Below are 57671 nucleotides of genomic sequence, written 5' to 3'. Positions count from 1 at the left end.
CAGATGGTAAGAACATGTTAGTGGATGGCGGAAAAAAAGAAATGGGGAACTCAGTCGTTCAGTACCTAAAAGCACAAGGGATTCAATCCTTAGACCTTGTCGTTTCCACCCACCCTGATGCCGACCACCTTGGTGGACTATTAGCTGTACTAGCAAATATACCTGTAAAAGCTATACTGGATAGCGGCAATACTCATACAACAGAAACCTATAGTGAGTACTTACAATTAATCCAACAAAAAGGTATCCCGGTTTCGGTGGCAAAAGAGGGTCAGCTGCTCGATTATGATAAACGAGTTAAAGTAGAAGTATTAAATAGCGGTGACGCCAATGAAGAAAGCAATGAAGCATCCATCGTGTTGAAATTGAGCATGGGGACAATTGACTTTTTATTAACGGCTGATGCGGAAGCACCACAAGAGGCTCAAATGGTGCAAACCTATAATGTCGAAGCAGAAATTTTAAAAGCAGGTCACCACGGTTCACAAACTTCTACAAGTGCCCTGTTCCTTGATGAAGTAAGACCGAAAGTAGCGATTCTATCCTATGGATTAAACAATCAATATGGTCACCCGCATAAGGAAGTGTTGGACCGTTTGCTTCAGTGGGGAACAAGTATCTATTCAACGGCCCAGTCTGGCACCATTGTAGTTAAAACAAATGGCAGTACCTATGATGTGTTAGCACATCCATGGCAATATGCTGAAAAAACCGATGAAATCGAAGAAACTCAGCCGAAACTGGAGACAAAGCCATCTTATGAAACAGGGAACCTAATCATAACTGGCCTAGACCTTGGAAAAGAAACAGTATCCATTAAAAATAAAGGATCAAACGACGTGACGATGACGGGGTGGAAGCTGGTGAGTGTAAATGGAAATCAAACATTCCCTTTCCCAGAAGGATATGAACTAAAAGCAGGACAATCTGTCACCATCACGGCAGGTCCGAATGCATACGAAAAACGTCCAAGTATCCTTTTATGGACGACGAAATATATCTGGAATAACTCAAGTGATAGTGCAAAGCTGTATGACCCGTTTGGAAAATTAATATATGCAAAATAATAGTCAGGATGTAGCAGAAATCTTTGGACAAGCCATCTACACAATCGATCGTTTCGAAGGAGAGGTAGCGGTCTTGTTGCTGCGTTCCGACGAAACAATGGAACTTAATGTCCCGCGGACGATACTTCCGGATGAAGTGACAAAAGGCAGTATTCTTCAAGTGGATGTTAAAAATGGAAAAATCAAATCGGTAACTTATTTGAAGGAAGAAACAGAGAAAGTTCGCAGAAAAAATAAAGAATTGCTACAAAAATTGATCAATACACATCCTTCTCTGTAAAAAGGGAAGGATTTTTTCTGGTAAATAACCATTTTTACAGGCATAGCACTATGAAAATGGTCATCTAAATTATCTTATCGGACAGATGATCGGATTTTTCGGACACCTTCCGAGTGTTTTACGGACACAAATTTTTATTTATCGGACACTTTTTAAAACTTATCGGACATTCTAAAAAAAAGAGCTGCCCGATAAGTAAGGCAGCCCACACTTTTATGATAAATAAACCAATTCACGCAAATCTTCCGTAGAAAGCTCGGTGATCCAGTTTTCACTTTGGATAACTTGATCGTTTAAAAATTGTTTCTTTTCCAGCATGGCATCGATTTTTTCTTCTAGCGTCCCGGTGCTTATCATCTTATGGACGTGAACAAAACGCTCTTGACCAATTCGATACGCCCGGTCGGTTGCTTGATTTTCAACAGCTGGATTCCACCAACGGTCATAATGAACGACATGGTTGGCTGCTGTTAAATTCAACCCGGTTCCCCCGGCCTTCAGTGACAGCAAGAATACTGGGAATTTTCGGTCCTGGAAGCGGGAAATCATATCATCCCGTTGTGCTTTTGGTACACTGCCATTTAAAAATGGCACATCTAATTTATACTTCTTCTTCAGCAGTTCGCGAATCATTTCACCCATTTCAATATACTGAGTAAAAATGAGACAGCTTTCTTCGCGTTCTAGCACATTCTCAATAATTTCAATGAGCTTCTCCATTTTCGTGGAACGGTCCAAAATATCCACAACAGGTTTTTCCTTCAGATACAATGCAGGATGGTTGCAAAGCTGCTTCAACCTGCCCAGCATTTGCAGCACCAACCCTTTTCGAGCAATCCCTGATAAACTTTCAATCTGTGCAAATGTATCAGAAATCAATTGCTCATAAAGCGATGCCTGCTCGGCTGTTAACGGACAATATTCCTTTTGCTCCAGTTTATCCGGTAGATTCAAGGCCACTTCTTCATCCCGTTTCGTCCGGCGCAATAAGAACGGACGAATCAGCCCTTGGAGCTCACGAATCTTTTGCTTTTCATCATCTTTTTCAATTGGCACGATGAAACGCTTTTGGAATTGCCCCAAACTGCCCAAATATCCATGATTGGTAAAATCAAAGATCGACCATAGCTCGGCTAGACGGTTCTCCATCGGTGTCCCGGTTAAAGCAATATGATGCAGCCCCTTTAACTTCCTCACAGCACGCGACTGCTTGGTCTGAGCATTTTTGATATTCTGCGCCTCGTCAATGGCAATCACACTCCAGGTTAACGACTCGAAGTCACTTTCATCTAAATGAGTTAACCCATAAGAAGTTAGCACAATATCACTAGCCTCAGCCTTTTCCTTAAATGCCTCTTCCTTCAATCGTCCTGAGCCATAATGCAAATACACATTTAAGCTCGGGGCGAACCGTTCGAGCTCTTTCTGCCAGTTGCCAAGGACAGACGTCGGACAAACAATTAAGGCTGGCCCTGCAGTCGGCTCCTTTTCTTTCACCGACAACAAATACGAAATCAACTGTATCGTTTTTCCTAACCCCATATCGTCGGCCAGCACAGCGCCAAATCCATATTTTCGTAAAAATAATAGCCAGTTCATCCCCGTTTGCTGGTATGGTCGAAGCTCTGCTTTCAACGTTTCTGGAACCGGCACCTCTGGTAATTCCTTCAACTCGGAAAGCTGATGAATCATCGTTTTCCACTGACGATTTAATTCAATTTGAATTTTGGCAAAAGCTTTTGGATTTTCAAGCTGATCTTCTTCCTCTTCTCCGATCATTTCCTGCTCAATTAAATCGCGAACATGCAAGCCTTCTTTTTCAGCCTGCTTCATTAACGTTTGAATTTGCCGAATAAATGCGGGGTCAAGCTTCACCCAACGTCCGCGAATATAAACGAGGCGTCTTTTTTCAGAAACAAGCTGCTGAAATTCATCTTCTGACAAATCCACGCCATTCATAGAAAAACGCCAATCGAAATCGAGCATCGCCTGCAATCCGACAAAGGAAGGACGATGACTGGACGCGGACCCCTTCACACGGGCCTTCACCTTCAAGTTCGCATTACGCATTGCTTCCCACCATGCCGGCAATAGGATTTCGACGCCCAAATTTAGAAGCGTTTCGCTAGCTTCGGTTAAAAACATCCACGCTTCTTCTTCAGAAAGAACATGCTTTAGACCTTCTCGTTCCCCGAAATCGTCCCCGCCTTGCAGAGACGATATACCGCGCAGCCATGGGAAAATTCGTACCCAGCGGGCTTCCGTCTCCTGAATCGCATCCATATACTTCCGCCATTTTGTAGGAAGCGCAGCTACCTCAACCATCTTCTCTGGATTTTTACGGTCACGTAAGAACAGTTCAAGCGTCCAATCAGAAGGATCGCTCCTACTAGGTTCATGTGCTTCCAACTTGTCAAAGGATTCTTCCACAGCCGCACTAAACTCTGGTTCATCCAGACGCAAGCCAATCGTAAACGGTACATCGCTTTCCTTTAGACCAATCCATTCCAACCAAGTATCTTCATCAAAAAACGCAGAAAGCATTCCTTGAGGGAAGCTTTGTTTTTGTAAAAGGTCTAGCTTATGGCCAAGAAACTGTTTCATCTCTCGATTTTGATTTAAATGCCCATTCAGTGCTTGGTGGAACCAGTCGCCGACAAATTCTTGAACCGTTTCTTCTCCCAAACGGCGTTCCCAAAAGGAAATATCAAACTCTTCCATTACCCGTTTTGGCAGCTGCCAACGAAACTCGCCAAACTCAAGCGCCTTAAAATCCGGCAGCCAGTCTTTTTCGGTAATTGCCTCATATAAGGAAGGAGCAGCCGTTAGACAGAGCTCAGCTAATTCATCCCAGTCCCATTCAATAAACGGATTAAATTTTTCATGGGCAAAAAGCGTCGTTAGCTGCCAGCTGTCAAGATGAACCGCCTCATTTTTCACCTCAAGGAAGGCGCCATAATAGCTTTCGCGGTGACGTTGGAAAAGCATGTTTCTCCAGTCCGAAACAGGAAGGAATACTTCGTCCGCAATGGCGCGGACTGCATAAAGGTTATTTTCTAGTTTTTCAACTGCAATGGTCAGTGATTTCGTTCTAAGCATGGATTAACTTACCCCTTTTGCATTCTTCATGGAAGGCGCGCAGACGCTTCGTTTTTTCAATCAACAGCTCGAAAAATTCGTCCCACTCCTCCAAACGCTTCAACTTCTTATAAACGGTCCGAAGTTTTTTCAACTGGCGGACCGCCTGGCGATAGCCTTGGCGATTTTTTAAATCGATCTGCTGTTGGATCGACTGATGATAAAGAATGACAAGTGTTTCCGGACTTTGCGCCGATAACAAGCTGACTCGGTCCTTGCCAATCCACTCCAAGTCAATGCCGATATAAGCTTGAAGTGCACTCCAACGTTCGAAGTCATTTTTTTCAAAAAGAAAAGTGTCATACGAAACATAGCTGTACGGCAGTAAATACTGAAGCGCTCGCTCGTACAGGTCATCGCTTTTCGTTTCTGAGCAGTACGGCAGAATCGCTTGAATCACAACCCTTGTGAAATGGCGGCATTGCTGGTCGGTTCGATATTCCTTCAGATAGGACTTGGAAAAATCAACGAACATTTCGACAAATGGCCTCATGCGTGACCATTCTTTTTTCGAAGTCATGAGTTCGAGCCATTGAAGCAGCAGCGGCACTATCATCGGACCTTGTTTTTGAAGGTTTTCAAGAGCTTCACTGTCACGATTTAATAGAAAAAGCTGGTGAATTTCCGCAATCGCGTATTCAAACGTCGGAGCTCCAGCAATATTGGACAACTCAGCCTCGCGCCACTCTTTTCGTTTAAAAAGATGCGTCCATAACAGACGGTAGAGCATCAGTCTTTCAATCGGGAAGAGAGGATTGCTTTCGAGAAGCGTGCTCGAATCTTCGCGCAGACGCTCTAAAAATTCATCGAACGCAAAGGGCATCGTTTGGACCCCAAGCTTTTGAATGTATTCCTCAGAATCGTCTATCAGCTCATCTAGAATCGGTGAAAAGACTCTATTTGTTTCTCCGGGCGAATATTGCATCACATCCGCGAGTTCAATCATTTTTTGAAACGTAAAGATGGCGGCCACAAGCTCGTATAGCAGCTTCCACTCTTTTTCAAGGGGAGCGGACGCCCGAATTCTAAGTTTGTAAACGTGAAAAAGTTCTGGCAGCACATACTGATTTTTAATTTTACTAGGCGTCAGGATGGTTTCAAAGCTTTCATTAAAAGCCTCCAGCCAACGGTCATAGTTTGGCTGTAACGTTCCACTCGCCTTTAACAGGTCCTTCGCACGCTGGATCCCCCATTTGGCGGTGGCACTTTTGGTTTTCAATGGCTCGCGCCAATTTTCAATCCATTCGGACACACTGCCAATTTTGGCATAAGCAGCAAAGAAAACAGCGAGTTTATGTCGGCACAGCCCCATAATAGGGCAGCCGCAATCGCTCATTTCAAAAAAAGACAAGTCAATCCGTACTTTGACAGGTGTTACATCCTGCACGGAGGCATATACTTGATCATTTTCAAACTTCAGCTGATAAACGAGACCCTGTCGATAAAGAAGCATCCCTTTTTGCACCATCTTGGCGTTCTCTTCCACATCCGGCTGCAGCATCGAACGCAACGTCTCCGACACATACTTCAGCCCTTGCTCGACAGCACTAGGCAAAGTCCCCATTGAATAGGACCTCCTTCTATATAGATAGCAGCGCATCGCCGCAATTTTTTAAAAAAGCATATTCTTTTATTATACCCAAAAAATGGGCTGGGGGCATCAAGGGAAGACAAATTCTTGGGAGTGTCCGATAAACGTGGTGAAGCTGTCCGATAAATGATTGCGAGTGTCCAATAAATGTTGAAATGTGTCCGAAAACGCTAGAATTGTGTCCGAAAAGGTACACAGTTCTAAAATTTTATTTTTAAAGAGAAGGAGTTATGTACATTTATAGTGAAATCTACTTAAAAAGGAGGTTTAATAACAATGAAATTCCGCGCCAAGCCGGTTAAAATGCTAGTTTATGACGCTTTATCAAGGCGAGTTGTCCCACATCATCCCAAAATAAGCAATATAAAAGAACGTTATGCAAATGAATACTCAGGTTTTAAAGGTGAACAAAGTTTAGAGTACTATCTAGAGCCTCTTTCTGAAAAAAGGTATCATTTCCTTCATGGTATTCGCCTCGCAAACGGTCCACGCTTTTTCCAACTAGACACGGTATTACTTTCTTCTTACTTTATCCTCAATATTGAAACGAAAAATTACACTGGCAGCATCTACTTAGATGCTAATTTTAAGCAAGTTATTCAAGAGAAGGGCAATCAAAAAAAGTCCCTGCAAGACCCGGTATCTCAGGTTTCGAGGCAGGTATGGGAGCTTCAAAAGTGGTTGAAATCACACCGATATCCTGATATCCCCATCATTTCACTTTCCGTATTTACGAACCCCAATTGTATCCTTATTAATTCCACAGGGAACAAAAAAATTTACGAAGACGTTTCTAAGCCGGGCAATATTGTTGAACGTGTAAAAAGGCTGGAAGAGCTTTATCACACAGAAAAAATGGATCAGAAAACAACCGGAAAGCTTTTTCGGCTTCTGGTAAAAAGTCACACCCCGCCGAGCAGGAGTTCCATTCTTGCCAAATACGGGATTAAAGAAAGTGATATTCAAACGGGTGTGCAATGTCCAACATGTTATAAAATTCCGATGCAGTACCACTACGGAGAATGGATATGTTCGGCTTGTGGTACAAAGTCAAAAAATGCTCATGTGCAAGCCATCCGCGATTATTTTCTTCTCATCAAACCTACCATTACCAATGCCGAGCTTCGGCAATTTCTCCATATTTCCCATGAAAAAACTGCGCAAAGAATATTAAAGGCTTTAAAGTTACCTTTTTCTGGAGAAAGGAAGGCGCGGGTTTATTATGAATGGGGGGATGGTTGATCCCCTTTTTGTGCGACGGGCAGTCGCATAGGACCCTGACATTGTCAGGGTCCTCCACTTCGTTTCTGGACAGAGACGACACTTCGGTGTAACGACTGAATGAGAGAAATGAAGTTGTATTTCAGATGGTGAAAGTCCATCCTCGAGGAGGCTGACCTAGCTCGAGAAGCTTAATCTAGGGCAATATCGTGAGGTATTGTCTGAAGGAGATGCGGAAAGTCGAGAGACCCGTAGGCGAAAAGGCAGACCCTAATACAATAAGTGTGAAGCACGGCGGCGGGATAAGTTGGTGACTCTTCGAAAAGTGAGGAAACCCTCTAAAAAGACATTTCCCTAAGAAGTCAGAGCTGGGATATGTGGCTTATAACGTGATGGTGCAGGGTATGTTTTGAAGGAATTTGCGATGACCCCGTGAGATCTCTACCTTACCGAACAGGCAGGGTTCTAGTCTATAAGGATACTCCGAAGTGACGAAGAACGGGTAGAGAAGTCAGACATTCTCGTAGTACGGAAGTAGTTCAATGACCATAACATTGAATGAACGGAAGGGGAATGACCTATGGCTCCAAGTCATGGATGTGATGTAATGCCAACAATCATGTTACTGCGGTAAAACCGTTTGAATGTACATCAAGGAAGGACGTGGAATAAGCAATGAATCAAGAGTGGAAATTTAAACTACATAGCGTCTATGGACAGCTATTATTTGACCGTAAACTTACAGAAAGTTTTCTACAAGTAAAAGCTAATCAAGGTGCGGGCGGAGTAGATGGCGAAACGATTAAAAGTTATGAATCTAGACTAGAGGAAAATATATTCTCTCTCCTAGACAAGCTTCGAAACAAAGAATATCAACCTCTACCAGTCAGAAGAGTATATATTCCAAAGAAGGATGGTAAGAAACGTCCATTAGGAATACCGACTATTGAAGACAGAGTTGTGCAACAGAGTGTGGTTAATGTACTTCAGCCTAAATTTGAAGACCAACTGTTTCACAATTGGTCAGTTGGGTACCGTCCAAATCGAGGTGTAAAGAGAGCATTACAGATAATCCTTTGGAATATAGAACAAGGATATAATCATATCTATGATTGTGACATTAAAGGATTCTTTGACAATATTCCACATACAAAGCTCATTTCAGTCTTGAAGAAATACATATCGGACCGTACGGTCCTGAAAATGATTGAACAATGGCTAAAAGCGGGATATATGGAGGAAGGGAAAAGAATACATTCTGACTATGGTACTCCACAAGGCGGAGTGATTTCACCACTTCTTGCGAATGTTTACCTTAATGAAATGGATTGGGAATGGGATTTACATGGGATTAGATTTGTAAGATACGCAGATGATTTTCTTCTTTTTGCAAAGTCGAAAGAAGATATACAGAAAGCAGCCTCTCTAACAAAAAGTAAGTTAACAGAATTGGGATTAGAAATATCCAAGGAGAAGACGAAAGTCGTTGACTTTCAAAAGGATAACTTCGATTTTCTAGGTTTTACTTTTCACCATTGGAGAGAAGGAAAGAAAGATAAGAAGCCTGTATATCACGTCACACCAAAAGAAGAATCCATAAAAGACTTTCGCTTTAAAATAAAAGAGAAAACACGTAAAACATTAACCTTAAATAAAGAAGAATGGGTAAATCGTGTTAATCCAATCATTAGAGGGAAGGTTAACTACTATATTTCGATTATAAAAGCTATTAAGGAAAATGAAGAATTAGGGATTAAAAGTCACTGCATCACAAGATGGGTTCGAAGAACCTTACAATCGTTGGACGGATATATAAGAAGGAGACTTCGAGTTGCATTCATCCATAAACATCCCTCTCAAAGGAAGGGGATGAAGATGCAGTCATTGTGGAACAACGCATTCTTTCTCAAAATAAAATTAATTCCCTCATATTGGCTTTACCTTAACAAAGCTTATGGATACACGGAAGAACAATATTTAAGTGATTCGACTAGAAAATCCAAAAGGAAATTACAAAGTAGAATTCAAAGAGCAAAAGCAAAAGGTGAGAAGTACTATACTCCTCACCGACTCCAAAAGATGCAAAATGCCTGGAATGCATCCTCTTGACAAAGATTGTAAACAATACGCCATATTGGTAAGCCGTATGCCTTAATAGGGCACGTACGGTTTGATAAGGGGGAAGCCTTGAGAAAGGTTTCCCTACTTTATTGAGTGTGTGTCCGATAAACTCTTTGAGGTGTCCGTTAAACATTGTCAACCTGTCCGATAAATTTTAAAAAGTGTCCGATAAAGTAGAATGACGTGTCCGATAAATCGAAAATCAATATCAAGAATAGGGATTTAGTGCCGTATTCTGAAAAAAATCTTATTTTGAAATGGGGAAAAAGGCCTGTTTTCTGAAAACTTTGTCGAATTTTATATACAAGGAATACGAAGGGGAGTAAAATTTAGGTAACAATTTAAAATCCGAAAGGGCAAACCTGGAGAAATTCAGGGACGCAAAACTAAAGGGGCTTCGGTTATGAACATAACCATGCCAGCCAGCTGCCGAAGATCGACCGGTTTATGCTAGTCTTCGGAGTAGCTTTTTTTGTTGGATTTTAATTTGGAAAACCATTTTAAAAACCAGGGGGACTAGAAATGAAAAAGATCATTGTAACAACGGTTTTGGCATTATCGTTTAGTGTTGGAACACAAGCCTTTGCAGCAGAGACGGGAACTTCTACAGACACTAGCACAGTTACGGAAACAAGTGCAACAGAAGGACAAACTAGCACAGACGCAACTACAAGCACAGATACGACTTCAGGTACAGATGTAACTTCAAGCACGGATCCATCCACAAGTACAGATACAACGACTAGCACAGATGCAACAACCTCAACGGATACAACAACTTCTACAGATGACCAAGCAACAGACGGAGCAACTTCTACAGAAGGACAACCTTCAGATACAACAACGACAACGGAAGAAACGACTCCAACGACGGATGCGGGTACTACACCAGATTCATTTTTATACACATTTGACCTTTTAATGGAAGACTTAAAGCTTCTTGTAACATTCGACCCTGAGAAGGAAGCGGACCTACTTTTACAATTTGCACAAGAACGTTTAGCCGAAGCACAAACGATGACAGAGGCGGAAAAAACAGAATACGTTCAAAAGGCCGTAACTGATTATTTAGCCCTTCTTGACCAAGCGGGAGAAAAGGTATCAGAAGTGATAACAGATCCGGAATCATCAGAAGAAGTGAAGGACGAGCTAACTGGTGAGTTAGAGGAAACAACTGACGTAACGGACGAAGTAGTGGATCAGCTTGAACCTGAACAACAAGAAGAAGTAGCTGCGAAAACAGACCAAGCTTATTTAGTAGCCCAATCTGTAGCAGGTCTTGATACAGAAGTAGTAAAAACTCTAAGAGAGCAAGAGTTTGGATACGGGGAAATTGCGAAAGTTATCTCTTTGGCTACCATTAGTGGTAAGTCGATTGAAGAGGTTGCTAGTTTACTAGATGAGTCTGGTTTTGGCGGGGCAATGAAGGAGCTTGGTGTGAATGTTCATCAAGTGAAGCAGCAAAAAGTGGCTCAACAAATTGGTGGAATTGAAGCAGCGATTGAAGCGGCAAAAGAGAGTGGCGACGAAAAGACGATTGCAAAGCTAGAGAGAAAGCTTAAAGGCCTAAACAAGCAGAATGAGAAATTCCTAGCAAAAGCGGGTGCTCCTAAGACTGAGGAAGCAACAGAAGGCGATGACACAGAAGGTACGACAGAAACATCTGAACAATCAGCAACTGAAGGAACAACTGAACAATCAGCAACTGAAGGAACAACTGAGCAAACAACTGAAGCAACAACAGACCAAGCAACTGATTCAACAACAGAAGAAAGTGCAGAAACTACTGTTGTAGCTTCTGCTGAAAAGACAGTAACAACAATTTCTGCAAAAGAAAGCAAGAAAAAAGAAGTAATCCAGGTAGCAGCGGCAACATCTAAGAAAGCGGAAGCTACTTCAAAAGCAACAGAAAAGAAAGCTGCAGCTGCAACCAAAAAGGAACAATCTAAAGGCCAAGCGAAAAAAGAAGAAGTGAAAAAAGAAAATAAACAAGAAGAACAAGTGACAGAGGAAGAAGCAGAGGAAGTAGAAGTGGTTGAAGCTGAAACAGAAACGAAAGTAACCGAACCTACTGAATCAGAAGCTGAAAAATCCGAAGAACCAGCTAAAGAAGAATCAAAAGGCAATGGCAAAAGTGAAGAAAACAAAGGTCACGGTAAATCAGAAGAGAAAAAAGGTAAAAAATAATGAATTGGAGTGGGGTCCTCGGACCTCACTCTTTTTTAATAAAAAATTTGTCGGAAAAATAATTTAGTAAAAAAGAACTATTTTCCAAAAAAGAACGCATCTTTTTCCATTTACTGGCGTCTAAATTAGTGGTTTGACATAAAACACTATTTGGAGGAATCAACGGATGAAGGGAAAAGGTAAAAAAATTCTACTTACTGGATTAACGGTTGCGTTGTTGAATACACCTTTTTTAATGAATGATGGGATGGTTTGGGCGAAAGAACAGCCGAAACATACACACCCGGAAAAAGTTAAAAATGAATTAACGACCCAACAAGCTATCAAACTGGCAAGCGACTTTGCTAAGGCGTCCGCCTATGTACAGCGCGGCGGTGATTACAAAGCTGGCGAATATAAAACATTTAGTTACAAGGGGAAAACCTATCGTTATTTGGCTAGCTCTATTGATACAAAGAAGGAGCTAGTAAACTACTTAGCAAAAACACTTACTAGAAAAGCAGCGGAACAATTTTTAAAAGACAATGGGATCATTGAATACAAAGGGAAAATGGCTCAGGTAGAAGCGGACGGCGGGTCTTTATTACAGTGGGAAAAAGCAACGGCTAAATATATTAAATCCACGAAAAATACGGAATACTATCAGCTGACGGTTCCGGTTGGAGACACAGGTGTGACAGAGACCTATATGGCAGAGTACCAGTATGTTCAAAAAGTTGGCTGGAGATTAAGCAATGAGCCTTCATTTGAACAAAGTTCCTTAACAGCCGAAGGGGTATTAGACCTTGCGAAAAAATTTGCGCAGGCCTCCAGTTATGTTCAGGCTGGCGGGTCCTACCGTCCAGGTGAGTATCAAACCTTTACGTATGGTGGAAAAACGTATCGCTATCTATCAAGTTCGATCGATACAAGGAACGAATTATTAAATTACTTGAAACATTCATTAACCCATACAGCCGCAGAGCAGTTCATTAAATCCCGCGGTATCATTGAATACAATGGAAGATTAGCTCAAATCGAAGCGGATGGCGGCTCCTTATTACAGTGGGATAAAGCAACGGCGAAATTAGTGAAATCTGAGGACAGCAAACAAATCTATCAATTAATCGTACCGGTTGGGAATACCACTGAAAAACAAACCTTTATCGTGGAGCTTCAATTCGTGAAAGAGGTCGGCTGGAGAATTAGTAAGGAACCGGCGCTAGAAACAAATAATGCTTTAACGGATAGCCTTGCCGTAGAGCTCGCCACAAAATTCGCGCAAGCATCCAGCTACGTTCAAGCAGGTGGAACGTATCGTCCAGGTGAATACCAAACTTTTACGTACCAAGGGAAAACGTATCGTTACCTATCAAGTTCAATTGATACAAAAAGCGAGCTATTAGCTTTTTTGAAAAATTCTTTAACCCAAGCGGCAGCAGAATCGTTTATTCAATCCCGCGGCATCATTGAATACAATGGACGATTAGCTCAAGTGGAAGCAGACGGCGGATCTTTACTAAGATGGGATAAAGCAACGGCTCAATTAACTAAAAATGAAAATAACACTCTAACATACCTACTCACGATTCCGGTAGGAGATACAACGGAAAAGCAGAACTATTTAGTGGAATATCAATATGTGCAAAATATCGGCTGGAGAATCAGTAAAGAGCCATATTGGAACCTAGATATTCCAGGAAATATCAATCCTGCTTTTAATTTTGTTACCCTTTTACTAAAAAATACGGAAACAACCAAACAACTTTTTATAAATCCTAACGACTTTAACGTGGAAGAGTTTAAAAAGGGAATCAAAAAAATAGAGTATGTCAATTTCACAGAGATCGGTAGAAAAAACTCTCAAGTCGAATATATCGTGAAAGTAAAATTTGAACTTGAGAGTTCATACAAAGGAACTCTTGAAAACGGAGAAAACAATCTGTATTTCCTCATCCAGCCTGTAGGGTACATGGATTTTAAAATTGCTGAAATTGGAAGAGTAGAACTTTATTAAGGTGGAAGGGCCAGACTTGTGCTGGCTCTTTTTTTGTGTGTTAAATTTGTTGCGAAATTCTATCAATCTAACAACAAACTTTAGAAAGGTAAACAATGGTTTACTATTCTGTAAATATTGATGAATCTAGTAGAAAAGTCACACTTACAAAAATTTTACATAAATTCTAAAAACTTCGTTACTATTACCCTATGAATCTGTTACAATAGTCTATGGTTCGACATAAAATCCAAACTTTTAACAGGAAAGAGGAGATTGAATGTTACGTAAGTATGGTAAAAAATTAGTAAGTGTTGCTCTAACATCAGCGTTAGCGATGGGAGCATTTGCAGCACCGTTTAGCACAGAATTAGTAAAGGCAGAAACAGAAAATATTAAGGTACAACTTTTAGGAGTAAACGATTTCCACGGACAGCTTGATAGTTCCTCATCTTTTGATAGAGATAAGGACGGAGTAAAAGAGTCCAAAATTGGTGGAGTTGAATATTTAGCTGCTTATTTAAAAGAAGCTGAAAAAACAAATCCAAATACATTATTAATTAATGCTGGTGACATGATCGGGGCTAGCCGACTTGTTTCTGCTGCATTCCAAGATGAGCCAACGGTTGAAGCATTTGAAGCTATGGGCTTTGATATTGGGGTACCAGGAAACCACGAGTTTGATGAAGGTATTGCGGAATTAATGCGTATGGTTAAAGGTGGAGATCACCCAGGTGGTAAAGGCCTAAAAGGCTATGATGGAATGAATTTCCCAATGATTTCTGCAAACGTATATGACAAATCAACAGGCAAATTATTATTTGAACCATATGCAATTAAAGAAGTTGGCGGAGCTAAAATTGGATTTATTGGTGTAACAACCCAAGAAACTCCAGACATCATCGTGGCAACTGGAAACGAAAACTTAGAGGTTCGTGATGAAGCAGAAGCGATTAATACGTATGCAAAAGAATTAAAAGACCAAGGTATTAAAGCAATCGTTGTTATTGCGCATAATCCAACAACGCAAAATGGTAACGATTTAGATTTTGACGCTAGTGCATTCGCTGAAAAAATTGATGATGAAGTAGACGTAATTTTTGCTGCACACAACCATGTAGGTGTAGATAAATTAGTAGACAATAAACTAATTGTCCAAGCTTATTCTTACGGAACAGCATTTGCAGATGTAGATTTAGAAATTGATCCGGTATCAGGGGATATTGTTAACAAAGAAGCTGAAGTTAAAACCGTATTCCAAAGCGATCTTCCAGCTGATCCAGAAATGGCAGCTCTTTTGAAAAAATATCTTGATTTAGTTAAGCCGATTGCAGAAAAAGTAGTAGGTGAATCAACTGGCGACATGAAGGGCTCATATCCTTCTCGTGGTCTTGTTGGAGACCAAGCTGTGGGTAACTTAATTGCTGACGGTATGAAAGCAGAAATGGACGCGGATTTTGCTCTTATGAATGGTGGAGGCGTACGTTATTCCATTGATAAAGGACCAATCACAGTAGGAGATCTTTTTGCTGTTCAACCATTTGCAAATACATTAGTTAAAGTAAGTTTAACTGGTGAGGAATTAAGAACAGTACTTAACAACCAAATTACAAGTAAAGGATTAGACTTCTATATTGGTGGATTTAAGTACACTTGGGATGGAGATACAAACAAAGTAGTGGACATCATGTTCCCAGATGGAACAAAGATTGATGAAAGCAAAGAATACACAGTAGTTGTTAATAACTATATGTATGGAGTTAAGGGTTACCAAATCGCTGAATTTGCAGGTAATAAGTTTGTACAAGGTCCAGAAGATCTTGAAGCAACAACAAATTTTGTAGCATCATTTGACGGCAAGCCAGTTGATTACAAAGCAGAAGGACGTATTTCTGAAGTATTCACTCCATTTACAGATCTTCCAGCAGATCACTGGGCTTCTGATTATGTTTACGACCTACGCGTAAAACAAGTAGTAAAAGGTACAACTGAAGGTACTTTTTTACCACAAAGCAGCTTAACTCGTGCACAATTCGCTTCTTTACTTGTTCGTGGTTTAGGATTAAAAGCTACTGATGCACCTGTTGCATTTACAGATATTGCAAACGCTGATGAAGCAACAAAAGCTGAAATCACAGCTGCATTCCAAAACGGTCTTGTAAAAGGAACTTCTGAAACAACGTTCGAACCAAACAAGGCAATTACTCGTGCTCAAATGGCTACAATGGTAATCAGAGCTTACAACTTAAAGAACAAAGTTGATTACAAAGCTACTGCAACTGCTGACTTCAATGACATCACTAAATTAGATGCTGAAGTTCAAAACGCAGTATCTGCAGCTGTTGAATTAGGCTATGTTAAAGGTTACGAAGATTTATTCAATCCTGGAACTGGCGCTTCAAGAGCTCAAAGTGCGAAGCTTGTATCACTTCTTTTAAAATAATTTTGATTTGATGAACTGGATGGTACCTTATGGTGCCATCTAGTTTTTTATTTTTGTAGGGTGATAGATAGTTAGTGGGTGTATCCTTTTTTAAAAAGATGATAGGGGAGTCTATTTGAAAAATGTGACAAAGTCGGAAACAAATCGAATTTAGACGGATATTTGTCCCAAAAACTCGGATAACTTGGTGACAAAGTCGGAAACACAGCAACAAAACTCGGATAAACTTCGGCTTAACCATTTTTAAGGGGAAATTCTTCTCAAATATACCCAGAAAACTAGTGGAAAAAATGAATTCTTTAATAAGATCACTTTTTTTATCAAAAGTGTTATCAAAAGAGTCCAAAAAGGGAACAAAACATCGATTCGCATACAGGTCGACTCAATCTATAAAAACACAAATCCCTACCCGCCACCATTCGCCAAAATTTGCATAAAAATTTAGTTTATTCTACAATCATTTTAAATAAATGATACATACTATGAAAAAGTGTGTATTAGAAGTTAGACGTATTACAACATTTTTACATTCAGAGGAAAAAGCTATGACCATTCGCTTTTTTTCGCTATAATAACAAAGGGAATTCATATTTAGAGGTTTCAACAGAAAAGGAGACAAACACTTATGTCGAAAAAGCTTTGTGTGGTCGGACTTGGTTACATTGGTCTTCCAACAGCCGTAATGTTCGCAAACCACGGATTAAAAGTGCACGGTATGGATGTGAATGAAAAAGCTGTTAACATGATCGCCAACAAACAGCTTCATATAGAGGAAAATGGCCTAGAGGAACGTTTAATTACAGCTATTGATAGCGGGAATCTAACGGTTTCTACAAAGGTGGAAAAAGCAGATGTGTTCATTATTGCGGTTCCATCGCCAATCAACGCAGACAAAACAGCTAATTTAGAATATGTACGCAGCGCAACCAAATCAATTGTTCCTTTTGTCGAAAAAGGTAATCTTGTAATTTTAGAATCTACGGTGCCTCCAAGAACGGTTGAAGATATCATGATTCCAGTTTTAAAAGAAACTGGCCTAGAACTTGGCACAGAGCTATACATTTCTCACTCTCCAGAACGCGTTATTCCAGGTAGAGTATTCGTGGAGTTAGTTCAAAACGATCGTATCGTTGGTGGAATTAACGAGGAATCCAGCCGATTAACGGTTGAACTGTACCGTACATTTGTGGAAGGTACGATTCACGTAACGGATGCAACGACTGCTGAAATGGTAAAAGTAATTGAAAACACGTACAGAGACGTGAACATTGCGTTTGCCAATGAATTAGCGAAAATCTCGGAAAAAATCGGGGTAAACGTTTGGGAAGCAATTAAGCTTGCGAACTACCACCCACGTGTAAATATTCACCTTCCTGGTCCAGGTGTAGGTGGACATTGTATCGCCGTTGACCCTTGGTTCATGGTGGAATTACAGCCGGATTTAGCGAAAATGATCCATCTAGCTCGTACAACCAATGATAGCATGCCAGAATATACTGCTAATAAGGCAAAACGAATTCTTGATGCAAAAGGGATTCAACATCCTCGAGTAGCGGCATTTGGATTAGCATTCAAAGCCAATATTGATGATATGCGTGAAAGTCCGTCAATGGAAGTGCTTCACCATATGAAGGAACTAAAACTTGACCTTTCCGCTTATGACCCGCATATCAAAGAAAATAAATTTGAGCAGCAAACACAGTCTTTAGAAGAAGCGGTTAGCCATTCTGACTTAATTGTGGTCTTAACAGAGCATCAACAATTCAAAGACTTAAATCCAGCAAGCTTTGCTGATAAAATGAGAACTAAGCTTGTGTTAGATACAAAGAATTGCTTAGACCGCAAGCTTTGGGAAAGTGCAGGCTTTGAAGTCTTCACACTTGGAGATTCAAAGAATAACTAATTTTTTAAAAAGCGTCTGGCTATCGCAGACGCTTTAGCCATTTACAAAAGGTGATGACGCATGAAAGAGACAATTTTAGGTGTAGACGTTTGTACGGATAACTACGACTCACTAATAGCTAAACTACTGAAAAAAATCGATAACCGTGAAAAAGCATTTATTGTCGCGATTAATCCTGAAAAAATTATGAAGGCTGAGGAAGATGAGGGATTAAGAAACCTGCTTAATTCCGCAGACTTTCAAATTCCGGATGGCATTGGCGTTATTTTAGCGTCGAAGCTTAAAGGTGGCCAAATTCGCGAGCGCGTTACCGGCATTGATATGATGTTAAAGCTTTGTGAAGCCGCGGCCAAGCACGGTAAAAAAGTTTTCCTTTATGGAGGGAAACCAGGCAGGGCGGATCAAGCAAAAGCAAAACTAGAAGAAATGTATCCTGGCATTCAAATTGTGGGGACAGTAGATGGTTACCAAAAGGATGAGCAGTTGGTTCACCAAACCATCAATGAATCACAAGCGGATATTATTTTTGTAGCGATGGGCAGTCCAAGACAGGAAAATTGGATTATTGCCAATAAGGAACAATTGCACCCTTCTGTTTATCAAGGGGTAGGTGGGTCTTTTGATGTAATTTCTGGAAATTTGGAGCGTGCTCCTGAATCATTCCAAAAGTTAGGTCTTGAATGGTTTTACCGTCTACTAAAAGAACCTTGGCGTATCAAGCGTCAGGCTGCTTTACCGAAGTTTTTGATTAAGGCGGTCACTTCCAAAAAATAAAGGAATCGTTTGCACAAAATTCTTATTTGATTTCAATAAATTGTATTTGAGATATGCCATTTTTAATGGTAATATATATATGTAACAGAAATTATTTCCTTCTGCTTTTGCATAGAATCTCGGTTGGTAGCCCAGTAGAAAGAACACCTATCAATGCCTGATAGGTGTTTTTTCTGTCTTTGTCGTAGGTGGATAGTATTAGGTGAGTGTACCTAATTTTGATAGATGTCACATTTTAATGCTAGATGATAAAACAAAGCGCCTGGTCAATTAAAAACCAGGCGCTTTTTCTATGTTCTATTGCTGCTGTGGAGGATAAGCTCTCCATTTCGATAAGTCGATATTCTCTTTCGTCACCATTTCCTTAGGGAAAATAAACGTCCAAGGCTTGCTTGTGTTAGCTTTTACTTCAAAGTCTTCTAGCTTGAAGCCACCTCTAGCCACTACTTCTCCTGAAGCATCTTCGACGACTAATGGAATTTGTTCTAGTTTAATATTCTTTGGATTACCGTTTCGAACCATTACGGTTACATGAAGGTTGCCGTTTTCAGCTACCTGAGCCTGTATACCCATGAAGTTTACTTCACCATTTTTAGGCGGCTCCATGTTCTCAACCAACTTAGCTAAACGATCTTTATCTTCAGCTGGTAAAGATTTCTCCCAGCTTTCAGCAAGATCTAAACGGTGCTTGGATTTCAATTCAAAAGCAAGTTTCCAGCCTTCTTCAGGTAATTCTTCAACTGCTAAGTCATTTTGGTTGAACACAAATAGCCAAGGTGTACTGCTCTTTGGCGGTAATTCGCCTAACTGGCTTAAATCAAATTCCTTACGTCCAAGCTTTTCGCCATTTGGTCCGATTAACAATAACGGAAGTTGCTCAAAACGAATTCCTTTAGACAGCGTATTACGAACAAAGGCCACCACATGCCATTCGTCGCCAACCTGCTTTAATTCAATCCCAGCTAACGAAATCTGGTTCGCCTTTAGGAGTGGAAGCTCGTTATGTAAGAACTGAAAATAATAGCGTTCTTCCGTACTAACCGTCATTTCTGGTAAAAAGGATAAACTAGTTTCAACAGATTCATCAGTTGAAGCATCCTCACCAGCCTCGCCACCTAATAACTCTTGAGAATCCACCACACTATCCGTACCATGCTTCTCAATCTTCTCATCCTTATTCTTACGTTTAAAGAAACCTAACATCAACCATACCTCCAATCAATCAAACTAAACACTTCACCACTTTAAAGTACCGGGGGTCAGACCCCCGCCACTTCACCGCGTTAAACGAGCGGGGGTCTGACCCCCACTGCGCTACTGTGTTAAAGGGTTAAACGGATGTGGCTTGTTTCGCGTGCGACATCTCGTTCTAGGTTTTCGTACATCATAGTAAATAGCTCTAGGCCTTCGCGTTCGTATTGGCGCATTGGGTCTTCTTGGCTGTAGTTACGTAAGCCAACGCCTTCTTTTAAACGTTCCATCGCGTCAATATGCTCTAACCAGTGCATATCGATAAACGCAATCAGCATTCGTTTGAAAATGCTTTGTATGCTTCCATTTTCGCGATCAGCTTCAAGAGATTCAATGTAATCCGCCACGATTGGTTCGACAAACTTCATCAATTCTTCCTTGGATGTTAAGCCTTCAGGGAAGGTTACGTCACGGTCAGCTAAAATGCGAACTAGCTCATGCTCAAGCCCATTTAAATCCCATTTTTCCACAATGACTTCTTCACTGCAAGTTTCGTCAAACAAACGATCCACATAAGAGCCAATCATTGGCAGGACAACCGGTAACATATCGGTTTCTTCCAACACACGATTGCGCAATGTATATATCGTTCTGCGCTGCTCATTAATGACATTATCTAGTTTTAAGTTGTACTCACGCATCGAGTAGCTGCTGCCCTCGCAAATACGTTGGGTACGTTCAACAAATTCCTTCGCTTTCTTACTCACGACAAGGCCAGTTTCAGAATCTGCATCAACCGAAGCAACCAACTTATCTAGTTCTTCCTTCGCATATCGCTTAAACATATCGTCCTCAAGGGAGATAAAGAAGCGAGACTTTCCAGGATCTCCTTGGCGACCAGAACGTCCCTTCAGCTGGTTGTCGATCCGGCGTGATTCATGGCGTTCAGTCCCGATGACATATAAACCGCCAAGCTCAGCCACACCTTCACCCAGCATAATGTCGGTTCCGCGTCCAGCCATATTTGTCGCAACCGTAATATGACCCTTTTGGCCAGCCTTCGTAATTAAATCGATTTCTTGCTCAATCGTTTTCGCATTTAATAGCTCGAACGACAAGCCTTCCTTCTTCAAATATTCCGCAACCTTTTCCGATTGCAAAATCGAAGTCGTTCCAATTAACATCGGTTGTCCCGTTTCATGGATGCGTTTTGCTTCCTTGGCAACAGCCGTGTATTTTTGGTCAATCGTCATATAAATGAAATCCTCTAAATCCTCGCGAATGATAAGGCGATTCGTTGGGATTTGAACAACATCCATTCCGTACAGCTCTTGGAATTCTTTTTCTTCCGTTTTTGCTGTACCTGTCATACCGGATAACACTGGATACAGACGGAAGTAGTTTTGGATCGTGACCGATGCCTGAGTCTTGTTCTCTTCAGAAACTTCCAGACCTTCCTTTGCTTCAATCGCCTGGTGAAGTCCGTTACTTAACGTTCTTCCCTCCATTGGGCGACCCGTAAACATATCGATCAGCATAACTTGTCCATCTTGAACAATATAATCAACATCGCGTTTGAACATCACCATCGCACGCAATGCTTGAATCACATAATGGTAGAGCGTTTGGTGCTCCAATTCATATAAATTGTCGACACTAAAGCCTTTTTCAATTTTCGTAATTCCATCTTCCGTTAAGTTAACGGTGTGGGACTCTTCGTCAAAAATAAAATCCTCATCGCGAACAAAGCTTTTCACGATACGAGCACATAAATAACTCAACTCCGAGCTAATTCCTGTTTTACCGGCAATAATTAATGGTGTTTTCGCTTCATCGACTAACACGCTATCGGCTTCATCGATGATCGCATAATGGTACGGGCGCTGCACGCGTTGGCCAGTTTCGTAAACCATATTGTCACGAAGATGATCGAAACCGAATTCTGTCCCTACCCCGTACGTAATGTCCGCTTTGTACGCTAACTTCTTCGCATCCGGCTCCATCATTGGCAAGTTCAAACCAACGGTTAACCCGAGGAACTCATGGATTTTTCCAACTATTTCACGGTCACGGCGTGCTAAATATTCGTTAACGGTGATAACGTGAACACCCTTGCCTTCTAAGCCGCGCAAGTAACTTGGTAGGGAGGCAACCAATGTTTTCCCTTCACCCGTTGGCATTTCCGCGATATTTCCTTCCGCTAACACGAGTCCACCGACCATTTGCACATCGTAATGGCGCATGCCTAACACACGTTTCGCCGCCTCGCGCACAACAGCAAAAGCTTCGACTTGGATATCAAAAACCGTTTTTCCAGAAGCAAGCTGCTCCTTGAAGTAAGCAGTTTTCCCTATTAACTCCTGATCGGATAATGCTTCAAAATCTGTTTCTAATTCATTTATTTGACTCACGATTTGACGGTATTTTTTAATTTGTTTTGAATCCTTTGTACCGACTATTTTTTTAAAATAGTTTAGCAAAAGAGATCACCTCTTCGATTACAATTTTCACATAGAATCAGTATAGCACTGTTTCAAAACAGTTTCATCTTATAGCCAAATTTTCTCTATTGCATCAAAATACATTTTGAATACATTTATGGGTATTATTACCAACTGGGTATAAAGTGCTATTTCACAAAAATTTCCAATATTTTATAAATAAATGAAACTTTTTCCTGATATAATCGTCTATTGTAAGTGAGTTTAAAAGTAAGGGAGGAAGATTTAATGAAAAAATGGCAACGCATGTCGCTTTCCCTTGGGTTAGCTTCATCCTTGCTTGTGCCTGGCCTGGCATCCGCCACTACGAAACCAGTAGACTTGGAAGCTATGAAAGAAAAGGCAAAGCAAGATTTAGCGAAAAAACTTAAGCTATCTGAAAGTGAGCAAACAAAATTAGCTTACCAAAAACAACAAGAACAACAAGAGGTGTTAAGTGATAACACCATTGTCGTGAAATATGCCAAAAAACTTCCTGCAAGCATTCATCTAAAAGCAGGGGTTATCGTAGATCGTTCCATTCCATCCCTTGGCTATGACATTGTGAAACTATCAAAAGGTCAGAAGATGGCCGATGTAGTATCTTACTATTCAAAGCAACAAGGCGTTTTAAGTGCCACGCCAAGTGTTACATACAAGACGTTTGCCTTGAATGATCCGAAACAATCGAAAATGTACCATCTGTCACTATTAAATATCGATAAAGCTTTAAGCCTTGCAGGGGATAACAAAGTAACGGTTGCTGTTATTGATACCGGTATGGACCTGAAACACCCTGAATTAAAGTCACAAGTTCTTCCTCCTTATAACGTCTTAAATCCAGCTAACCTTTCCTATACGGATGTTCATGGTACGCATGTTGCCGGACTGATAGCTGGGGCGAAGGGTAATGGCGTTGGTGGATATGGGGTTAACCCGAACGCGAAAATCCTCCCAATTGATGTCTTTAACGGGATGTGGGGAACATCGGACTACGCGATTGCGGAAGGAATCCTTTATGCCGTTAGTAAAAACGTAGACGTCATCAACATGAGTCTTGGCGGTTCAATGCCATCACCAATTTTAGAAGAAGCTGTGAAAAAAGCGATCGATGCTGGTATCACTGTGGTAGCAGCTGCTGGAAACAATTACGGAGAGTCCGTATCGTACCCAGCTGCTTATGAAGGCGTCATTGCGGTCAGTGCGACCAACGATAAAAAGGAATTAGCGGAATTCTCCAGCTACGGTGCATTCGTGGATATCGCAGCTCCAGGGGAAGCCGTTTACAGCTCCGTTTTTGATTTCTTAAAAGGTTCATCTTTTGCTGAACTGAGCGGTACGTCAATGGCAACACCGATTGTAGCGGGCGTTGCGTCCCTTTTGAAATCAAAATATCCAGACCTGAAGCCTTACGAAGTCGAAGCCATTTTAAAAATGACAGCCGATGACTTAGGCGATAAAGGTTACGATGTGAAATATGGTGCTGGTTTAGTGGACCCTGTAAAAGCATTACAGTTCGATTTGAAAAATCTGCCTAAAGTCGTAGAAGCTGCTGACAAAACAAAAGCGGTTGAACTAACAGAAGAAAAGGGCGAATGGACGAAGAGCTTTACTCAACCAGGAGACATGCACTGGTATCAAGTGAAGCTAGAAAAAGGTCAAGGCGTTCAAGCATTACTAGATGGTGCTAAAGCATACAATTACAAATTAATGTTCGAATTCCTTCCTGAAGGCAAAACAGAAGCTTCTGTAAAAAGAGACATCAATGATGTGAACAATGGCAAGCAAGAAGGCAGCTTCTTCCAAGCGACTGAAAATGGAACATTATATATCGCGGTCAAAGATGTGTACGGTCAGTATGACGAAAGTGGTGCTTCCCACTACACATTAAAGCTGCAAAAAGAAACAGAAATGAAGATTGACAATGTAACAGCTCAAGAGCCAGTTGTCATTTCAGGCTTACCGTTTAACAGTGAAGACAGCAGCACGTTAACATTTGCGGTCGATGCGGAAGCGAAAGAAGGCGACAAAGACTATTTCCGCTTCACGGTCGAAGAACCAACGATGGTGAAATTCGAATTATCTGCCGTACCTGGAATTAACTCTTCCATCTCTGCTTATTTTGAAGAAGAATTTTTAAACTGGCCGCCAAAGGATCTTCCACCAGATGTCTATGCGGAAGTACCAACGATTCAGTATGCAAACAACAATGGTGTGAGTGAAGGCGAAACCATGTCGTTTGAAGCAATGCCAGGAATGAACTATTTAATTGAAGTTTCTAGTGAACCAAGACGTGACTACTTTTATGAGTTCATCTTTGGAATTCCACAAACGGAAAAAGCAGTACCGAATTCCAATACACCTTACACGTTAAAAGGATCCAAACTTGATCTTGGCCAAGATGAAGACGGCTTCCCAGAAAGAGACCAAGGGCCTGAAGAAAAATTCAAAGAAGGCGAAATGACGGAAGCGGAATACAAAGAGAAAAAGGTTAGCGACTTTAGAGCGGCAATGGAACAAATGGCGGAACAACCAAAGTACCGTTATTTCCAAGATGAAAAAATGCTTGCGACCATCCGTGAAAAAGCTCTTCCATTTGAATTAGGTGGAAAAATCGAAGGGAAAATCAACTTTAGCGGTGACGAAGATTATTACAAATTCACAGCTACAGGCGATGAAATTTTCCAATTCGAACTAGGCAAAACAAAAGAGCTATTCCCATGGGTACAAATCATGGAATACGATGAGGAAAACAATGACCTACTTCCAATTGCCGATATTTGGACAGATTATTACTATTACCTATTTGGCGGCGGTGGTGAGCAAAATCTTACTCGTACATTGGCCCTGAAAGAAGGAAAAGAATATTACATCCGTTTCATGAACAATCGCTACCAAGCGTCTGAGGAGTCTTACCAATTCACATCGAAAAAATTAATGGACGTTCCAACGGACAATGATATCGATGAAAACAAAGACCTTCGTGCGAAAGTGTTACAACCAGGCGATAAAGATCAGAACCATCTGATTTACGCAACAGATACCGATTTCTACTATTATAAAAACCATGGAGAAGAAAACCACTTATCCTTAACTGTAAATCCTCAATCTTTTACAGATGAAGAAAAGAAAAATCTTCCGAAAGAGCTTCAGGGAGCATTGATTCCGTTCTTGACGATTGTCGAAGATACGAACGGTAACATGGTAATCGACGAGGAAGAATTCGGTAAGGCAAATGGTTTCTATCCAGATTATTACGCAACCGTATTTAATGTAAACAGCTCCTTTAAAGCGAAGAAGGATGTAGGTTACTTCTTCGTATTGAATGGCTACGGATATAACGGTTTATCGATTGAGCCATACGAAATCGCCCTTCACAATTGGAACACAAATGACGAAGACAAAGATTCTGTTGTGAAAAATAATGTGCCATCGAAACCGGCTGCCCTTAAGAGCACAAAGACTGGCTATACAGCAGAAGGATACTTCAACCCTGGAATCGACTTTGGTGACAAAGACTATTATTCACTAAAAGTAGATAAGTACTCTAAGTTGCAAGTGAACCTTGAATTACCTGCTGGATTAGACGGTTCCATTACCATCTTTGACAGCAAAGGCAAAAAAGTGGGACGCTATGACCACTACGGTGCAGGCGACGCTGAAGTAGCCAATGTTACCCTTCCAAAAGGTCAATACTACATTTTAGTAGAAGAAGCCTTAGGAAGAACGAGTTTGGAAGCTTATAAGCTGACAGTGACGAAATAGATTAGTAGGGGAGGCCTGGCGATTCTGGTATGGAGTCGCTGGGTTTTTCTTTTTGGTTGTGCGTTTGTGCGGCCCCCATTTTTTACCTGAGTTGTGACAAAGTTAGTAATAATCGGGTAACAGTAAGATATATTCCGATTTAGGTCAGATATATTTGTGAATTAGTCAGATATATGGCTGAAACGGTCAGATATATGCGGTCTTTACTCTAAAATATGAGTTGGGATTCAGGGAAAAGCCGTGTTTAACCCGCAATTTTCTTATACTAGCTCAAGACTTTTCTATAAATATCAAGATTTTAACTCACAATCCATTAATCTACTCAATTTTTCCTATTTTTAGGAGTAACCCCAAATGAGACTATTAGTCTGCTATAATAATAGAAAAAACAGAAGGGAAGGGTAAAGCAGTGTACAACAATTTCATTAAACTATATACACTAACCACGTGCCTGTTCTTATTTGGTTTTGCGCAGCATTCATCTGCTCACGTACTCGACGAAGTGAGAACGAAATCGGCGCAAAGCGATTACCAAGATAACTACACGCTTCTAGCAAGCTATAAAGGCGAAAAGAGCGGCGTTACGTTCGAAAGCTATAGTCCATTATGGCGTTCAACGGACAAGCTGAAAGCACTCGAAGAAGAGCTATTACGCAATAAGCATGGCGAGGAGCTTCCTCTTTTGGGGAAAGTCATGATCATCCCGGACTATCCAGCTGGAAAAAAAGTAATGGGGCAATATTTTGCTAGCTATCAATACACAAGCACATCTGCTTCATTAAAATCAGATCGCCCAATTTACTTATTCGGTGGAAATGACTTCACGACAGTGGATAGCATGGCCTATGTTCTTTCGCATGAGTATGGCCACCATTTTACGTTCTATCACCTAATAAACGATGAAAATAGCAAACCAGGTAACTGGTTAACTAGCGACTATGCAAAAAGCAGAGAACTAGACGCTAACCCAAATGTTCATGACACTGATACTGGTGAATACATTTGGTCGATGCCGGAAATTTTAGCGGAAGATTATGTGCAGCTATTTGGTTCAGAAAATGCCATCAAACAATCGGCACAAATGAATGTAAACATTTCAACACCGTTTGACACACCGGCAATTGAAGATTATTGGAGCAAACTACTTCCGGGTTTTGAACCGAAAAATCCACTTTCCTTCTATTTAAAAGGAGCGGAAACGAATCCTTACAATCCGCAAATGTATAATCTACAATTGCAATTGAAAAATTTAGAAGGTGATACGACGTATGTTCATGCCCGTGAAGGAACAGGAACGTATTCTTCCGTATTATTGGATCAAGTAACGGGTGTAGCCGACTCAACCAAATGGTACAACTACAGCCAGCTTCCTCTAGAAGTAAGTTGGATTTTAAATCAGATAGATAACAAGCAAATGAATCTGAACGCGATTCAACACGAAGCAACGGGCTTTAACCGAGGCTCCCAAACCCTTGTTTTAAATTACGAAAATATTCAATCAAGCGTTACAACAGATGCTGATATCCAAAAAGAGCTTTATCAAGAATCAAAAAGTTACAGCACGCTTGAGATAAAAGCCATGTTACAAGAAACAGCCATTCAAAACGGCATTCCACCAGAAATTTTAAAAGCCATTGCGTTTATCGAAACAGGCATGAAGCAATTTGATTCCGCAGGCCAACCGATCATCGCAACCGATGGTGGTATCGGAATAATGCAAATCACCATGTCAGATGCCGAATTGCAAACAGCCGGCATTGACAAGGAACGTTTAAAGTGGGACACCCAATATAATATCGAAACAGGTGCCAAAATCTTGAAACAAAAATGGAACAATTCGAATTTGCCAAAAATTAATGACAAAAATCCGAACACCATTGAAAATTGGTATTTTGCGATTATGGCCTACAACGGTCTTTCCAAACGAAATGATCCAAATCTCGACCATGAAAAAGCACCATACCAAGAACGAGTATTAGAAGCAATTCGCAACTATTCTCTTCTACCTATCAGTAGTATCCCTAAAGTAAATATTGCTTATCCTTACACTGACAAGCCAGACATCATGAGCTTTGTGGATAGTGAATATAACTGGCCAAACGTTGGAACATTAACGTCACAAACTTTTACAAATGGACAGAAGGTTTATACATTAAACGACCAGCTTTCCTACTCTAAACTGCGTGATGGTATAAATGGAGCAGAGATTCAAAGGCTGCCACATTACACACCGATTGAAATCATAGCTGGCCCATTTGAAATGGAAAACCCAAGCAACCATTATGTTATGTACCAAGTGAAAGGAAACGGCTTTGTGGGCTATATTGCGTCTTCAAATCTGCATGCAGGAAATGTAACGGTATTTAGCGACGTGAAATTTGGGGAAGAAGCGAGTGCCATTGCATACCTTCAGTTAAAAAGCATCATCTCCGGTTATCCAGATGGCACATTCAAACCTGGGCAGCCATTATTAAGACGTCATGCAGCTGCTATGCTTGTTAAAGAGCTTGGTTTAACGTTGCCTGAAGGATACAAAATGAAAGCAACCGACATGAAGCCAACAGACTTAAATTATCAAGAAATGATGATTGCTGAGGCACATGGGTTGATCGGTAAGGACGGGGCATTACGTCCAAATGAGAATTTAACAAGAGCACAAATGGCCGCGATTTTAGCTCGTGCTTATGAAAATTTATATGCAAAACCAACAAATAATGCCTACTTCACAGATGTAAAACCAGGTGATTGGAGCTATAACGTGATCAATACACTGGCCTTTAATAAAATCACCGTTACGGCAAACGGGGCTTATCATCCGAATGATAATGTGACTCGTTCACAGTTTTCTAGATTCTTGATGCGAACGATGGAATTGCGTTAATATTAATAACCTCTTACCAAATTAATGGTGAGAGGTTTTATTTCTTTACATAGAGGGTATAAAAACAACTATAATGGGACATTTTATTTAATGGTTGGTAAGCGTTTGGTGGAGGGCTCTCTGAAAAAGCCTTCCACTTTTTTCGTATTTGGAAAAAAATATAAAAAAGTGAAACCAAATGAAAACTTATCCGTCTAATACATTGGAATCTATTTTACAAGTATCCTTTCTTAATTCTCGCATCATCTAGATTGTGAATTTAACAAATTTGTAACAAAATAGTGTAAATATAGGTAATATTATGAAAAGTAGATTCATACAATGGAGATGTTGAGAAAAAAACACAGGGAAATAAGAAAATTGCCCAAAAAAACCTTGCTATTTTTGACAGTTTTTGTAGAATAGAGTATAAGTACTAGCAGAATTTTATCTATTTCATAACTTCAAAAGTTAAAAAATAGGAAAATATTAGCCAATGCGAATGCATTGACAATGTTTCTACAAAATTCTATACTAGTATTTGTAATTGTTAACAATTGAGTTTAAGAGAGAGAAATACATAACAATTCTCTTAATCTCGGTTAAATAATATGATTTTTTATTTAGAGGAGGAAATAAAGTAATGGCTTACCAACCAAAGTCTTACCGCAAGTTTTTAGCTGGAACTATCTCAGCTGCTGTTGTAGCATCTGCTATCGCTCCAGTTGCTGGTGCAGAATCAAAGTTCTCTGATCTTTCTTCTGTAACAGATCAAGAAACTCTTACAGCAATTGCTGCATTAGTTGATCTAGGTGTTATCCAAGGTTACCAAGATGGTACGTTTGCTCCAAACCAAACGATCAACCGTGGTCAAGCATCTGAAATGATCGTAAAAGCTCTTAAATTAGAAGCGAAAGCAGCTGTAGGTGGCGTATTCGAAGACCTAACTGCAAAGAGCTACTACTCGACATTTGCTGAAGCACTAGTTGCTGCAAAGTTAATCCCTGCTGGCGGTAAATTTGCTGCTGGAACTGGAATGACTCGTGAAGCAATGGCTACTGTATTAGTTAACGCTTTAGGCTTAACTGACAACGGTACTGCAGTTGAAATCAAAGACCTTGACAAAGCTGCTGAAGCTAACCGTGCTAACATCAAAATTTTAGCTCAACACGGAATTACAGTTGCTCCAAATGGGGAATTCAACCCAACTGACTCTGTAAAACGTTCTCAATTCGCATTATTCTTCTACCGTGCATTAAACGTAGCTGTATCTGCTGCTGAAGTAGTAGAAGTAAAATCAGTTAACAGCACAACTTTAGAAGTTAAAGTTAAAGGCGAACTTAAAGAAGTTAAAGCTTCTGACTTCGCATTTGACGGTGGTTTAACAGTAACTGCTGCTGAAATCGTACCAGCTGCTGCTGAAGAAACTTACACTACTGTTAAGTTAACTACTTCTGCTCAAGAAGCAGGTAAAGCATACAAATTAACTTCATTCTTAGGTAAAGAAGTTAAATCTGAAGTAACTGTTGCAGGATTTTCAACTTCAGTTTCTAGCCTAACTGCTGTTGGTGCAAAAAAATTAGAAGTTAAATTCAATGGTGCTATTGATACTACAAAAGCTCAAATCACAGTCAAAAAAGGTTCAGTTTCTACAAACGTAGAAAAAGTTACATTCTCTGAAGATAAAACTTCAGCTGTAATTGAAACTGTAACTAAATTAACTGAAGGTGAATACACAGTTTCTGTAGCTGGATTAACTACTGAAGCTCTTTCTTCATCTGTAAAAGTTGCAACCGAAAAGGTAGCTAAGATTGAAGTTCCTACAACAACTGCACCTATGAACAGCGGAACAGTAACTCCTGTTCCAGGAACAACTTTTGCTGCTGGTCAAAGTGCATTAGTTAACTATAAAGTCTTAAACCAATATGGCGAAGCTATGACTAACCAATCTATTACATGGACCCAATCAACTGGTGGTTATGTTGTTGATGATGCTGTTAATGGTAAATTAACTATTACAAACACAACAACTCCAACAAACTTTGTTCCAGGTACTAAGGTTTACTTAACAGGTGTACACGCAGCTAGTGGAACAGTTGTTAATGTTGAGTTTGTAGTTGGATTAGAGTCTAAAGCTGATCAAGTTGCATTTAAGGGTGTATACAATACAGTTTCTAAGAAGCTAGTTGATCTACCAGCTGGATTTAATAATGATGGTAGATATGTACTTTTATTCGAAGCGAAAGATCAGTATGGTAACAAGTTATCACTTGCAAACCATAATGACTTAGTATTTACATCTAGCAATCCATTATTTGTAGGAAGCACATTTAGTGCAGCTACAGATGTTGAAGTTGATGGTGTAACTTATGAAGCAGTTACTTTAACAAATGGTACTGCCCCTGCTAAAGGTGGAGAAGTTACTATTCAAGCAATTTCTAAAGTAACTGGAAAAACTGCAACATATACAATTAAAGCAGATGCTTTAGCTGCAGTTAAAACATTCTCAATTTCTGCACCAACTAAATTAGTTGCAGAAGGCGAAAAAGTTGAAATTCCTTTCACTGCAGCTGACCAGTATGGTAATGCTGTAACTGCTTATGATGATTTAGCTGGAAATGTAAGTTTTGCTTCTGGTTTAGCTTTTGAAAAACAAAACGACGGAACTGCAAAATTATACTATACTGCGCCATCAAATGCTGGAGCAACAGCAAATGCTGACGCACCTGTTTATCTTACTTCATTAGTAAGCAATGGTGGAAACTTCTCTAGCTTGATGATTAATGTTAAAGATCAAGCTCAACCAGCTGCTGTTATTGGTTTAAAAGACACAGTTTCAACAAGCGTTGCAATTGGTAACAAAGTTGAATTTACAGCTAGTAAATTACTTGTTCAAGACCAATATGGACGTACTTTATCTGATACTAAATTAAATGCTTGGTTAAACACTTCTGGAAATGCAATTGTTGTAACTTCAGTAAAACCAGCTTCTGGTACTGATGCTTCTGCATTCACTGTTCAGTTAGATAATGGTTCTGTTGGCTCTGATTTAGAAACTAACACAATCACCTCATCTACTGATAAATTAGTAGTTTCTGCTAAATCTGGATCTAACTTAGATTCAACTGAAAGATTAGTATTTGCTTTATCTACTGATAACGGAACAACAACTAATGCAGCAAGCTCTAAATCTGTGACTTTCACAAAAGTTGCTCAATCTGCTTATGCTAGCTATGAGGTTGCTGATTTAGGTACTATGTACCAAAATACAGTTGATACTTCTTCTGTTTCAACTGATCATGCTAAAACAGTTAAGGTATATGGTGTAACACAAAGTGGTACTAAAGTATTATTACCAGTAGGTGATTACTCAGTAGCTTTAGATTCTAACAAAGTATCATATTCTTCAGGTGTAATTTCTGAGGTTGCTAATGGATTTGCTGCTTCTGATTTCTTAGATGCTGCTGGAAATTACAAAGATGTTAAAGTACAAGTATTAGTAACTGTAAATGATGCTAATGGTGCAGCTGCAGCTATTCTTGAAAAAGAATTAGTCGTTTCTAACAAAGCTCCTAAGGTTGAAACTGTTACATTCAATACTGACCTTGTAACTGATGGTAAGGCTAATATCACTGCTGGTGCAATCACAACATCTGAATTAAACGGATACTTTGATGAAGTATTAGACCAATATGGTGTTGATAGATCTGAAAATCCAACAATTACTATTACAAACTTAACTAAAGTTACTGGTTCAGCTCTTGCTGTAACAGCTAATGGAACTTCAGGTACTAGCATCTCAGGTGCTGAAATGGGAGATAAGTTCACAGCTACCTATAAGTATGCTAGTGGAAAAACTGTTTCTGTAGCATTTACAGTAGGTTTAGATTCTTCTGGTCCTGTGGCTACAGTAACAACTGGAACTCCATCTGGATTAGTATTAACATTTAATGAAGCTCTTTACAACGGAACTACTGCTATTGCAGATGGTGCTAATGTAACTACATTATTTACTGCAGCAGACGTTTCAGGTACTTCAACTGCTATCTCTATCACATCAGCAACATACGATGCAACTGCTAAAACAGTTACATTTGTAATTGCTGGAGCAGAAGCAACTGATACAATCACTGTAGCTAACACAGTTAAGGATGCTGCTGGTAATACAGTTTCTTCTTCAACTGATGTAGCTGTACTAGGCGCTACTGCTTGGACAGTACAATAATATAGTCAAACTTATTTCTTGGAAGTTCTGAAGAGAGGAATCTCTTCAGAACTTTTTTATTTGTTTAGGAAAGAATCAGTATAAAGCTCCACCCGCAGAGACACAGGGACAGGTTCCTTTATCCCGACTAGTAAGAAACAAAAAAAGTTGCCAAGTAGAGTTTTCTCTCAACTTGGTTTCTTTTTTATAGTGAATAGTAATTGTTTATAACATAAGAAAATGATTATTTATACTCAATTGTTCATTTCACGGGACACGGGACAGAGTATAATGGCAAATAGGTCAAGTGTAGTTTTTAAAGAAAATTGGCCGACTTTAAGTAAAGCCCTCTGTTTCCATTTTTAGGAAGACTCAACTATCGCAGAAATTATTATAGGGCCCCTCTAGAACGTGAAAGGATCTTGCATTTTCATCCAACAGTGATACCGCCTAGCAAATATAAACTTTGATTTTCACGTAATATTCGTATTTGAAGGACAAGATCCATAACGCTGTCCCACGAGGTCTTAAGCTTCAGGTACCAAAAACAATGTGATCTAACGTCCTAGGGGAGCCCCATTTTAAAGATAATAATGCTTACTTACTTAATGTAGTGTGGGGACAAGGGGACAGGTTCCTTGTCCCGACTAATAAGGAACTAAAAAAAACCAAGTAGAGTTCTCTCTCAACTTGGTTTCTTTTTTATTTTGAAAAGTATTTTGTATATTACATATAAATGTCAACACAAATATGTACAATTTCGCTTGTATGGGACAAGGGGACAGGTACCTTGTCCCAACAAATAATTCCATTTTGGATATGATGAAGGAAAGCTCTATAGAGAGAAATCTCTGTTGGGTTTACTATTTGCTAGATACCGAATCAAATAGAATGACATATATTATTTTCATGAAGAGAATATCTTAAGCCTTTATTCCTTTTGAGGAGTTAGGGCTTTTTTTATTTGAGGAGAAAGGGACAGAGGGACAGGTTCTTGTCCCGACCCGAGTGTGTTGATATTGCAAAGCTCTGTGGAGACGAATCTCTACGGGGCTTTTCTTTTTGAGGGACACGGGGACAGGTACCTTGTCCCAGAGCTGTGGGATGCACCATTAGATTTTGGATGGCGGAGAAGTCTCCAAATGGCTTGCTGTATGTAAACGGTGCTGACAAAGTATTTGTTTACTATCCGGATGGTCAATTAGCTGCAACATATGTGGTAGAGTACGGCACAAATCCAGTAACATTCGATAAGGACGGCAATGCCTATATCGTTTCCACAACATTGGATAAAGTATCAACCTTAACCGTATGGGATCCTAAGCATCAGTTAAAATATAGATACTCTATTTATGATGGAGGAATGGGCGAAACTCCTTTGGTTACTGCAAATGGGGTTGTCTATTTGGGTGGGAATAGATTGTTTGCTGTGAAATTACCATAAGAATGGGAAAAAACAAGGTTCGAACGCATTTTGTCTGAGACCTTGTTTTTTTCTGGACTAATTTTTAGGAATGTCCGATAATGGACTTCTGTCAATAAAATAGACATTTTTTAGCCAGGTTGTGGCGTATTTTTTCTTCCGCGCTACAGGGACACGGGGACAGGTACCTTGTCCCAATTAGAAAGAACCTAGTAAAGAAGCCAAGTATTGATATCTCCCAAATTAGTTTCTTTTTAATTATGAGCATTATTACTTAGAAACAGTTTGGGAATTAGTACTTGATACAATAATACGAGGTAGCAGTAACGCTTGAAATACATACGAGGACTTGTATTGAACACCCTAATTGTGAAGGGACGAGGGGACAGGTACCATGTCCCACAAAAAGTTGTAATGTATATATATCTGAGTTTCTAGCCTAAAGCTGTCACATAATCTAATACAAACTGTTAAAAAAAGAGGCTAAGGATATTAATTTTTCATTAGCCTCTTCTTTTTTTACTACAACCTAATTCTTTAATTGATAAATCCCATACCCACTACCAACATATAAAGTATTATTTTTACTAATTACAATAGAATAAATAAGACTATTACTCACTTTTCGCTGCCAATTAATTTTCCCATTTGCGGAAATAGAATAAACCATACCTTTCTCTGTTCCTATATAAAGATTACCTTTGTTATCTTGAACGATTTGCTTAATCCATCCATTTAACGGAAGTCTCCAGGTGCGATTTCCTTGTTTAATCATATTCGTTACTTTGATAGTTGCGGCATTTGTTGAAGGAAATCCTATATCAGTTTCATAGATGCCATATAAAATTCCAGATTCTCCTCCGATATAAATGGCTCCATCTTCACCTATAACAGGTGAGGCGCTAATCCGATTACCATCTATGCGTTCTAATTCAATTGCCCATTTAGGTTTGATCATTTGAATATCTTTTCTATAAATTTCATGGGACCCTGTATCATCATAATAAGTAAATGGACCACCTTGATAAGTAAATGGTTGACTACTTAATGAATACGCTTGAATCATATTGCTATAAGTACCGAAATATAGTGTATCGTTGTGAAGGGTATAATCGGAAAAACTAGTTGATTCCCCATCTAATTTATATAAAAACTTCCCATCTTTTGAGAGGACATTATTATTTGCAGTATAAAACTTCCCTGATTTTCCAATTGCCCCCGTCACGTTATATAAATCTACAGGTGGGTAATCAACATCTGGACTTTCATATAACACACTTTCATCCCATGTCCATTGTATTTCCTTTCCTGTATAACCTCCGTCTGATTGAGGTGGCTTGATTTTTAAAATATTGCCTTCCGTTCTGATATAGATATTTCCGTCTTTATCCAGGATCGGCTGAGAGTTATTTATACTATAAGGCAGTTCTATTTGCCAGATGGGCCCTTGGTATAATGGATGGAATCCATATAAAACGGTGCTTCCTCTTTCAAAGGAGTGAGCTAAAACGTAAATTTGTCCGTTGTCTGCAAGGATAGGAGCGGTATTTATCTCCATTTTTTCAGATGGCTCAAAACAATACTTCCAGTCAAGTTTTCCAGTTGAATTCACAGCATAAAAACATCCATCTTGTGAACCAAAATAGATGGTCCCGTTTCTAGAAATGACAGGTTCTGATTGCACATAACCACGTGTATTCAATAAGAGCTTTACATTAGGTGCAGTTGGTCCTGAAAAACGTGAATGCTTATTCCAATTCGAATTAGTAGGGTGAATGGCGTAACGATCATAGGCAGCTATTTCATATGCATCTCCTTGATTAAAAGGAGTGGTTGTCATCGCACGATATAGGAAGACAGCCATCTGTGCACGGGTCACAGAGTTATTGGGTCCAAACACATGTGGATTAATCCCAGTTGTAACACCAATGGTTGATAAGGTATAAACAAATTCCTTTGCCCAATTGCTGTTTTTAATATCAATAAAACGTTCTTCTGCTTTTGGCTCCATATAAGTAAAATGAAAGGCTTTTGCAATAATTTTAGCCATTTGTGCACGTGTTAGAGGTTCGTTTAATCCGAATTTATCAGCGCTCTTGCCCTGAAGAAGTCCCTCTTTAAAGGCGACCTGTATGTAGGGATAATCAGGATGAGTCTTATCAACATCCTCAAATGGTAATTCAGGTAAATCCCCATTAATACTTAATCCTTTTGCTTTTACTAACATACGTGCAGCTTTTTCTCTGGTAATCGGTTCATTCGGCACAAATAAATCACCCTGTAGGGCTTCAGCAATCTCTTTACCTTGGAGATAATGAATCTCTTTATAAGCCCAAAAGGATGAATCGACATCTGAAAAAGGTTCGGTTGCACCTGAATGAACAGGTTTCACACTTATAATGGTTATTGCAATAAGTAATAAGATGAATGTTTTTAAAAATATAGTATTCCTCATATATACATGAATCCCCCTTTGTTAGTTTGTATTCTATAAAAATTGGAAAATTCCTCTAGTAGATTTACTTCCCCATATTATCCTCAAACCAAACAAACAATTGTTTCGACAACACTTTCCATATTTTGTTATTAAAATACATAATCTCCGCTTATCTTCCTCTAGTTTTCCTTATAGTAGAGGAATCTGTCGATTTAAAGAGATAGAAAACAATTGCCTCCTAATTTCCAAACATTGTAAAATTTAGTGGTGTAAAAATTTGGATATATAAGGAAGGGAGAGGTAAATGAGGAGTTTTCGATTGGTATTATTGATTTTAATTCTATTAATGAACACGATTTTTCCGACTACTAATTTATTAGGTCACTTATCTGGAGAAACGGCAAAGGCAACAACAATTGAACCTGAAACACCTTCGATTACAGTTTTACCTGGAACAGATCGGATTACGATTATGAAAAATGATGATCAGCCAGGGGACCCAACAAATGGAGAGGGTTTTTATTGGACAGGTCCAGGATTTCAGTATTTAAAGACTGGTACCGTTTTATCTATACTCGACAATTTAAGAATATATGATTCAAATGGTCATGAAGTTTCGCCTGAAACGGCAAAAGATGAGATTAGTTTCTATGTGGAGGATGAAGAAGTGGTCAAGGTAAATGACTCACTCGAAATAACGGCAAACACACTTGGAACTTCACAATTAATTTTAAACTATCATAACTTTGAAATTAACTTGTACATAAATGTTGTGGAAGAGTTGGAACGGGAATATGTCATTACTTATCCAGCGAATGGAAATGAATATTACGTTGACTATAATTTATACGGAAAAGACAAAGTCACTGGAAGGTATCAATACATTCCATCTAAAGATAACTTCACTGTTATTAATGAGAAAAAGCAGCTTACAATAAAAATTCCTCAACCTGAAATCAATCAATTTGATGAATACAAACTTTATATAAGTGAACCAGGTTATCTCTATATGGTTGACTTATTAGATGATAAGCAGATTGATATTCAAGTAGACAACCAATATTCAATGCTACAGTTCCCTACTGATAGTTCAGGAAATGTTGCGATAAAGCCAGATGTAGATGGTATTGGTTCCATATATGCGTATTTGTCAGGAGCCCAAAGTTTAGTATTACCAAAAGGAACCTATACATTCTCTACTACGAAAAGTAATCTTGAACGAACATCTTATACGCTTATTGATAGTGCAATTACGGTCACTGATGATCTACAAATGGTAACGTATAATGATGACGAAAGAATTCCTTTCCAGTTGGAATACTTAGGAAATTCCAACTATCTTCATGCTTCACTACGATTTAATAGTAATAATTATTTTTTGTCCAATTTAACGAACAACACGAAAATATTAGGTAAACCGGGTTCTTACTCTTTTAATCTCAGTGTTCAAGATCAAAAATACTATTATAACTTTAGTAAAACACAATCCATTACGACAGATAGTACTGTAAATGTAAGTCCTGAATTTAAATCAATAGTTAATTTAAATGATACTTATGTTGGTGGAGATAGCCTTTACAGAGGAGTGAATCCTATTCAGTTTGTAAATAATGAAGGCTTTAAGCTAGATTATATTTTTCAAACTGCAAATGGAATGGATGTAAAACCGCTATTAACATTAACCAATGTCGCCAATTCTGATGAAGTCTATCAAATAGAATTGGATAGTTTCTACTATCCCAATGCTACGCTCCCTAACGTAGACGGAGTATTCGATGTGACAGTCTCTGTCCCATTAACGACCACCCCAGGACTACCTGATAGTAAGATAATCGGAATTCATTCTATTCCAGAACAAAATATGCCGATCAATTCGACTATTGATCTTGAAGTATTTGCTACTTTTGAAGATACTTCAGTACAAAATATTACCCCGTTTGTTACATTTTCAGTTTCAGACCCAGAAGTGATTCATGTTTCAGATGATGGAAGGGTGAGGGCTCTCAATCCAGGTACAGCTACTATTACAGCATCGTATGGTGAGTTTACTACGGAAATCATTATAAATGTCCAAGGAGATGAACTTCTATCCTTAGAATTTAACCAGCCATCATATATACTGGAACCCAATGCTACCATCCCTCTTTCTGTAAAAGGGAATTACAGTTTAAGTGGCTCACGGGATTTAACCCACTTAGTCACAATAGAATCACAAGACACCAATATTGTAACGGTAGTAGATGGGCATATCTCTGCACTGAATCCTGGAACGACAACCATTACCGCTTCCTATAATGGTGTTACTACCAATGTAGAAGTAACCGTACAGGAACCGCCAAGACAACTTGAAAAAATCACCCTAAATCAAGAGTCATTCGATTTAATCCATTTAAGTTCCGCTCCGATTATTGTGACGGCCCATTACAATAATGGTGAAACTGAGATTGTCACGAGTGAATCTACTCTTACTAATTCGAATGACATCCTAGAAATTACAAATGGAAGCATAAAAGGGATTCAAACCGGAAGCAGTACTCTAACCGTAACCTATCAAGGGAAAACGGTGAATGTTCCGGTTCAAGTGAATCGCTATTTAGTAAAACTGCAAAGTACGTTACAAGACATTCAACTTGAAAAAGGTAAGAATCAGCAACTTCAAATAGAGGCAGTATATTCCGACCAAACAACAGAGGATGTCACGAATCAAGTCATGTATCAAATAGATAACCAGATTGCAACGGTTACAGCAGAAGGCATGTTGACCGGAGTAAACGAAGGTTCTACCAACGTCACAGCTTCGTTTGAAGGAATGGAGTATCAGTTCCGTGTAAATGTTTTTTCCAATGAAACAGGAATGGAGCTCTCAGTCAAACAAGCGACAACCAGTGGACTAATCAGTGCTCCTAAAGTCATCATTCAAAAATATGATACGACCAATAAAATTACGTTAACGGAAAAAACCACTGGATATTTTAAAGAAGAACTGGAACCAGGCTTATATGACATCTTTGTTTATAAAAATAAATATATGCCTGTTTACAAGCAAGTGTTAGTGGAACAAGGGAAGGTAGAAAAACTTGATATTTTATTAGAGGAGTCAGACCTCATTAAAGCTGATTTTTCCGCAACGAGAATGGATTTAAATGATTTAGCCGCTGCAGGAATTGATCCTAATGACCCTAACAACCGATGGACGTATAAGTTCGAAGCAAATCTAGCTTTCCGTGGGGAGAGCAAAACGATTACGTATTATGGTAATAGTGTTGGAACTTTATATGGTGAACCGACGAATTTAGGTGGAGGCTACTACCTTTATCCATACCTGATTCCTGTGGGTGGAGAGGGTAATGAAAATGAAAGTATCCCGTTATTTGCTTATATGATTGTTCCCGGTGAGGTTAGCTGGCTAAAAGAGTTTTTTAAAGTTCAGTTAACGATTCAAAATTTAACACCAGATCCGTTTCGTTTAGAAAACTCTACTATTCGTTTAGCTTTACCTGAGGGGTTAAGCTTAGCGGATACGACAGAACCCCAAACGTTAGAAGTAAATATTGGAGATATTGCTGGTGAAGAAACGATTTATCACGAATGGTATTTACGTGGCGATGAAAAAGGGGAATATGATTTAAGTGCTAGCTTTAACGCCACACTTTCGGTATTTGATGCACCAGTGAGTGGGACTTTTGCTACTAAAAATCCGATTAAGGTGTATGGTGAAGACGCCTTGAAAATGTATCTGAAGGCGGATAGTAGAGCGAAAGTAGGGTTGCCATATGAGGTTCAATTTGAATTAAAGAATGTATCAGATGGTCCGGTGTATTTCCTGAATTTCTCATTAAAAGAGGATGGGAAATTAAACTATTTTTACTCACCGAATACGCAGTTATCCCACTTTGTTGAGGAATTAGCAGCGGGAGAATCAGTTACATTTACCTACCTACTAATCCCGAGAATTACTGGTGTATTGGATGTTTCTCATTCCTTTATGTTAACCACGGGTGGAAATGCAGAAGTTGAAACGATTATTTCGACTTTAGATTAAATAGAAAGAAGAAAGTGGGCAAGTCCCACTTTCTTTATAAGGGGAGCGAAAAGTGAGAAGGTTTAGGCAATCGATTGCAATCATTTGTACCATGTTTCTATTATTTGGAGCCATGTCGCCAACCATACAGGCGAAAGCGATTGATAATAATAAAACATTCAAGGATATCGAAAATTATTGGGCTAAAGATTCGATTGAAAGTTTAATAGAAATGGGAATCATTAACGGCTATGAAGACGGAACATTTCGTCCTGGAAACAAAGTGACACGAGGCCAATTTATTGCCCTAATCACAAGATTAATGGGTTATAAGGAAGAAAGTGCTACCCCTTATTTTAAGGATATTAATGAGAAGAACTGGATGTTTCCTTATGCACAAGCCGCCGTTGAAAAGGGTATTGTTTTTCCTGAAGAATTAGGAAATAGCTTGAAACCAAACACCCCACTATCACGCGAAGAAATGGCGATCATGATGGTTCGTACCTTAAAATTGGGGAAGATAGAAGGAGCAAATGTAACCTTTAAGGATACAAATCAAATCACAGTAGATAAAGAATTAATCGCAACGGCAGTCCATGAAGGCTTAATTACAGGGCATGAGGATCATACCTTTAAGCCAAAAGATACAACGACTAGAGGACAGGCAGCTGTTATTTTGTATCGACTGTACCAATATAGCATCCACACGGATAATCCAGATGTACCAACGGCAGCCCCTGCTGTTGAAAATCATGTAGATGAAATTGATGTATTAGATACGGTTAAAGAAATCTCACCAAAGACAATGGATTTACTTACAGAAGTGAAGGATGATGATTCGACATTTGTTTTTTCAGAAATGCCAGAGGAGCTAAAGAACTTAAAAAGTGGAGATATTTTCACCCTGCCTCCTTCGAAAAAATATCCTACTGGGTTTGCTGAAAAGGTAGTCAGTATCAACTCGGTGGATGGAAAGACCGAAATAAAGACAGTGAACCCAGAACTAGAAGAGGTATTTCAAACGATCGATGTAAAAGAAACAACCGAGATTCAATATGATAATATTGTGCCTATTGAGATGGCAGATGGAGTTGAATTATTACCTGCTAGCGGAAGTGAGGAAACGACAAATTCTGCTCTTAGATACGTAGATAAACCGCAGTATTCTGCTCAGGCGGAAGGTGACTTTAAGGTAGCCATTAAGGAATTGGTATTTGATATAGGTGGACAAAAAGTAAAAGTAAATGGAGATATTGTTTTTAAAAATGCGGAGTTAATCACAGATGTAGATTATAAGTTATTTAAACTAAAGTCATTAGAGGCTCGTTTTATTTCTGACCCTACTTTAACGGTGAAGCTTCAAGTTCCAAAAACAATCGGATCTGTTGAAGGGAATGTAAAAGGTAGCTATACGAATGTTTATAAGGGAATCGATTTTGGAGGAAAAGCCACTGTCCCAGCCTTTATGAATAAGACAGATTCGACAAAGCCTTTTGAAAAGAGGAAGTCGCTTGGGAGATTATATGTGCCAGTTTACGGACCAATTGGCGGAAGCTTAGAGGTTTTCTTAGTCCTTAAGGCAGACCTATCCTTAGGGGTAGAAGTAAAAGTAGTGGAAAATATGGATATGGAAATCGGCGTTATTGCTAAAAAAGGTAGTGTAGACGGTATTGGAAAAGTAAAATTTACTGAGCCTACTTTTACTATCAAAGGTGAAGGGGGAATTCAGGCCAAAGCAGGAGCCGGTTTAGGCATTAAGGTTGCCATCTATAAGCTAGACGTAGGTGGGTTTGAAGGAGAAACCGGGTTAAAAGGTGAGATTTATGGTCGAGCTGCAACAGGATATGGTGAAAGTGCTAACCCTGACGAAACCGAAAAAAGCTGGCAAGGTATTAAGTTCTGTTACCGAGCAGGTATTGGAACATATGTCGAGTTTAATGCGACATTTGATATTTTGAAAAAATTAGGTTTAAAAGCCTCACTTAATCTAGTAGACAAATCAAAAACATTTGCAGAGGCAACGAATTGTAAAGATAGTATGCTGATACCAGATCCTTCGATTGTCATAGTGGCACCAGGTGAAAACACCTCTCTAAATCTAGATTTATATTACTTTGATAAACTAAATTTAGATCTGACGAAAGCAACGGATACATTGAGTGATGACAATCTTACTTTCGATTTGAATGGAGATAAAGAGATTTCTATAAAGAAAAGTAAGAATAAATTTGATATAAAAGTAGATCCAGCCGCAAAAGGTGGAGAAGTGGCAGAATTGAAATTGGCGTACAAGGATGAAGTCACAGAGACTGTAAAAATCATTGTCACCACCTTAAAAGAAATAAAAGTAGACCCTAGTCCAGTCGAAATGCTTTCAAAAGCTCAGACATCATTATCCGTTCAAGCCATCTTTGAAGACGTCCATCATCAAGATGTAACGAAAGAGGATTTAACACAAGATATAACAGCATCCCCTCAAATTTCGTATGTAAGTAAGGATTCATCTGTCGTTACAGTAGATAGCAAAGGTGTCATAACGGCTAAGGACATTAATAGTGAAAAATCTACAGAAATTGAAATCTCCTACAAAGGAAAAAAGGTTACGGTGCCAGTTAAAGTAAAGGCCATTGATCCTACAAGTGGAAATACAGGCAGTGGTGGTGGGGCATCACCGGTAGAAAATAGGAATGAACAAATAAAAGAGTTGATTTTAAAGGCAGAAGAAAAGGCCAATGAAGTGTTCAAGGCCGAAGCGGAAGCGGAAACGAGTGCAGAGTTCGATTCACTGATTCCAATGCTGCAAGATCGATATTCAGAAAACTATCTAGCATTCTGGAAAAAGATATACAGGGGGAATATCAAATGGTTCCTAGACCCGCATTTGTTATATCCATTAACGGAGGCCATTGCTCAAGGAACAGGAGCAACATTTGAAGTCAAATCTGTTACAACCGACACCATTAAAGCAAGCGTCAAAGTCCCACTGAGAGAAAATGAAATACCAAATGATAAATTCGAATACGAATATACATTGAAAAAGGTAGAAAACAACTGGTTGTTGGATGAAATATCGTGTAATAACTGTGAGAGACCGGAGTAGAATATTGTCGGTGGAAGTGAGAAGCCCTGTGGAGAGAAATCTCTGCGGGGTACTTTTTTTGGGGTTCTAATATGTGTTTTTTTGTATGATTTCTTTAGAATGTCCGATAAATTTTTAAATGTGTCCGATAAATGGAATTTAGTGTCCGAAAACCATTCAAAGGGTGTCCGATAAGTAAGAATGTGTGTCCGATAAATTCCATCGCGTATAGTTTGATTGTTTGAAATTGAGTTTTATTCGGCAGGAGTAATATATCCCAAATATTCTAACCACTAAACAGATTAAGTAATCTAATTTGGTTTTTATAATCTTATCTCTTACATTGTTAATTTTTTTATAGATGGGTATAATATAAATATAAAAGACATAATAAAAAAAGGTACTGGTTAAAACCAGTACCAAATGCACAGCAAACTGCATAAAGAGCAGTGGCTTTCAGTGGAAAAGTGAATAGTTACAAAAAGAGTAACCAATTTACCTTACGACACATCCGGCAAGATGGTAAGGGGAGGTTACTTTTTTTGTTGTGTAACCGCGATTACTGCGGCTATCAGTGATGCGAAAGAAATCATAATCACTAGTGCGTCTGCTATTGTAATCACCAGCGTCACCCCCTTTCTTCAAGGGAATGGCCAATGCCCACTATACCGAATTTACTGTGCATCACTATTATACAATATAAACTATTTTTCTGAAGGATATAATGTAATTCTTTCGACAAGGATAAGGAATTAAAACAATAAGGACCCATTATATAAACAGTGTTATCTTAATTGATTGTTTACAATGTCCAATAAATTTTAAAAGCTGTCCGATAAATCAATTTTAGTGTCCGAAAAGCATCAAAAAGCTGTCCGATAAATCAAAATTAGTGTCTGATAAATACCATCTCGATTAAAAATGAGGAATATTGCTTCCAATCCGCTTTCCGCTGTTGACGCCATATATGAGTACGACAAATTAGGTGGAAATAAATGATCGCTGTGAAACTTCCAAAATAAAAAAATCCATGGTGCGTAGACATATTTTGTCTGACACCTTGGATTTTTTTCGTAAAACTAGACTTTAGCTATTAAGAAAACTGATCATAGTAAGTGTAACGGCTTACTTCGACATGGATAATAGAGCCAACTTTTTGAACCCTAATATTTAAGCCCAATGTACCTTCTTTTTTCCTATCACTCTTAGGAAAATCAATGTACGTGTTTCCTGAAGATAATCCTTCAATTTGAAAAATATTGGAGTTTTCTTCACGCGTGACTTTTGCAATATTTGTATCCTCATCAGAAATCGTATATTCACTAAAATCCCCTTTATCTTTACTCAAATCAATCGTTACAGTTGGTCTATCCTCAATGGAATAGGTGTAAAGATAAAAATCAGAAGGATTAAGGATTGCTTCTATACCATACCGAGCTTTAGTGCCGTTCGTATATTCGACTGTTGCAATATATTCACCAGGACTTGTTAATATAAGGGAAACTTGATTTTGATCAACATATTCTTTGGTTTGAAACTCAATGTTTTCATCAACAGGAGTGCCATCCATTGTTGCCAAGGATATTTTCTCAATAGGTACCTTTAGTACTCTTAAACTTACATTTGTCGGAACAACTTCATCGGTTTCTTCAAAATTGATTTTTAATTGACCATTTTCTTTTGATACCTGAACATAATACTTTTTATGTTCAAAGTCATCGAAGTTGGTTGTCTTGTCTCTTTGTCCAGAAAGAGTGAATTTTTGCTTTCCTTCTTTCATTGGAACAATTTGCAGTACTCTTGAACTTATTTTATTAGGAATGACCTGGACAATTTCGTCTTCTATTTTTTCAGGATCTAAATAATCTTGGTGATAATCCTTATAGCCTCTAAACATATACCAGCCAAAATCTCCAGCTTTTAACGTAACCGTTGCGGCTCGAACTTTTTCTGTTTTCGTAATAAGAACGGCTGCCTGAGCTCTAGTAATTGGGTTGTTCGGGCTAAAAGTTGTCGGTGATGTACCGGAAGTAATGCCTAATTTATAGAGCGTATACACCGAGTCTTGATGACTAGCTAATTTTTCAATGTCTTTGAAAGGAGTCACTCCGTAACTGTAACTATAATAATGGAAACCGAAAGCTTTTATTAAAATAGATGCCATTTGCGCACGGGTAATCTTGTCGTTTGGCCCAAATCTTCCATCACCATATCCACGGAAAATTCCTTTTTCTGCAACGACTGCAATAGCCTTATAACTCCAAAGTTTTGGAGAAACATCCTTAAATTCTGGATCTTTTACATTTTTGGTATCAAGATTTAATAGCTTGGTGATGATGGCCGCAGCTTGCCCTCTCGTAATGAACGCTCCTGGTTTGAATGTACCGTCTTTATATCCGCCAATGATGTTGCGCTCCGCCAGTTCATAAACGGCACTAGCATAAGGCTTATCCTTTGGAACGTCAGAGAATTCGATTGAAACGGAATCTGCGTTTGCTTGTGAAGTAAATAAACTGATCAATAGAACGAATACAACGGCAATCGCTGAATACTTACCAAATCGGAAATGCAATATGTACCCCTCCTAGAAAATAGTATCTACTTACCATACAATCATACATTGCTATGGTAAACAATAAGCAAATATTCCCTGTTTGTTACAGTGGTGGGAGTAATCTACTAGTAGATTACTTTTTTTAAAAACGTCAAGTGGGAGCGGGATAGGGTGGGGGGCTGATAATAAAAAGAAAAGCCAAATTAAAGATCTAAGCCATAGATGCTATGAAAATTAGGATGGAAAAGATCGTAACGATAAAATAGATTTTAAAAAAGCTGAGTACCAAAATCCTTAACATTGGAAAAAAATTTTTTAGATTAAAAAGAATTACAATGATATACTAATTTTAGAAAAGGAGGTGGGGAAAATGATAGAGCAACGACTAGATAAATTAGAAAATATGATTTCAGATTTAATCTCAGTGGTTGGTAATATGAATCAAAGACTCATAAGCATAACAGAAGAGCAAGCTGCCATTCGTGAGCAAGTAACAAGCATGCAGGAAGACATCCTAGAAATGAAGCAAGATATAGTGGAAATGAAGCGAGATATTGTGGAAATAAAGCAAGATATAGTGGAAATGAAGCGAGATATTGTGGAAATAAAGCAAGATATAGTGGAAATGAAGCAAGATATAGTAGTAATCAAACAGGACATAGTAGAAATGAAACAAGATATTAAAGAAATTACGAATAAGCAAAACCAAATGGTAGCTTTTCAAGACTTTCATTGGGACAAAACATCTAGACAGGAAAGAGATATAACGAAACTAAAAATCCATCTTCAAGTGTAATCACAGCCTCTATTATTGCTACATGCAGCCTCATTGTAAATAATTTTTCCAATAAAAATGGACAGAGGATACGTCCATTCTCTGTCCATTCAATACTTATTCCACTCCTACCAACAATTCTTTCACCTGATCAATCGGCACAACCAACCCTGATGCTTTTTCCTTACCCAACAGTTTTGGCACGGTTGTAGCATAGACAACTCCAATAACTTCGTTATTTTCCATTAATAGAGGACTTCCGCTGTTGCCGCGATAGATGGGAGCTGTGATCATGATGACAGGCTGTGTACGGTCATTTAGCATGACATTTCCTTTAATTTCGCCTTCATTGGCGATTTGCGTGTAAGCGAGCGGGTTGCCAATCACGAAAATATGATCTTGAGGATGCCATGTTGGTTCTTCTTGCAGTTTCAATACGGGCAAGTTCTCTCCGGGTATATCCAGAATAGCGATGTCTAGCTCTGGGTTATCTCTTACGACTTGTCCTATAAAAACCTTTCCGTCTGCAAACGTAATCGTAATCCTATTCATTTTTTCAATCACATGAGAATTGGTAATGATTAGTCCATCTTCCCTTATATTAAACCCAGTTCCTTTGACGTCATTTCCTTGTATCGTGACAACAGCCTTCTTCGCTGTTTGAATCGATTCTTGTTGGGACAATCGGTAGGACGTTTTCACAAATTGAAGAGCAGGGATATTAATCACATTCGTCCAAACCGCCAATGCATTAAATAAAAACGCTAATGCTAAAGCAGCAGCTCCGAATTTTAACCAAAAGGCTCTTCTTTTTTTACGCTTTATGGCTTTTTCATCTATCTCCTCCACCCGAAAAAAATCCTCTAAAGGCGGCTCATCGTCAAAAACATCTTTATCATTTGTTTCTTGGTCCATATCACTGTTTTCCTTTCTTAAAGCATGGGTGGAGCATGGGGACGGTTCTCTTGCTTCATTTAACTGGTGTAAATGAAGCAGAAGAACCGTAGCTTGTTTGCATTAAATATAAAGGTTGGTGCTAAGGGAACTGCTCCGAATGTTTTTCTTACTTTATTTATATATAACACCTTAAAGATATCTTATAAAGGTTTCTCTTCCTAAACTATTTTTTCATTTGTTTCTTGACCTATACCGCCATTTTCCTTTCCTGACCATCTTTACCTATTTTATCAAATTTGGCTGGTTTCATGCATTGAAACACAGGGACGGTTCTCTTGCTTCATTTAACTAGTTTAGTGAAGCAGAAGAACCGTCCCTATGTTTCATTTTTTTGTAAACTATTGTTGATTTTTGTTTGGTGTTTTGACTGGAAAACTCTAAATAATGAGAAAAGTTTTTAAAGGAATTAAACTATAGTTGACGGAATATTTATCAGTGTACGAGATGGTTCTCAAGAACGTACATATTATAAATATTAAGGAGTTGTTGTTAGAAAATGCAAAAAAAGGTTTTTAAGTCGGTTTTAATTTCCTCGGCGATGTTAGTGTCATTAGCACCATTTGGCGCCAACATAGGAGCCACAGCCAAAACAAACAATGTAGCACCTGCAGATTTAGCTCAATTATACGGTCATTTCAACTTCTCATCCTCACAAAAAACCTCAGTCATCGTGGAACTAAAAGAGCAATCCATCGTAGAAGCCAAACAAAAAGGAAAATCTCAATCAAAAGCCAATCTTTTAAAAGCTCGCAATCAAGTAATCTCTGACCTTAATAAAGCAGTTAAAAATACAAAGGTAAAGCAGGAGTATGACTTCGTGTTTTCTGGTTTTTCAGTTGAACTACCAGCTAACCAAATTCCTTCCCTTTTATCATTACCAGGGGTAAAAGCGGTCTATCCTAACGTGGAATATTCAGTAACAAGCGTTGGGGACGGTGAAGCGGTGGAAGAGGACGCGATTAGCCCTCAAATGTTTGCGAGTGCTCCATATATCGGCGCGAATCAAGCTTGGGACTCAGGCTACACAGGTAAAGGCGTAACCGTTGCGGTTATTGATACAGGTGTCGACTATACTCACCCAGACTTAGCGCATGCCTTTGGTAGCTATAAAGGGTGGGACTTTGTCGATAACGACGCAGATCCAGCAGAAACACCTAATGGTGACCCAAGAGGTGCTTCAACAGACCATGGTTCACACGTATCCGGAACGATTGCAGCAAATGGAACCATTAAAGGTGTTGCGCCAGATGCTAATTTACTTGTTTACCGAGTTTTAGGACCTGGTGGACGTGGAACATCAGAAAATGTAATTGCCGGTATTGAACAAGCAGTGGAAGATGGCGCAGACGTAATGAACCTTTCCTTAGGAAATTCATTGAATGATCCGGATTATGCAACAAGTATTGCCTTAGACTGGGCGATGGCTGAAGGCGTTGTGGCGGTAACATCTAACGGTAACAGCGGACCTAATAACTGGACAGTAGGTTCTCCAGGAACTTCCCGTCAGGCGATTTCGGTCGGCGCTACACAGCTTCCTTATAATATTTATAATGGAGCGATTACAACAAATGGTGGCGTGACGTATCCTTCTGCGAAAGTACAAGGTTTCCCTTCGGATAACGCTCTACTTGCTCTTAATGGAAAAGAATTCGAATACGAATATGCTGGCTTTGGTTCTCCAGCTGAATTTGTTGGAAAAGACTTTAAAGGAAAAATTGCTCTAATTAGCCGCGGTGCTGGTATTGCTTTTGTTGATAAAGCAACAGCTGCAAAAAATGCTGGTGCGGTTGGAGCAATTATTTTTAACAACGTTGCTGGTGAAACACCAGATGTAGCCGGCATGGCAGTTCCAACTATTAAAACAACTGAAGCAGACGGTAAAAAACTTTTAGCTGAACTTGCAAAAGGAAACAATAAAGTTACCTTTAATATTGAATTCGCAAAAAGAGTGGGCGAAACAATGGCAGATTTCTCATCCCGTGGTCCAGCATTTGGAACATGGATGATCAAGCCAGATGTATCGGCTCCTGGTGTGAATATTACAAGTACCATTCCGACACACAATCCAGCGAACCCACATGGATATGGTTCAAAGCAAGGAACAAGTATGGCTTCCCCTCACGTAGCGGGAACAGCGGCTTTATTACTGCAAGCACATCCAGACTGGAATGTCGATGACGTGAAAGCGGCATTAATGAATACAGCAGAAGAATTAAAAGATGCAAACGGAAATGTTTATCCGCATAATACACAAGGTGCTGGTGGAATCCGCGTGATGGTTGCCCTAAATACAAAAACTCTTGCTTTACCTGGCAGCCATTCCTTTGGAACTTTTTATAAAGATAAAGGAAAACAAGTAGAGAAACAGAGTTTCACACTTAAAAATCTTTCATCTGAACGCCAAACTTATAGTTTTGAAGTTGATTTTGGTGAAAACTCTGATGCTATTAAAGTATCAACTAGTAATAACCTAAAGGTGAATGCTGGCCAGTCACAACAAGTTGAAATGAATGTTCAGGTAGATGCTGGACAGCTTGCGCAAGGCTATTACGAAGGAACAATTGTTGTAAGTAACGGAACTGAAACATTTGATGTTCCAACAATCCTATTTGTAAAAGAACCGGATTATCCTCGTGTTACTACAGTAGGAGTCGATCAATTAAGCAGTGATAAGTTCGATATTTATGCGTACTTACCAACAGGTGCCGAAAAAGTAGAGATATTTGTATATGCTTCAAATTCCGCAGGGAATCCGCTAGCCTATGTAGGTGATATTGTTGATCTAGAAAATGTAGCAGCAGGCTATAACAACATCTATACTTGGGATGGCAAAATAAATGGCACTAAGCTAGCACCAGGTTATTACAATGTGTATGCTTATGCTACTCAAAAAGGTGTGACTTCTTTAGCCGGAGGTAATTTCCAACTTAAATAATAGATTTACGGGGCCGCAGTTCTATAGTAGAGCTGCGGTCCTTTTATGCATTAAATCGCTGATTCTACGCCTTTTGTACTATCTTTAAAAATAAAAACGGTATCTTTCCCCAATCTACTGAATGTCGTAAAAATGGCAATAAAATAGATAGTCTATTTTAAAGGTTGGGAAAATAAATTTTAGTCATACACCTATTAGAAGCGTGTACATAGGAGAAAACCGAGCGATTGGGGGACAAAAAAGCGGAGTAGAGAAAAAGATTAGATCAGGATGGGGGAAGAAAGATGAAAAAGTTTATGGCGTTATTAATGGGGGCTTCACTAGTAATGGGGGGCATTCCAGCTGTTGCCAAAACAGCTGCACCATCGAATGTTCATCTAACCGTTGTGTTTAAAGGGAACCAAATTCCAAGTGACGTAACAAGTCTATTGGGGAAAAATGGGGCTAAAGTCCTGAAAAATTTTCCCAACATCGGAGCTATTGAAATTTCCGGAAGTGCTGATCTCATTACCACTTTACAAAAAAATACCGCTGTTCAGGCTGTTTCGCCAACGATGGTTCAATACTTGCCTAAGGTGAAAACCGTTGAATTTAATCCAGAGACTACGAAATCGTTATTAAACCAACAAATGAATAGTGGCGATACTTCTAATCTTTCTCTAGAAAAAAATAATGAACCTCAAATAATCGGGGAAGATCCGATTCCTGAAGATTACCCATTTCTCCATCACTTTTACCAGTGGGATATCAAAAGAGTGACCAATAATGGGGAGAGCTACAAGGTGGAAAAAGGGAACCACGACGTTGTGGTCGGGATTATTGACACCGGTGTCGATAAGGACCATCCAGACTTAGAGAAAAATCTATTAGGTGGTCGCAATTATGTTCCTGTTGGAGGTATTGGTGAAAATGACCTAACAGAAACAGGTGACCCAAATGACTTTGAAGACCGAAATGGACATGGAAGTCATGTAGCCGGAACCATTGCTGGTAATGGGCAGATTTTAGGTGTTGCACCTGAAGTAGGATTCAAAGCATATCGCGTTTTTGGTGCAGAGGGAGGAGCTTCTACAGCTACCATTGCCAATGCGATTGTTGGAGCAACGGATGATGGAGTAGATGTCATTTCGATGAGCCTTGGCGGATATAGCGTACTGGGGCAAACGATGTGGACCGATCCTGCAACTGGAAAGACGTATAAATTAGGAAATGAAGTTGCCGATTTCCTTTTATATAAAAGAGCCGTTAAATATGCCACAGATCATGGGGTAACAGTCGTAGCAGCTGCCGGAAACGATAATTTGAACGCAACAAATAAAGCAGCCGTAACTGACTTTTTAAATGAAGAGTATGGCCCTCAAGGATATAAATTCATTGGAGCAGGCATGGAAGCACCTGGGTCTATGCCGGGAGTAATTACGGTTTCTGCTACTGGTCCAGATGATCAGAAAGCATCTTATTCCAATTATGGTGCTGGTTTCGTAGATGTCACGGCTCCTGGTGGTGATGGGGAGCGATACCCTGACAGTACTTGGTTTGAGGACTTAACGTTAAGCTCCTATAAGGAAGATGGTTATATTTTTATGGCTGGTACATCAATGGCAACACCGAAAGTATCAGCAGTAGCGGCGTTAATCATTGCCCATGATGGAAAAATTGGTCCAGTGAAAGTAGCGCAAAAAATCAAAGAAACAGCTGATGAAGTAGGACAGCAAGGCAAAGATGTGTATTTTGGTGGGGGAATGGTGCAGGCGCCACACCAACCAATCGATTTACCATCAAATGTAGAGTGGCAAAAGAATTTTGGTGGCTTGGGCTTTGACGGAGCGATGAAAGTGTTACAAACCAAGGATGGCGGCTATCTATTACTAGGGCAGACAGATTCCTATATAAAGGATTCTTTTGCAGATACCTATTTGATTAAAACATATCCAGATGGAAGAATTCAATGGAGAAAACCAGTATTTTTACCAGGTTATGATTTTCCAGTAGATTTACAGGAAACAAAAGATGGCGGCTATTTGTTCGTGACGTTTTCCTATAGTTCAGATTTTAGTAAGGCGTATATGAATCTATTTAAACTCTCAGCAGATGGAGAAATGAACTTGTTTGAAACCTATGATGCGACCAATAAAGGAGCATCTTCCATACTTGTTCAAAACGATGGATATATCGTCGCTGGAGAAAATAATGGGGATGCCATGTTGAAGAAACTGGACTTGGAAGGTAATCCTGTATGGGAGAAAACCTACGGAGGATATGGTAACGATTATACATCAGTTGTGAAAGCAACTCCTGATGGCGGATATATAATCGGCGGTTCTACGTATTCGAACGGTATCGGGCGTGAAAAAGATTATTATCTCATAAAAGTAGATGGCAATGGAGAACGAGAATGGGAAAAGATGTACGGAAAAGATGACGTCGTAGAGGAATACATTACCGATATTGAAGTAACAAGCGATGGTGGTTACATGATTATCGGTGGCGAATCACAAATGTTTACCGAAGGATACTTCCAGTACGGAGTTCCAAGCATTTATTATGCCAAATTAAATGCCAAGGGCGAGACAGTTTGGTCCAAAGTAATCGGTGAATCAGAAAGCTATGAGGAAGCAATGGCCTTGATCAAGACAAAGGATGGCAACTTTATGCTCGCTGGGTCCTACGAAAGAGGAGTAAACAATAAAGATGTGTATGTACTGAAATTCAATGAAAACGGAGATACGCTAAGCGAACAATTTATCGGTGGTGACAATAGCGACTTCGCAACCGATATCCAAGAAACAAGAGACGGCGGATTCATCATCACCGGAAACACCAAATCCTACGTCAACGGCTTCAGAGAAGTATTCGGACTCCCAGGCGACAGAGATGTTTACTTGGTGAAGCTGAAGTAAGGTTAAGAGATTAATAGGAGGCAATTCCCTTCTTTTCGAGGGGGATTGCCTATTGATGGGTTGGTTTTTCTAAAAAGAAATGTGATTAGGTTTTTAGTGATGTTGATAAAAGTGAAAATTGGTTGAAAAAAGGGCTATCCCGGTTGATAAACTTCGAAAATCGGTTGATAAATGGGCAAACGCGGTTGATAAAACCCCTAGGAAAGGGTTTGGTTTTGCAGAAGTCCAGGTTCAGAGGTAAAAACCACACCATTTTGGTGATAAGATCTCCCCAGAGTAGAACTTATCCGCTTTTTTGAGAGAGATATCCGACTTTAGAAGCGGTTTATCCGACTTTTTTGTCCAGTTATCCGACTAAATCTCCAATGTTTCCGACTTTGTCACAATTCCAAAACCTAAGCGAGCTTTTTTTAGATAAACAACACCCTACACCACAATAAACGATACGGAGGCAAGTATGAGGAGACGAAATCAAAAATGGTTTTCGATTTGGTTAACAATACTAATGCTATTTTCAATAGCCGTACCAGCGGCAACGGCTAAACAATCTAGCAATCTCGATTCTACGAAACTAGCAAACGCAAAAGAAAGACTACAACGGCACCTAGCTGAAGTTCAGAACAAAAAAATTGCTAAAGGCATCGACACGAAGTCGAACGAAACGATAAAAGTCATCGTGGAGTTCAACGAAGAGCCAATAGCAGTTCAAGAGCATAAAGCCAAAAAGCAAAAACAAGCTTTCCAAGCGGCGCAGCACAAAGAAAAACTCAACAACGAGCGTGCCAATCTAAAAGCACAACTTAACAAAAAAGCAGTCAACGCGAAATTCGGTAGATCCTTTGAAAAAGTATTCAACGGAACGGTACTAGAGATAAAAGCTAGTGATGTTCCTAAGCTGGCGGAGGATCCAAATGTTAAAAAAATCTATGAAAATAGTAAACAACTGGCACTTCCAGTGGAACCAGCAACGAAAAATCTGCCATACATGGCAGACAGCGCACCGTTCATAGGCGCTGATCAATTATGGAAACTTGGTTACGAAGGCCAAGGCAAAAAAATTGGGGTTATTGATACGGGAATCGATTACAACCACCCTGACTTAAAGGATGCTTATAAAGGCGGTTATGATTTCGTCGACAATGATGCCGATCCATTTGAAGGAAACGATGGTAAGCAACATATAGAATCCTATCACGGAACACATGTGTCAGGAATTATTGCAGGACGTGGTACGTATGAAGCAGGTGGAACACGCGGTATCGCACCAAAGTCAGATCTATATGTGTATCGTGTATTAGGAACACAAGGCGGTTGGGATGAGTGGGTGATTGCCGGGATTGAAAAAGCGGTAGAGGATGGCATGGATGTCATCAACCTATCCCTTGGAAATAGCGTTAACGACCCAGATCAACCAACAAGCAGAGCGGTTAACAATGCGATGTTAGCAGGAGTAGTAGCGGTAGTGGCCAATGGAAATGATGGTGACTATGGATATTCCACAGTAGGTGCGCCTGGAACAGCTGCATTGGCCATTTCCGTTGGAGCGAGCTTCCCTCCTATCAAGCAAACCGTTTATTCGGGAAAAGCTTCCGCCACTGCTGACCAAGAAAAAGAATACACCTTACAGTGGATGATGAAATGGGATCCAACTCCAGAAGCGATCGAACCTTTAAAAACTGAAAAAGAAATGGTCTACATGGGCTTCGGTCTTCCTAGTGATTTTGAAGGAGTAGACCTTACTGGAAAAATCGCCCTTGTTAAACGTGGGGAGTCGATCCTAAGTGAACTTAACAAGCGGGCAGGCGATGCGGGTGCTGTAGGTGTTATTGTTTTTAACGCCGATGGAATAAATGAACATATCAATCATCCTTTCCCACAGGAAGGCCCACTTCCGATGTTGGATATGCGTGGGGATGAAGGCCGTGAATTAATTGAAAAAATGAAGATGCAGGAGCAAAATACTTTTAGCATAACAGGAGAAAGCATTGATAGCTATCCTGGAGATGAACTAGCCGGATTTAGTTCAAAGGGACCGGTTATTGGCAGTTGGGATATTAAGCCTGACATAGTGGCACCTGGTGTCAACATTCGTTCCACGATTCCATCGACGGATGGCACATATGATAAAGCTTATGAACGATTATCTGGAACGAGTATGGCTGCGCCGCATATTGCCGGATTAGCCGCACTATTGCTAGAAGCGCATCCGGATATGGATACTTTTGATGTCAAAACAGCGCTGATGAACACTTCTAAAACGATTGCTCCACTTTCAGGTGAGGGAAGATATAATGTTCAGCAAATTGGGGCAGGCCGGGTACAGGCAGAGGCAGCCTTGAACACACCTGTTTTAGCACAGGTTCAAGAAGTAGCCAGCTATTCAAAAGACCCTCTTGGCCCAACAGCTGAAGAAGAGGTTCAACATCGAACAGGTGCACTAAACTTCGGCACGTTAATGATAGAGGAATCTTCAAACAAAACCATCAATCTGAAGAATCTATCAGATTCAGATACTACCTACAAAGTATCGTATGACATGAATTTCAATTATACCTTAGGTGGCGGTGATGAAAATCCATCTATTGCAAGTGTGAATGAATATTCTGCCGTATTAACACTAGATCAACAGGAAGTAACCGTTCCGGCAGATGGAACGGCTGACTTAACAGCGACAATATCAATACCAGCCGATGCCCAAAATGGTATTTACGATGGCTATGTCTATTTAACTCCAGTCTCTGAAAACGCAAAACCAATTCAATTGCCGTATATTGTCTATAATAATGTGAATCTCATCAATCCGATTTCTTATATGGACGCAGAGCCAAAGTATCTATCGTTAAACGATGATGGCATTAATGAATCGACGAACATTGAATATAAGTATTTAATGGATATGAAAACAGCGAATATGTACGTATGGAGTGAATTTACAGAAGAAGAAGTATACGGTGATATCACAGCGTTTACCGATGATGATTTGAAAAAAGGGATTCATACCTTTAATTGGGATGGTTCGTTTACCGATTTGAATACGGGTGAACAAAGAACAGTTCCAGGTGGCGTTTATTTTATCATTTTAGAAGCGGAAGACCAGTATGGGAACTTTCATTACTATGACATTTATTTCGTTGTAGCTAATGAAAAAACGGAAATCAAAGCAGATAACGAAGAAATCAATTCATCTGGACAAAAATCAGTATTAATCCGTGAAAATAAGCTTCATGGGATGATAACGTCTGATGCGGTCTTCATTTATCGTGATTATAATTTTTATATCGGATTCCCTTGGTATTGGGGCTTAATCTCGATGGAATATGAGTTATATGATACAAGCAATAAACTCCTGTCTAAGGGAGATATTTTTACGATAAAAGAGGAAGATACACC

Annotated in this window: 27 protein-coding genes and 1 riboswitch (2 of these 28 running past the window's edge); of the genes, 19 read left to right on the top strand and 8 right to left on the bottom strand. The window is 39.4% G+C overall.

Annotation, left to right across the window (positions count from 1 at the left end):
• Nucleotides 1–1067: the 3' portion of an S-layer homology domain-containing protein gene (locus ACSBPO_RS21070; protein ID WP_442596813.1), read on the top strand. The gene continues 676 nt to the left of window position 1, outside the view; 1067 of the gene's 1743 nt are visible here — the last part of the coding sequence; its start codon lies off the left edge, out of view; the stop codon is at nucleotides 1065–1067.
• Complete coding sequence (locus ACSBPO_RS21065) at nucleotides 1057–1347, top strand: DUF3006 domain-containing protein (protein ID WP_442596811.1); 291 nt, start codon at nucleotides 1057–1059, stop codon at nucleotides 1345–1347. Before ACSBPO_RS21070 ends, ACSBPO_RS21065 begins: the two co-directional genes overlap by 11 nt.
• 213 nt (nucleotides 1348–1560) lie before the next feature.
• Here the strand turns inward: ACSBPO_RS21065 and ACSBPO_RS21060 are convergent, their stop codons facing one another.
• Together ACSBPO_RS21060 and ACSBPO_RS21055 are read right to left on the bottom strand one after the other, a co-directional pair.
• Nucleotides 1561–4446 carry a DEAD/DEAH box helicase gene (locus ACSBPO_RS21060; RefSeq protein WP_442596809.1) on the bottom strand — a complete coding sequence of 962 codons (2886 nt, stop codon included), beginning with the start codon at nucleotides 4444–4446 and terminating at the stop codon, nucleotides 1561–1563.
• The gene (locus ACSBPO_RS21055) at nucleotides 4439–6049 is read right to left on the bottom strand and encodes an SWIM zinc finger family protein (protein ID WP_442596807.1); all 1611 of its coding nucleotides are present in this window, start codon (nucleotides 6047–6049) and stop codon (nucleotides 4439–4441) included. The genes ACSBPO_RS21060 and ACSBPO_RS21055 overlap by 8 nt, the downstream gene beginning before the upstream one ends.
• Nucleotides 6050–6352: 303 nt before the next feature.
• Between ACSBPO_RS21055 and ACSBPO_RS21050 the strand changes: the two genes are divergently transcribed.
• From ACSBPO_RS21050 to ACSBPO_RS21020, 7 genes are all read left to right on the top strand, one after another.
• The gene (locus tag ACSBPO_RS21050) at nucleotides 6353–7318 is read left to right on the top strand and encodes a nuclease-related domain-containing protein (RefSeq protein ID WP_442596804.1); all 966 of its coding nucleotides are present in this window, start codon (nucleotides 6353–6355) and stop codon (nucleotides 7316–7318) included.
• A gap of 654 nt (nucleotides 7319–7972) precedes the next feature.
• On the top strand, nucleotides 7973–9406 hold the full coding sequence (gene ltrA, locus ACSBPO_RS21045) for a group II intron reverse transcriptase/maturase (protein WP_442596802.1): 1434 nt from the start codon (nucleotides 7973–7975) through the stop codon (nucleotides 9404–9406).
• 357 nt (nucleotides 9407–9763) lie between these two features.
• A riboswitch (cyclic di-GMP riboswitch) is annotated at nucleotides 9764–9852 on the top strand.
• Between the two features lie 88 nt (nucleotides 9853–9940).
• A complete protein-coding gene (locus ACSBPO_RS21040) occupies nucleotides 9941–11605 on the top strand; it encodes a DUF5667 domain-containing protein (RefSeq protein ID WP_442596800.1) in 1665 nt (554 codons plus the stop codon).
• Nucleotides 11606–11771: 166 nt separating this feature from the next.
• Nucleotides 11772–13601, top strand: a complete 1830-nt coding sequence (locus tag ACSBPO_RS21035) for a DL-endopeptidase inhibitor IseA family protein (RefSeq protein ID WP_442596798.1) — start codon at nucleotides 11772–11774, stop codon at nucleotides 13599–13601.
• 259 nt (nucleotides 13602–13860) lie between these two features.
• A complete protein-coding gene (locus ACSBPO_RS21030) occupies nucleotides 13861–16023 on the top strand; it encodes a 5'-nucleotidase C-terminal domain-containing protein (RefSeq protein ID WP_442596796.1) in 2163 nt (720 codons plus the stop codon).
• 625 nt (nucleotides 16024–16648) lie between these two features.
• A complete protein-coding gene (locus ACSBPO_RS21025; RefSeq protein WP_442596795.1) occupies nucleotides 16649–17926 on the top strand; it encodes a nucleotide sugar dehydrogenase in 1278 nt (425 codons plus the stop codon).
• Nucleotides 17927–17986: 60 nt separating this feature from the next.
• Nucleotides 17987–18700 (top strand): WecB/TagA/CpsF family glycosyltransferase, encoded by a 714-nt coding sequence (locus ACSBPO_RS21020; RefSeq protein ID WP_442596793.1) that lies wholly within the window; start codon nucleotides 17987–17989, stop codon nucleotides 18698–18700.
• 297 nt (nucleotides 18701–18997) lie between these two features.
• On the opposite strand, the gene ACSBPO_RS21015 is transcribed toward ACSBPO_RS21020, so the two are convergent.
• Nucleotides 18998–19903, bottom strand: coding sequence for an accessory Sec system S-layer assembly protein (locus ACSBPO_RS21015; RefSeq protein WP_442596791.1), 906 nt, complete (start codon nucleotides 19901–19903; stop codon nucleotides 18998–19000).
• Nucleotides 19904–20022: 119 nt separating this feature from the next.
• The gene (gene secA2, locus ACSBPO_RS21010) at nucleotides 20023–22371 is read right to left on the bottom strand and encodes an accessory Sec system translocase SecA2 (protein WP_442596789.1); all 2349 of its coding nucleotides are present in this window, start codon (nucleotides 22369–22371) and stop codon (nucleotides 20023–20025) included.
• Between the two features lie 249 nt (nucleotides 22372–22620).
• Here secA2 and ACSBPO_RS21005 point away from each other — a divergent pair, with 249 nt between their 5' ends.
• The 4 genes from ACSBPO_RS21005 to ACSBPO_RS20990 all read left to right on the top strand — a co-directional run bounded on the left by ACSBPO_RS21005 (nucleotide 22621) and on the right by ACSBPO_RS20990 (nucleotide 34644).
• Complete coding sequence (locus tag ACSBPO_RS21005; protein ID WP_442596787.1) at nucleotides 22621–26136, top strand: S8 family peptidase; 3516 nt, start codon at nucleotides 22621–22623, stop codon at nucleotides 26134–26136.
• Nucleotides 26137–26545: 409 nt separating this feature from the next.
• Nucleotides 26546–29017 (top strand): S-layer homology domain-containing protein, encoded by a 2472-nt coding sequence (locus ACSBPO_RS21000; protein ID WP_442596785.1) that lies wholly within the window; start codon nucleotides 26546–26548, stop codon nucleotides 29015–29017.
• A 622-nt stretch (nucleotides 29018–29639) separates the two neighbouring features.
• Complete coding sequence (locus tag ACSBPO_RS20995) at nucleotides 29640–33221, top strand: S-layer homology domain-containing protein (protein ID WP_442596783.1); 3582 nt, start codon at nucleotides 29640–29642, stop codon at nucleotides 33219–33221.
• A 1102-nt stretch (nucleotides 33222–34323) separates the two neighbouring features.
• Complete coding sequence (locus ACSBPO_RS20990) at nucleotides 34324–34644, top strand: hypothetical protein (protein ID WP_442596781.1); 321 nt, start codon at nucleotides 34324–34326, stop codon at nucleotides 34642–34644.
• Nucleotides 34645–35152: 508 nt separating this feature from the next.
• On the opposite strand, the gene ACSBPO_RS20985 is transcribed toward ACSBPO_RS20990, so the two are convergent.
• On the bottom strand, nucleotides 35153–37078 hold the full coding sequence (locus tag ACSBPO_RS20985; RefSeq protein WP_442596779.1) for an S-layer homology domain-containing protein: 1926 nt from the start codon (nucleotides 37076–37078) through the stop codon (nucleotides 35153–35155).
• A gap of 301 nt (nucleotides 37079–37379) precedes the next feature.
• Here ACSBPO_RS20985 and ACSBPO_RS20980 point away from each other — a divergent pair, with 301 nt between their 5' ends.
• Together ACSBPO_RS20980 and ACSBPO_RS20975 are read left to right on the top strand one after the other, a co-directional pair.
• Nucleotides 37380–41102, top strand: a complete 3723-nt coding sequence (locus ACSBPO_RS20980; RefSeq protein ID WP_442596777.1) for an Ig-like domain-containing protein — start codon at nucleotides 37380–37382, stop codon at nucleotides 41100–41102.
• A gap of 52 nt (nucleotides 41103–41154) precedes the next feature.
• Nucleotides 41155–44181 carry an S-layer homology domain-containing protein gene (locus tag ACSBPO_RS20975; protein ID WP_442596775.1) on the top strand — a complete coding sequence of 1009 codons (3027 nt, stop codon included), beginning with the start codon at nucleotides 41155–41157 and terminating at the stop codon, nucleotides 44179–44181.
• Between the two features lie 512 nt (nucleotides 44182–44693).
• Here ACSBPO_RS20975 and ACSBPO_RS20970 read toward each other — a convergent pair.
• Both ACSBPO_RS20970 and ACSBPO_RS20965 read right to left on the bottom strand, forming a co-directional pair.
• Nucleotides 44694–44783, bottom strand: coding sequence for a putative holin-like toxin (locus ACSBPO_RS20970; protein WP_442596773.1), 90 nt, complete (start codon nucleotides 44781–44783; stop codon nucleotides 44694–44696).
• 470 nt (nucleotides 44784–45253) lie between these two features.
• Nucleotides 45254–46732, bottom strand: a complete 1479-nt coding sequence (locus ACSBPO_RS20965) for an S-layer homology domain-containing protein (protein WP_442596771.1) — start codon at nucleotides 46730–46732, stop codon at nucleotides 45254–45256.
• Between the two features lie 352 nt (nucleotides 46733–47084).
• On the opposite strand from ACSBPO_RS20965, the gene ACSBPO_RS20960 reads away from it, so the two are divergent.
• Nucleotides 47085–47510, top strand: coding sequence for a hypothetical protein (locus tag ACSBPO_RS20960; RefSeq protein ID WP_442596769.1), 426 nt, complete (start codon nucleotides 47085–47087; stop codon nucleotides 47508–47510).
• Between the two features lie 96 nt (nucleotides 47511–47606).
• On the opposite strand, the gene ACSBPO_RS20955 is transcribed toward ACSBPO_RS20960, so the two are convergent.
• Entirely contained in the window at nucleotides 47607–48404 is a 798-nt protein-coding gene (locus ACSBPO_RS20955) for a S1 family peptidase (RefSeq protein ID WP_442596767.1), read from the bottom strand.
• Nucleotides 48405–48942: 538 nt separating this feature from the next.
• Here ACSBPO_RS20955 and ACSBPO_RS20950 point away from each other — a divergent pair.
• The 3 genes from ACSBPO_RS20950 to ACSBPO_RS20940 form a co-directional block, all read left to right on the top strand.
• The gene (locus ACSBPO_RS20950) at nucleotides 48943–51381 is read left to right on the top strand and encodes a S8 family peptidase (protein WP_442596765.1); all 2439 of its coding nucleotides are present in this window, start codon (nucleotides 48943–48945) and stop codon (nucleotides 51379–51381) included.
• A gap of 284 nt (nucleotides 51382–51665) precedes the next feature.
• Nucleotides 51666–54281 carry a S8 family peptidase gene (locus tag ACSBPO_RS20945; protein ID WP_442596763.1) on the top strand — a complete coding sequence of 872 codons (2616 nt, stop codon included), beginning with the start codon at nucleotides 51666–51668 and terminating at the stop codon, nucleotides 54279–54281.
• A 457-nt stretch (nucleotides 54282–54738) separates the two neighbouring features.
• Nucleotides 54739–57671 carry the 5' portion of a S8 family serine peptidase gene (locus tag ACSBPO_RS20940; protein ID WP_442596761.1) on the top strand. The gene runs 1675 nt beyond the window's last position, so 2933 of the gene's 4608 nt are visible here — the first part of the coding sequence; the start codon lies at nucleotides 54739–54741; its stop codon lies off the right edge, out of view.

The organism is Neobacillus sp. D3-1R (assembly GCF_052180215.1).
GTDB lineage: Bacteria > Bacillota > Bacilli > Bacillales > Cytobacillaceae > Pseudoneobacillus.
Note: the sequence above shows the minus strand (reverse complement) of the source record. Positions and strands in the feature narration are given on the sequence as shown.

Coding starts and splice junctions, on each gene's coding strand:
- ACSBPO_RS21065 (WP_442596811.1), top strand. CDS start 1,057: ATGCAAAATAATAGTCAGGATGTAGCAGAAATCTTTGGACAAGCCATC.
- ACSBPO_RS21060 (WP_442596809.1), bottom strand. CDS start 4,446: ATGCTTAGAACGAAATCACTGACCATTGCAGTTGAAAAACTAGAAAAT.
- ACSBPO_RS21055 (WP_442596807.1), bottom strand. CDS start 6,049: ATGGGGACTTTGCCTAGTGCTGTCGAGCAAGGGCTGAAGTATGTGTCG.
- ACSBPO_RS21050 (WP_442596804.1), top strand. CDS start 6,353: ATGAAATTCCGCGCCAAGCCGGTTAAAATGCTAGTTTATGACGCTTTA.
- ltrA (WP_442596802.1), top strand. CDS start 7,973: ATGAATCAAGAGTGGAAATTTAAACTACATAGCGTCTATGGACAGCTA.
- ACSBPO_RS21040 (WP_442596800.1), top strand. CDS start 9,941: ATGAAAAAGATCATTGTAACAACGGTTTTGGCATTATCGTTTAGTGTT.
- ACSBPO_RS21035 (WP_442596798.1), top strand. CDS start 11,772: ATGAAGGGAAAAGGTAAAAAAATTCTACTTACTGGATTAACGGTTGCG.
- ACSBPO_RS21030 (WP_442596796.1), top strand. CDS start 13,861: ATGTTACGTAAGTATGGTAAAAAATTAGTAAGTGTTGCTCTAACATCA.
- ACSBPO_RS21025 (WP_442596795.1), top strand. CDS start 16,649: ATGTCGAAAAAGCTTTGTGTGGTCGGACTTGGTTACATTGGTCTTCCA.
- ACSBPO_RS21020 (WP_442596793.1), top strand. CDS start 17,987: ATGAAAGAGACAATTTTAGGTGTAGACGTTTGTACGGATAACTACGAC.
- ACSBPO_RS21015 (WP_442596791.1), bottom strand. CDS start 19,903: ATGTTAGGTTTCTTTAAACGTAAGAATAAGGATGAGAAGATTGAGAAG.
- ACSBPO_RS21005 (WP_442596787.1), top strand. CDS start 22,621: ATGAAAAAATGGCAACGCATGTCGCTTTCCCTTGGGTTAGCTTCATCC.
- ACSBPO_RS20995 (WP_442596783.1), top strand. CDS start 29,640: ATGGCTTACCAACCAAAGTCTTACCGCAAGTTTTTAGCTGGAACTATC.
- ACSBPO_RS20990 (WP_442596781.1), top strand. CDS start 34,324: ATGGCGGAGAAGTCTCCAAATGGCTTGCTGTATGTAAACGGTGCTGAC.
- ACSBPO_RS20985 (WP_442596779.1), bottom strand. CDS start 37,078: ATGAGGAATACTATATTTTTAAAAACATTCATCTTATTACTTATTGCA.
- ACSBPO_RS20960 (WP_442596769.1), top strand. CDS start 47,085: ATGATAGAGCAACGACTAGATAAATTAGAAAATATGATTTCAGATTTA.
- ACSBPO_RS20955 (WP_442596767.1), bottom strand. CDS start 48,404: ATGGACCAAGAAACAAATGATAAAGATGTTTTTGACGATGAGCCGCCT.
- ACSBPO_RS20950 (WP_442596765.1), top strand. CDS start 48,943: ATGCAAAAAAAGGTTTTTAAGTCGGTTTTAATTTCCTCGGCGATGTTA.
- ACSBPO_RS20945 (WP_442596763.1), top strand. CDS start 51,666: ATGAAAAAGTTTATGGCGTTATTAATGGGGGCTTCACTAGTAATGGGG.